This window comes from Burkholderia sp. PR2, assembly GCF_052372875.1.
Lineage (GTDB): Bacteria > Pseudomonadota > Gammaproteobacteria > Burkholderiales > Burkholderiaceae > Burkholderia > Burkholderia diffusa.
In genome coordinates this window covers 911866-967668 of the sequence record NZ_JBQRWH010000001.1, presented here as the reverse complement: position 1 = coordinate 967668, position 55803 = coordinate 911866, and the positions used below count along the sequence as shown (strand labels likewise).

53 protein-coding genes, 1 pseudogene and 1 riboswitch (2 of these 55 cut by a window edge) are annotated in these 55803 nt (G+C 67.3%); of the genes and pseudogenes, 27 read left to right on the top strand and 27 right to left on the bottom strand.

The features are described from left to right. On the top strand, positions 1–1519 hold the 3' portion of the coding sequence (locus tag ACT2FV_RS04355) for a Tn3 family transposase (protein ID WP_444503303.1). The gene continues 1463 nt to the left of window position 1, outside the view; the window shows 1519 of its 2982 coding nt (coding positions 1464–2982); its start codon lies beyond the left edge, outside the window; it ends in the stop codon at positions 1517–1519. 42 nt (positions 1520–1561) lie between these two features. On the opposite strand, the pseudogene ACT2FV_RS04350 reads toward ACT2FV_RS04355, so the two are convergent. Next, positions 1562–1828, bottom strand: a pseudogene (locus ACT2FV_RS04350) (ABC transporter substrate-binding protein); the annotation flags it as partial. Between the two features lie 185 nt (positions 1829–2013). On the opposite strand from ACT2FV_RS04350, the gene ACT2FV_RS04345 reads away from it, so the two are divergent. The 3 genes from ACT2FV_RS04345 to ACT2FV_RS04335 all read left to right on the top strand — a co-directional run bounded on the left by ACT2FV_RS04345 (position 2014) and on the right by ACT2FV_RS04335 (position 5280). Next, a complete protein-coding gene (locus ACT2FV_RS04345) occupies positions 2014–2931 on the top strand; it encodes an alpha/beta hydrolase family protein (RefSeq protein WP_444503302.1) in 918 nt (305 codons plus the stop codon). Further along, entirely contained in the window at positions 2928–3359 is a 432-nt protein-coding gene (locus ACT2FV_RS04340; RefSeq protein WP_444503301.1) for a MarR family winged helix-turn-helix transcriptional regulator, read from the top strand. Before ACT2FV_RS04345 ends, ACT2FV_RS04340 begins: the two co-directional genes overlap by 4 nt. Before the next feature lie 460 nt (positions 3360–3819). Next, on the top strand, positions 3820–5280 hold the full coding sequence (locus ACT2FV_RS04335) for a sialidase family protein (protein WP_124622733.1): 1461 nt from the start codon (positions 3820–3822) through the stop codon (positions 5278–5280). 64 nt (positions 5281–5344) lie between these two features. On the opposite strand, the gene adhP is transcribed toward ACT2FV_RS04335, so the two are convergent. Further along, a complete protein-coding gene (gene adhP / locus ACT2FV_RS04330) occupies positions 5345–6373 on the bottom strand; it encodes an alcohol dehydrogenase AdhP (RefSeq protein ID WP_059600475.1) in 1029 nt (342 codons plus the stop codon). 417 nt (positions 6374–6790) lie between these two features. Between adhP and ACT2FV_RS04325 the strand changes: the two genes are divergently transcribed. The 3 genes from ACT2FV_RS04325 to otsA all read left to right on the top strand — a co-directional run bounded on the left by ACT2FV_RS04325 (position 6791) and on the right by otsA (position 12853). Continuing rightward, the gene (locus ACT2FV_RS04325) at positions 6791–8869 is read left to right on the top strand and encodes a TonB-dependent receptor (protein WP_444503300.1); all 2079 of its coding nucleotides are present in this window, start codon (positions 6791–6793) and stop codon (positions 8867–8869) included. A 412-nt stretch (positions 8870–9281) separates the two neighbouring features. Further along, the gene (locus tag ACT2FV_RS04320; RefSeq protein WP_444503299.1) at positions 9282–10919 is read left to right on the top strand and encodes a methyl-accepting chemotaxis protein; all 1638 of its coding nucleotides are present in this window, start codon (positions 9282–9284) and stop codon (positions 10917–10919) included. Positions 10920–11446: 527 nt separating this feature from the next. Continuing rightward, positions 11447–12853 carry an alpha,alpha-trehalose-phosphate synthase (UDP-forming) gene (gene otsA / locus ACT2FV_RS04315; RefSeq protein ID WP_124622739.1) on the top strand — a complete coding sequence of 469 codons (1407 nt, stop codon included), beginning with the start codon at positions 11447–11449 and terminating at the stop codon, positions 12851–12853. 33 nt (positions 12854–12886) lie between these two features. On the opposite strand, the gene ftsH is transcribed toward otsA, so the two are convergent. After that, positions 12887–14854: an ATP-dependent zinc metalloprotease FtsH gene (ftsH, locus tag ACT2FV_RS04310; RefSeq protein WP_444503298.1), complete on the bottom strand. Its 1968-nt coding sequence runs from the start codon at positions 14852–14854 to the stop codon at positions 12887–12889. Positions 14855–15267: 413 nt separating this feature from the next. On the opposite strand from ftsH, the gene ACT2FV_RS04305 reads away from it, so the two are divergent. Beyond that, positions 15268–16932, top strand: coding sequence for an acid phosphatase (locus tag ACT2FV_RS04305; RefSeq protein WP_174911737.1), 1665 nt, complete (start codon positions 15268–15270; stop codon positions 16930–16932). A 95-nt stretch (positions 16933–17027) separates the two neighbouring features. Here ACT2FV_RS04305 and ACT2FV_RS04300 read toward each other — a convergent pair whose 3' ends face one another. Then, positions 17028–18524 carry an FAD-dependent oxidoreductase gene (locus ACT2FV_RS04300; protein ID WP_444503297.1) on the bottom strand — a complete coding sequence of 499 codons (1497 nt, stop codon included), beginning with the start codon at positions 18522–18524 and terminating at the stop codon, positions 17028–17030. A gap of 294 nt (positions 18525–18818) precedes the next feature. After that, the gene (locus ACT2FV_RS04295) at positions 18819–19028 is read right to left on the bottom strand and encodes a hypothetical protein (RefSeq protein ID WP_059600595.1); all 210 of its coding nucleotides are present in this window, start codon (positions 19026–19028) and stop codon (positions 18819–18821) included. A 451-nt stretch (positions 19029–19479) separates the two neighbouring features. Between ACT2FV_RS04295 and ACT2FV_RS04290 the strand changes: the two genes are divergently transcribed. The 5 genes from ACT2FV_RS04290 (at position 19480) to ACT2FV_RS04270 (ending at position 23415) form a co-directional block, all read left to right on the top strand. Beyond that, entirely contained in the window at positions 19480–19896 is a 417-nt protein-coding gene (locus ACT2FV_RS04290; protein ID WP_444503296.1) for a nuclear transport factor 2 family protein, read from the top strand. A gap of 3 nt (positions 19897–19899) precedes the next feature. Beyond that, a complete protein-coding gene (locus ACT2FV_RS04285; protein WP_444503295.1) occupies positions 19900–20757 on the top strand; it encodes an SDR family NAD(P)-dependent oxidoreductase in 858 nt (285 codons plus the stop codon). A 41-nt stretch (positions 20758–20798) separates the two neighbouring features. Beyond that, on the top strand, positions 20799–21557 hold the full coding sequence (locus ACT2FV_RS04280; RefSeq protein ID WP_124622749.1) for an SDR family oxidoreductase: 759 nt from the start codon (positions 20799–20801) through the stop codon (positions 21555–21557). A 40-nt stretch (positions 21558–21597) separates the two neighbouring features. Further along, on the top strand, positions 21598–22431 hold the full coding sequence (locus ACT2FV_RS04275) for an SDR family NAD(P)-dependent oxidoreductase (protein WP_221622452.1): 834 nt from the start codon (positions 21598–21600) through the stop codon (positions 22429–22431). A gap of 78 nt (positions 22432–22509) precedes the next feature. Further along, the gene (locus ACT2FV_RS04270; protein ID WP_444503294.1) at positions 22510–23415 is read left to right on the top strand and encodes an NAD-dependent epimerase/dehydratase family protein; all 906 of its coding nucleotides are present in this window, start codon (positions 22510–22512) and stop codon (positions 23413–23415) included. 131 nt (positions 23416–23546) lie between these two features. On the opposite strand, the gene ACT2FV_RS04265 is transcribed toward ACT2FV_RS04270, so the two are convergent. From ACT2FV_RS04265 to ACT2FV_RS04245, 5 genes are all read right to left on the bottom strand, one after another. After that, on the bottom strand, positions 23547–25412 hold the full coding sequence (locus ACT2FV_RS04265; protein ID WP_444503293.1) for a phosphoenolpyruvate carboxykinase (GTP): 1866 nt from the start codon (positions 25410–25412) through the stop codon (positions 23547–23549). A gap of 525 nt (positions 25413–25937) precedes the next feature. After that, the gene (locus ACT2FV_RS04260; protein WP_444503292.1) at positions 25938–26714 is read right to left on the bottom strand and encodes a glucose 1-dehydrogenase; all 777 of its coding nucleotides are present in this window, start codon (positions 26712–26714) and stop codon (positions 25938–25940) included. Between the two features lie 97 nt (positions 26715–26811). After that, on the bottom strand, positions 26812–27567 hold the full coding sequence (locus tag ACT2FV_RS04255) for an SDR family NAD(P)-dependent oxidoreductase (RefSeq protein WP_174911706.1): 756 nt from the start codon (positions 27565–27567) through the stop codon (positions 26812–26814). 9 nt (positions 27568–27576) lie between these two features. Beyond that, positions 27577–28443 (bottom strand): SDR family NAD(P)-dependent oxidoreductase, encoded by an 867-nt coding sequence (locus ACT2FV_RS04250; RefSeq protein ID WP_124900871.1) that lies wholly within the window; start codon positions 28441–28443, stop codon positions 27577–27579. Positions 28444–28494: 51 nt separating this feature from the next. Beyond that, complete coding sequence (locus tag ACT2FV_RS04245) at positions 28495–28995, bottom strand: nuclear transport factor 2 family protein (RefSeq protein ID WP_059600491.1); 501 nt, start codon at positions 28993–28995, stop codon at positions 28495–28497. 210 nt (positions 28996–29205) lie between these two features. Between ACT2FV_RS04245 and ACT2FV_RS04240 the strand changes: the two genes are divergently transcribed. After that, the gene (locus ACT2FV_RS04240; protein WP_151051029.1) at positions 29206–29727 is read left to right on the top strand and encodes a nuclear transport factor 2 family protein; all 522 of its coding nucleotides are present in this window, start codon (positions 29206–29208) and stop codon (positions 29725–29727) included. A 50-nt stretch (positions 29728–29777) separates the two neighbouring features. Further along, positions 29778–30494 carry an EthD domain-containing protein gene (locus ACT2FV_RS04235; protein ID WP_444503291.1) on the top strand — a complete coding sequence of 239 codons (717 nt, stop codon included), beginning with the start codon at positions 29778–29780 and terminating at the stop codon, positions 30492–30494. Between the two features lie 53 nt (positions 30495–30547). Here ACT2FV_RS04235 and ACT2FV_RS04230 read toward each other — a convergent pair whose 3' ends face one another. After that, the gene (locus ACT2FV_RS04230) at positions 30548–32134 is read right to left on the bottom strand and encodes an isocitrate lyase (RefSeq protein WP_444503290.1); all 1587 of its coding nucleotides are present in this window, start codon (positions 32132–32134) and stop codon (positions 30548–30550) included. Positions 32135–32546: 412 nt separating this feature from the next. Between ACT2FV_RS04230 and ACT2FV_RS04225 the strand changes: the two genes are divergently transcribed. The 4 genes from ACT2FV_RS04225 (at position 32547) to ACT2FV_RS04210 (ending at position 35115) form a co-directional block, all read left to right on the top strand. Next, positions 32547–33068, top strand: a complete 522-nt coding sequence (locus ACT2FV_RS04225; RefSeq protein WP_124900874.1) for a YbaK/prolyl-tRNA synthetase associated domain-containing protein — start codon at positions 32547–32549, stop codon at positions 33066–33068. Next, positions 33065–33703 (top strand): helix-turn-helix transcriptional regulator, encoded by a 639-nt coding sequence (locus tag ACT2FV_RS04220; RefSeq protein WP_444503289.1) that lies wholly within the window; start codon positions 33065–33067, stop codon positions 33701–33703. Before ACT2FV_RS04225 ends, ACT2FV_RS04220 begins: the two co-directional genes overlap by 4 nt. Positions 33704–33760: 57 nt before the next feature. Beyond that, entirely contained in the window at positions 33761–34735 is a 975-nt protein-coding gene (locus ACT2FV_RS04215; RefSeq protein ID WP_059450359.1) for a threo-3-hydroxy-L-aspartate ammonia-lyase, read from the top strand. A gap of 131 nt (positions 34736–34866) precedes the next feature. Next, on the top strand, positions 34867–35115 hold the full coding sequence (locus ACT2FV_RS04210; RefSeq protein WP_444503288.1) for a hypothetical protein: 249 nt from the start codon (positions 34867–34869) through the stop codon (positions 35113–35115). Between the two features lie 46 nt (positions 35116–35161). Here the strand turns inward: ACT2FV_RS04210 and ACT2FV_RS04205 are convergent, their stop codons facing one another. The 5 genes from ACT2FV_RS04205 to ACT2FV_RS04185 are packed head-to-tail and all read right to left on the bottom strand — an operon-like array spanning position 35162 to position 38920. After that, the gene (locus ACT2FV_RS04205) at positions 35162–35986 is read right to left on the bottom strand and encodes an SDR family NAD(P)-dependent oxidoreductase (RefSeq protein WP_444503287.1); all 825 of its coding nucleotides are present in this window, start codon (positions 35984–35986) and stop codon (positions 35162–35164) included. A 1-nt stretch (position 35987) separates the two neighbouring features. Further along, positions 35988–36863, bottom strand: a complete 876-nt coding sequence (locus ACT2FV_RS04200) for an SDR family NAD(P)-dependent oxidoreductase (RefSeq protein WP_444503286.1) — start codon at positions 36861–36863, stop codon at positions 35988–35990. A 43-nt stretch (positions 36864–36906) separates the two neighbouring features. Then, positions 36907–37899: an NADP-dependent oxidoreductase gene (locus ACT2FV_RS04195; RefSeq protein ID WP_444503285.1), complete on the bottom strand. Its 993-nt coding sequence runs from the start codon at positions 37897–37899 to the stop codon at positions 36907–36909. 54 nt (positions 37900–37953) lie between these two features. After that, positions 37954–38586 carry a Dabb family protein gene (locus ACT2FV_RS04190; protein ID WP_444503284.1) on the bottom strand — a complete coding sequence of 211 codons (633 nt, stop codon included), beginning with the start codon at positions 38584–38586 and terminating at the stop codon, positions 37954–37956. Next, positions 38576–38920, bottom strand: a complete 345-nt coding sequence (locus tag ACT2FV_RS04185; RefSeq protein ID WP_444503283.1) for a hypothetical protein — start codon at positions 38918–38920, stop codon at positions 38576–38578. Before ACT2FV_RS04185 ends, ACT2FV_RS04190 begins: the two co-directional genes overlap by 11 nt. Positions 38921–39089: 169 nt before the next feature. On the opposite strand from ACT2FV_RS04185, the gene ACT2FV_RS04180 reads away from it, so the two are divergent. Together ACT2FV_RS04180 and ACT2FV_RS04175 are read left to right on the top strand one after the other, a co-directional pair. Then, the gene (locus ACT2FV_RS04180) at positions 39090–40133 is read left to right on the top strand and encodes a helix-turn-helix domain-containing protein (RefSeq protein ID WP_444503282.1); all 1044 of its coding nucleotides are present in this window, start codon (positions 39090–39092) and stop codon (positions 40131–40133) included. A gap of 108 nt (positions 40134–40241) precedes the next feature. Continuing rightward, a riboswitch (cobalamin riboswitch) is annotated at positions 40242–40434 on the top strand. A gap of 319 nt (positions 40435–40753) precedes the next feature. Then, positions 40754–42682, top strand: a complete 1929-nt coding sequence (locus ACT2FV_RS04175; RefSeq protein WP_444503281.1) for a TonB-dependent receptor domain-containing protein — start codon at positions 40754–40756, stop codon at positions 42680–42682. A gap of 34 nt (positions 42683–42716) precedes the next feature. Here the strand turns inward: ACT2FV_RS04175 and ACT2FV_RS04170 are convergent, their stop codons facing one another. Then, on the bottom strand, positions 42717–43352 hold the full coding sequence (locus ACT2FV_RS04170) for a LysE family translocator (protein WP_124622783.1): 636 nt from the start codon (positions 43350–43352) through the stop codon (positions 42717–42719). Between the two features lie 114 nt (positions 43353–43466). Here ACT2FV_RS04170 and ACT2FV_RS04165 point away from each other — a divergent pair, with 114 nt between their 5' ends. Together ACT2FV_RS04165 and ACT2FV_RS04160 are read left to right on the top strand one after the other, a co-directional pair. Beyond that, the gene (locus ACT2FV_RS04165; protein ID WP_124900883.1) at positions 43467–43928 is read left to right on the top strand and encodes an Lrp/AsnC family transcriptional regulator; all 462 of its coding nucleotides are present in this window, start codon (positions 43467–43469) and stop codon (positions 43926–43928) included. Positions 43929–43991: 63 nt separating this feature from the next. Next, the gene (locus tag ACT2FV_RS04160; protein WP_444503280.1) at positions 43992–44402 is read left to right on the top strand and encodes a VOC family protein; all 411 of its coding nucleotides are present in this window, start codon (positions 43992–43994) and stop codon (positions 44400–44402) included. A gap of 53 nt (positions 44403–44455) precedes the next feature. On the opposite strand, the gene ACT2FV_RS04155 is transcribed toward ACT2FV_RS04160, so the two are convergent. Genes ACT2FV_RS04155 through ACT2FV_RS04145 form a run of 3 tightly spaced genes read right to left on the bottom strand, consistent with a single transcriptional unit; the run spans position 44456 to position 46274 of the window. Next, positions 44456–44803: a copper-binding protein gene (locus tag ACT2FV_RS04155; protein ID WP_444503279.1), complete on the bottom strand. Its 348-nt coding sequence runs from the start codon at positions 44801–44803 to the stop codon at positions 44456–44458. 38 nt (positions 44804–44841) lie between these two features. Beyond that, complete coding sequence (locus tag ACT2FV_RS04150) at positions 44842–45633, bottom strand: DUF2182 domain-containing protein (protein WP_444503278.1); 792 nt, start codon at positions 45631–45633, stop codon at positions 44842–44844. Next, the gene (locus tag ACT2FV_RS04145; RefSeq protein ID WP_444503277.1) at positions 45630–46274 is read right to left on the bottom strand and encodes a DUF1326 domain-containing protein; all 645 of its coding nucleotides are present in this window, start codon (positions 46272–46274) and stop codon (positions 45630–45632) included. The genes ACT2FV_RS04150 and ACT2FV_RS04145 overlap by 4 nt, the downstream gene beginning before the upstream one ends. Positions 46275–46617: 343 nt before the next feature. Here ACT2FV_RS04145 and ACT2FV_RS04140 point away from each other — a divergent pair, with 343 nt between their 5' ends. Continuing rightward, positions 46618–47781, top strand: a complete 1164-nt coding sequence (locus tag ACT2FV_RS04140; RefSeq protein WP_444503276.1) for an MFS transporter — start codon at positions 46618–46620, stop codon at positions 47779–47781. A gap of 23 nt (positions 47782–47804) precedes the next feature. Here ACT2FV_RS04140 and ACT2FV_RS04135 read toward each other — a convergent pair whose 3' ends face one another. The 7 genes from ACT2FV_RS04135 to ACT2FV_RS04105 all read right to left on the bottom strand — a co-directional run bounded on the left by ACT2FV_RS04135 (position 47805) and on the right by ACT2FV_RS04105 (position 52313). Next, positions 47805–48053, bottom strand: coding sequence for a hypothetical protein (locus ACT2FV_RS04135; protein ID WP_174911665.1), 249 nt, complete (start codon positions 48051–48053; stop codon positions 47805–47807). 37 nt (positions 48054–48090) lie between these two features. Beyond that, positions 48091–48312, bottom strand: a complete 222-nt coding sequence (locus tag ACT2FV_RS04130; RefSeq protein ID WP_444503275.1) for a hypothetical protein — start codon at positions 48310–48312, stop codon at positions 48091–48093. Between the two features lie 3 nt (positions 48313–48315). Continuing rightward, on the bottom strand, positions 48316–48846 hold the full coding sequence (locus ACT2FV_RS04125) for an acyltransferase (RefSeq protein WP_124900890.1): 531 nt from the start codon (positions 48844–48846) through the stop codon (positions 48316–48318). Between the two features lie 3 nt (positions 48847–48849). Beyond that, positions 48850–49812, bottom strand: coding sequence for an electron transfer flavoprotein subunit alpha/FixB family protein (locus tag ACT2FV_RS04120; protein WP_444503274.1), 963 nt, complete (start codon positions 49810–49812; stop codon positions 48850–48852). Between the two features lie 16 nt (positions 49813–49828). Further along, entirely contained in the window at positions 49829–50578 is a 750-nt protein-coding gene (locus ACT2FV_RS04115; protein WP_444503273.1) for an electron transfer flavoprotein subunit beta/FixA family protein, read from the bottom strand. Between the two features lie 38 nt (positions 50579–50616). Next, a complete protein-coding gene (locus ACT2FV_RS04110) occupies positions 50617–51405 on the bottom strand; it encodes an SDR family NAD(P)-dependent oxidoreductase (protein ID WP_151049453.1) in 789 nt (262 codons plus the stop codon). A gap of 62 nt (positions 51406–51467) precedes the next feature. Beyond that, the gene (locus ACT2FV_RS04105; protein ID WP_444503272.1) at positions 51468–52313 is read right to left on the bottom strand and encodes an alpha/beta fold hydrolase; all 846 of its coding nucleotides are present in this window, start codon (positions 52311–52313) and stop codon (positions 51468–51470) included. 138 nt (positions 52314–52451) lie between these two features. Here ACT2FV_RS04105 and ACT2FV_RS04100 point away from each other — a divergent pair, with 138 nt between their 5' ends. From ACT2FV_RS04100 to ACT2FV_RS04090, 3 genes are all read left to right on the top strand, one after another. After that, positions 52452–53231 carry an SDR family oxidoreductase gene (locus tag ACT2FV_RS04100; RefSeq protein ID WP_444503271.1) on the top strand — a complete coding sequence of 260 codons (780 nt, stop codon included), beginning with the start codon at positions 52452–52454 and terminating at the stop codon, positions 53229–53231. Positions 53232–53381: 150 nt separating this feature from the next. Then, positions 53382–54947: a DUF1302 domain-containing protein gene (locus ACT2FV_RS04095; RefSeq protein ID WP_444503270.1), complete on the top strand. Its 1566-nt coding sequence runs from the start codon at positions 53382–53384 to the stop codon at positions 54945–54947. 41 nt (positions 54948–54988) lie between these two features. Then, a protein-coding gene (locus ACT2FV_RS04090; RefSeq protein WP_444503269.1) for a DUF1329 domain-containing protein crosses the window boundary here: on the top strand, positions 54989–55803 show its 5' portion. Its footprint extends 568 nt past the window's final position; 815 of the gene's 1383 nt are visible here — the first part of the coding sequence; the start codon lies at positions 54989–54991; its stop codon lies off the right edge, out of view.

The following is a 55803-nucleotide window of genomic DNA, read 5'->3' as shown; positions in this document are numbered from 1 at the left end:
TGACGATCCGCGCGAACATCAGGTCTCGTGGGACGAATTCCGGCAAGAGCTACCGCGCTACGGCGAAGTCGTCGACTACCCGATTGACGGGCGTGCCTTCACCCAAAAACTGAAGGATGATCTCGGTAATCTGGCTGATACCGTTGATGCCGGCTTTCCCCGCTACGATCATGTCGAAATGGGTGAGCAGGGCTTGATTCTGCATCGCCACGACAAGAAGCCCGAGCCTCCGAATTTGACGCTGATCAGTCAGGCCGTTGCGGCGTCGATGCGACCGGTCAGCATCCTGGATATCCTCACCGAAACCGAGCAGTGGCTGGATCTGCATCGACTGTTCGGGCCGTTGTCGGGTTTCGAGTCCAAGATCGACGATCCGCGCAAGCGCTTCATCACCACACTGTTCTGCTACGGCTGCAATCTCGGACCGACCCAGACGGCCCGGTCGGTCAAAAATCTCAGCCGCAAACAGGTTGCGTGGCTGAACCTGAAGCACGTGACCGAGGAGCGGCTAGACAAGGCGATCGTGAAAGTCATCAACGCCTACAACCAGTTCACGTTGCCGAAATTCTGGGGTTCAGGCAAGCGCGTGTCGGCCGACGGAACGAAGTGGAATCTCTACGAACAGAATCTATTGTCCGAGTACCACATCCGGTACGGCGGCTACGGTGGTATCGGCTACTACCACGTGTCGGACATGTACATTGCGCTGTTCAGCCACTTCATTCCGTGCGGTGTGCACGAAGCCGTCTACATTCTCGACGGCCTGATCAAGAACACTTCCGATATCCAGCCAGATACCATTCACGGCGACACTCACGCGCAGAGTGCCCCCGTCTTCGCGCTCGCGCATCTGCTCGGCATCGATCTCATGCCGCGAATCCGCGACATCAAGGATCTGGTCTTCTACAAGCCCGATCGACGCCGACGCTACAAACACATCGAGTCACTGTTTCGCGCGAGCATCGACTGGTCCTTGATCGAGCGGCATTTCCCGGACATGCTGCGCGTCGCGATCTCAATCAAGGCCGGGCGGATGACGCCGTCGACGATCCTGCGGCGGCTTGGCTCCGGCAGCGTGAAGAACAAGCTGTACTTCGCGTTTCGCGAGCTCGGGCGTGTGATCCGGACGATGTTCCTGCTGCGCTACATCAACGACCCGGAGATGCGACAAACGATTCACGCTGCGACCAACAAGAGCGAGCAGTTCAACGACTTCTCGAAATGGCTGATGTTCGGCGGCGAAGTCATTGCGGAAAATCTCCGGCACGAGCAGCGCAAGGTCATCAAGTACAACCAGCTTGTCGCGAACATGGTGATTCTCTACAACGTGCAATGGATGTCGAGGGCACTGAGGGCGCTGCAGGAAAAGGGGCATCCCGTCGACGCCGACATACTGCAGGCGCTGTCGCCATATCGCCGCGACCACATCAATCGGCTCGGGTCATACCTGCTGGACCTTCATCGGAAGGCGCCGCCGCTCGACCCGTCAATAGATTTTTCTTTTAAATCAGCCGCTTAAGTACTTTTTGGCGAAAATTTCACGAATCCCGGCCGACCCTCTGTAAGGCAGGTCCTTCAGCACGCCGGACGCCTCCATCGACGCCTGGATGTTGAAGTAATTCTGTTCACCGACGCGCAGCGTGACGGTGTCTTTGGCGATGCCCGGCTGCGCGGCGAGCGCGAGCAGCAGCGCCGTGACGATTCGGCTCAACAACGTGATCTCCCCGATGGTTGGCGGACGGCCGCGCGACGGCGTCGCCCTTGGGTCCGCTTGCCGCGACGGCCGGCGCACGGATGGAACCGATGAAGATAAGGCGATCCGCTTCATGAGACAAACGCAATATTCTTCTATGCAAAGATGCAAATGTTTTATGGATGAGTCGCCACGAAGCGCCGCCGGCCGCCACGCGTCGCGCACCACCGTTCGAATAATTCCTCGATAGATATTTCGTGCGCGAAATAAATCACGCACTATATTTCGCATACGAAATAACTACCCGAATGAGGATGGCCATGACGTCAGACCCCGTGGAGTTTTGCGCCGCCGACGGCTATACGCTGCGCGGCACGCTGTGGTTGCCGGACACGCCACCGCGCGCGCTGGTGTTGATCCATCCGGCTACCGCCGTGCCGGAGCGGCTGTACGCGGGCTTCGCGCGCTTCCTGACCGAACGCGGCTTCGCGGCGCTGACCTACAACTATCGCGGCATCGGTGCGTCGCGGCCCGCGCGGCTGAGCGCGCTGCAGGCCCGCATGCGCGACTGGGTCGAGCTCGACGTGGGTGCCGCGATCGCGTGGGCGCGTAATGCGTACGCAGGGTTGCCGCTGCTGGCGGTCGGGCATAGCGTCGGCGGTCACGCGATCGGGCTGTCGGCCGGCACCGCGCACCTGCGCGCGGCCGTGCTCGTCGCCGCGCACGCGGGCAGCACGCGGCTGATTTCCCGCGCGGCCGAGCGGCTGAAGGTGCGGCTGATCCTGCGCGTGCTCGGCCCGCTCGCGTCCGCGCTGCTCGGCTACGTGCCGGGCAAGCGTCTCGGGCTCGGCGAGGACCTCCCCGCCGGCGTGTTCCGCGAGTGGAGCCGCTGGACCACGTTGCCGCGCTACTTCTTCGACGATCCGACGCTCGGGGCAGCCGAGCGCTTCTCGAAGCAGCAGTTGCCGATTCTCGCGCTCGGCTTCGACGACGATCCGTGGGCGAACCCGCCCGCGATCGACCTGCTGGTAAGCTACCTGACCCGGGCGGCCGTCGAACGCCGCCAGATCGATCCGAACGCCGCGGGCAGCGGACCGGTCGGACACATGGGTTTCTTCCGCAGCCGGCCAGGCACCGTGCTGTGGCCAGCGGTCGCAGACTGGCTCGCACAGGCGCTCGACGCGCCGCGCGCTGCGGGTCGCCCGTCCCTTTCCATTGCAGCCGGGAACCGAGCTTGAGCGAAGACCGACGACTGTTTTTCCTGTTGACCATCGGCCAGCGGCGCGTGCAGCGCTGGGTCGATCGCAAGGCCGAGACCGATGCGCGCGCCAGCGCCGCGCAGGCCGGCGTGCTGTTCTGCCTCGCGAGGCAGGACGGCGCGCTGATCGGCGAAGTCGGCGCGGCGCTGCAATTGGCGCCGTCCGCGATGACGGGGCTCGCCGACCGGATGGCGAAGGCCGGCCTGCTCGCGCGTCACGCCGATTCGGACGACGGGCGTGCAACGCGCCTGTTCCTGACCGACGAAGGACAAGCGGCGCTCAAGCGTGCGTGCGTGGCGCTGCGCGAGCTGAACGGCAAGCTGTGTGACGGGTTTTCCGACGCCGAACTCGACGTCGTCGCGCGCTGGCTGCACGCATTGCAGGACCGCTTTCCGACCGAACGCTGAACGGCGCCGGCGGTGCGCCGCATCGGCACGATGCCGCGTAATCGATAGCGATTCCGATTCGCGCTTTCGATTCGGTTTCCGAACTTTCCGGCGGCAAATTTTGCGTTCCGGAAGCACCGCTTCGGCAACGCTTTCCGGCTACGTCCTGTTACAAAAAATTGCCTCCCGCGCCGCATACCGATCGCCTACATTGCTATCCACTTCGACGCATTCGTCATATGCACGGACTGGCCTTCCCGTCGCGTCCGCATCCTTGGGCGCACTCGACAAGCAATGAAAACGAAGAGGTGTCTTGACCGACGTGCTGGCGGCATCCAGCACACGCGGATTGCGATGACTGAAGCGGCCTCCTGAACGACACCATCCGACGCGTGGCACGGCATCCATTGCCGCCGCGTACCGGTGCGCGACGTGCCGCTGCGCCCTGACATCGCCGCCGCACGTGAACGAGGAGCAGTCCATGCGACACACGATGGTATCCCACTCGCTTGTCACCCGCCTCACCCGCCTGTCCGCCACGATGGGAATGGCGATGGCCGCCGCCGCGGCCGCGCATGCCGACCCCGTGGTCGTGTCCGGCCCGAGCCCGTTCGCCGCCTGCACCATCGGCGGCCCCGGCACGAACTACGTGAACGCCGAGGTCGAACCATGGCTCTCGGTCAATCCGGCGAACCCGACCAACATGATCGGCGTGTGGCAGCAGGATCGCTGGTCGAACGGCGGCGCCCACGGGCTCGTCGCCGGCTACACGTTCGACGGCGGTGCGACCTGGGCGCGCACGCCGCAACCGTTCAGCGCCTGCGCGCCGGGCGGGCTCAAGTACGAGCGCGCGTCAGATCCGTGGGTGTCGTTCGGGCCCGACGGCACCGCGTATTCGGTATCGATCTCGTTCAACCAGTCGAACAACGGCAATGCGGTCGCGGCCTCGGTGTCGACCGACGGCGGACAGACGTGGAGCAGCCCGGCCGTACTGATCGCGAACGACGAACCGACGACGCAGTTCTTCAACGACAAGGAATCGGTCACGGCGAACCCGGTGAAGGCCGGCACGGCCTACGCGGTGTGGGACCGCCTCGAACTGCCGAACGGCAACCCGTATGCGAACCTGCACACGCAGGCATATCGCGGGCCGACATTCTTCTCGAAGACGGTCGATGGCGGCAAGACGTGGAGCAGAGCGAAAGTCATCGTCAACGTGCCGTCGCGTCAGCAGACGATCGGCAACCAGATCGTCGTCGACCCGAAGACCGGTACGCTCTACGACTTCTTCGACCTGATCCAGCCGCCGTTCAGCAAGGCGGCCGGCAAGGTCGCGTTCATCAAGTCGACCGACGACGGCGCGACCTGGACGAAGCCGCAGGTGATCGCCGGGCTGCAGACGGTCGGCGTGACCGATCCGAACACCGGCGAACCGGTACGCACCGGCGACATCATTCCGGAGCCCGCGATCGATCCGGCATCCGGGCAACTGTACGTCGTCTGGCAGGACAGCCGCTTCAACGGCGGCAACTACGACGAGATCGCGCTGTCGACGTCGAAGGACGGCGGCGCGAGCTGGAGCGCGCCGCTGCAAGTGAACACGCCGACCGGGCGTGCCGCGTTCAATCCGTCGGTGCGCGTCGACAATGCCGGCTCGGTGATGGTCACCTACTACGACTTCCGCGACCTGCAGGCCGGCAACACGACGACGCTGCCGACCGGGTTCTGGCGCAAGATCTCGCACGACGGCGGCACCACGTTCGCCGACGAGCGGCGCGTCGGCGGCCCGTTCGACATGAAGCTCGCGCCGAACGCGGAGGGCTTCTTCATCGGTGATTACCAGGGGCTCGACGTGCTGCCGTCGTCGTCGTTCCATCCGTTCTTCGTCCAGACCAACGCGGGCAACCTGACGAACCGCACCGACGTGTTCTTCGCGCCGTGATGCACGCGTGAGCGCAGGGCTGCCGCGACGCCCCTCGCGTCGCGGCAGCGTGCCCGAATGCGCGTCAATGCATGTCGGTCAGCACGATGCGGCCGTCGACCTTCCCTTCGCGCAGCCGCGCGAATATGTCGTTGATGTTGCCGAGTCGGTCACGATGGATATGCGCGCGCACCAGCCCGTCCGCCGCGAAATCGAGAGACTCCTGCAGATCGCGACGCGTGCCGACGATCGAGCCGCGCACCGTGATGCCGTTCAGCACGGTCGAGAAGATCGGCAACGGGAAATCGCCGGGCGGCAAGCCGTTGAGCGCCACCGTGCCGCCACGCCGCACCATCCCGAGCGCCTGCGCGAACGCACTGCGCGACACGGCCGTGACCAGCACGCCATGCGCCCCGCCGATCTCCTTCTGGATGACCTTCGCCGGATCATCGGTCGACGCATCGATCGTCAGTTGTGCGCCAAGCTGGCGAGCGAGTTCGAGCTTGGCCGGAGACACGTCGATCGCCGCGACGTGCAGGCCCATCGCGCGCGCGTATTGCACGGCCACGTGGCCGAGCCCGCCGATACCCGAAATCGCGATCCACTGGCCCGGACGCGTGTCGGTGACGCGAATCCCCTTGTAGACGGTTACGCCCGCGCACAGGATCGGCGCGATCTCGTCGAACGCGACCTGCGCGGGCAGATGGCCGACGTAGTCGGGATCGGCCAGCACGTATTCCGCGTAGCTGCCGTTCACCGAATAGCCGGTGTTCTGCTGCCCGTGGCAAAGGGTTTCCCAGCCGGTGTGGCAGTACTCGCAGTGGCCGCACGCCGTGTAGAGCCACGGCACGCCGACGCGGTCGCCCTCGCGCACGTGCGTGACGCCCGCGCCGACCGCCGCGACGACGCCCACGCCTTCATGTCCGGGAATGAACGGCAGCGTCGGCTTCACGGGCCAGTCGCCGTCGGCTGCGTGCAGGTCCGTATGGCAGACACCCGTCGCCTTGATGTTGACGAGGATCTGGCCAGGGCCCGGCGTCGGGATCGGCACTTCCTCGATGCGCAACGGTTCGCCGAACGCGTGCACCACCGCCGCTTTCATGGTTTGAGTCATGCGTCGCTCCTGTCTGGTCGATGACCGCGCCAGTATCCGGGCTCGAAACCGGAACGCATTGATGCGCATCAACGGGGCAGAAATCGTGCGCGCCGGCGGCGCATTCATCGCGAGACATGGTCGCTCGCGCCGCCGGTGCCGGTTTGAACGTCCCGCCGCTGCGTTCTCGGCCATTTCGACAGGTTGTCGGAGACCCTGTGGGCTACCGCCGTTTCGCTTGGAATTTGTAATGATATAACATATCATTACGCGAACTCGTCCATCTGAAACCGTTCCGCCCGGGTGGCCGGGTTACGCCGAGTCATATCCAAACGGGTCACTGCGCGTCGCAGACGCAACAATATATCGTATCAAGTGATGACCCGCATGTCTCGTTTCCCGATCCGATTCCAACCCATTCCAACCGATTCACCGACCATGCGCGACCTCCCTCGTCTACCGCTTCGCCCGCTACCGCCCGTTTCGCTGATGCTGTTCGCCGCCGTCGCGCACGCACAGGCCGATACGCCCGCCTCGTCGACGCCGACGCACACCACGCCGCTCGCGCCGATTTTCGTGACCGCGAACCCGCTTGGCGACACCGAGCTGATCTCGCCGACCGTGCAACTGTCCGGCGACGCGCTGACGCGCCGCCAGGCCGATTCGCTCGGCGAAACGCTCGACGGCCTGCCCGGCGTATCGACCACCACCTACGGGCCGATGGTCGGCCGCCCGATCATCCGCGGGATGGACGGCGACCGGATCCGCCTGCTGCAGAACGGCGTCGCCGCCTACGACGCGTCGTCGCTGTCGTACGACCACGCGGTGCCGCAGGATCCGCTGTCGATCGAGCGCGTCGAGATCGTGCGCGGGCCGGCCGCGCTGCTGTACGGCGGCAACGCGGTCGGCGGGGTCGTCAACACGATCGACAACCGGATTCCGCGAGAGGCGATCGAAGGCGTGACGGGCGCGCTCGACGCGCGCTACGGTGGCGCCAATTCGGTGCGCGCGGGCGCCGCGCAGGTCGAAGGCGGCAACGGCCGCTTTGCGTTCCATGTCGACGCATTCGACCGGGAAACGAGCAAGCTGCGGATTCCCGGCTACGCGCGCAGCAGCCAGCAACGGGCGATCGACGGCCCCGACACGCCGCAACCGTACGGCAACGTGCCGAACAGCGACGGCCGCGTGCATGGCGGCGCGCTCGGCGCGTCGTACACGTGGGCCGATGGCTTCGCGGGCCTGTCGTACAGCGGCTACGAGTCGAACTACGGCTCCGTCGCCGAGGACGACGTGCGCTTGCGGATGCGCCAGGAGCGCCTCGCGCTCGCGTCCGAGGTGCGCAACCTGAGCGGTCCGTTCACGACGCTGAAGTTCGACTTCGCGTACACCGACTATCGCCACAAGGAAGTCGACAACGGCGAGACGGCCACCACCTTCCGCAACCGCGGCTACGAGGCGCGCATCGAGGCGCGGCATCGCCGGATCGGCCCGTTCGAAGGCGCGATCGGGGTTCAGTTCGGCCAGAACACGTTCTCGGCGCTCGGCGACGAAATGCTCGTGCCGTCCACGCGAACGAACAGCGTCGCGCTGTTCGGTCTCGAGGAATGGCAGGTCGCCCCCGCGCTGAAGTTGAGCCTCGGCGGGCGCTTCGAGCATGTGAAGATCGATCCCGATCCGGCCGGTATCGAGAAATTCGCGGTCGCGCAGCCGCGCGACTTCAATGCCGGCAGCGTATCGGCCGGCGCGCTGTTCTCGCTGACGCCCGTGTGGTCGGTCGCGGCGAACGTCGCGTACACCGAACGCGCGCCGACTTTCTACGAGTTGTACTCGAACGGCCCGCACGACGCGACCGGCCAGTTCCTGATCGGCAACCCGAACGCGTCGAAGGAAAAGGCCGTGTCGACCGACCTGTCGCTACGCTATGCGAGCGGCCCGAACCGCGGCAGCGTCGGCGTGTTCTACAACCGCTTCTCCAACTACCTGACCGAGTACAACACGGGCCGCCTCGTGAACGACGAAGGCGAACCGGTCGCGCCCGGCGCCGGCGATACGCTCGACGAAGCAATCTATCGCGGCGTGCGCGCCGAGTTCTACGGCGTCGAACTCGACGGCAAGTGGCGCGCGTTCTCGCGGCGCGGTCACACGGTCGACCTGGAACTGACCGCCGACTACACGCATGCACGCAACGTCGACACCGGCCAGCCGCTGCCGCGCATCGCGCCGCTGCGCGCGACGCTCGCGGCCGACTATGGCTACGGCCCGTTCGGTGCGCGCGCACAGGTCACGCACGCGTGGTCGCAGCACCGCGTGCCCGACAACGACGTTCCGACCGACGGCTACACGTCGCTCGGCGTGATGCTCACGTACAAGTTCCGTGTCGGCGCGACGCACTGGCTCGCGTACCTGCGCGGCGACAACCTGACGAACCAGGAGATCCGCTATGCGACCTCGGTCGTGCGCGGCTTCGCGCCGCAAGGCGGCCGCAGCATGATGGCCGGCCTGCGCACGACGTTCTGATCGCCGGACGGCCCGCGGCGCCGGCCGCGGGCCGGGTCGAACGGGCGCGCATTCTTAGCCTCTTTTACAGGGCCAAATCGGGCGTTCCCGAGCGTCCGAACGTAAATGCGCGATTCACCCGCAAATCAAGGAACATACCAATCTGGCGATTTGAGAAACCGACCAGAACGTATTAACTTTCGGTAAAAAGTCGATTTTCATGTCCGCGTATGAACGCGACGATCATTGGTGATTCCCGAGCCTTTCTCCGGATCGAGAAAGCCCAACCGGCGGGGTTTCCAGCGAAAAAAGAATAAATATCAGGGTTTTCGATGGGTAAAGAAATATCCGGCATTCCCGTTAATGACGGCACGGGCCTGCACGCGGTCGAACAACAAATTCCCATCGCCAACCACTCGCACAGAGGCACATCGTGAAAATCGCCAGAATAACGATCAAGGCAAAACTGCTTGGCGGCTTCGGTTTGCTCGCCGTGGTCGTCGTGGCCGTGTCGGGCATGGCGCTGAAAGCGCTGTCCGATACGAACGACGAGTTTTCCCGGTACATGAACGGCGTCAATGCGCGCGCAAACCTGTCCGCGCAAATCCGTACGGCGGTCGACCGGCGCGCGATCGCCGCGCGCAACCTGGTGCTCGTGACCACGCCGTCCGACATCCAGCTCGAACTGGCCGAAGTGCAGCAGGCGCACAAGGACGTGCAGGACCGTCTCGCGAAGCTGAAGGACCTGATGGCGAATGCGACCGACACGACCGACCGCGCGCGTGAACTGGTCGCCGAGATCGTGCGCGTCGAAGCGAGCTACGGGCCCGTCGCGCTGAATATCGTCGGGCTCGCGCAGTCCGGCAAGAAGGACGAGGCGACCGCCGATATCGACAATCGCTGCCGTCCGTTGCTTGCGCAACTGGTTCGCGCGACCGATGCGTACGCAACCTATACGCACGAGCGTGAAGTCGCGATCGCGCAGGCATTCTCGGATCGCTACGCGCTCGAGCGCAACTTGCTGCTGGCCATCTGCGCAATCGCGATCGCGGTGGCGGTTGGCGGCGGCCTGTGGCTGACGCGCAGGATCACCGCACCGATCGTCGCGGCAGTCGACGTCGCGCGCACGGTGGCCAATGGCGATCTCGGCAGCCGTATCAGCGTGAGCGGCAACGACGAGACGCGCGACCTGCTCGACGCGCTGCGCACGATGAATGCGCGGCTGATCGACATCGTTGGTCGCGTGCGCGATTCGTCGAACAGCATCGCGCATGCGGTAGGCGAGATCGCATCGGGCAATCTCGACCTGAGCCAGCGCACCGAGGAACAGGCCGCATCGCTGCAGGAGACCGCCGCGACGATGGAGCAATTCACGTCGACGGTGCGCCTGAACGCGGAGAACGCGCAGCAGGCGAGCACGCTCGCCGCGAACGCGTCGGACGTCGCGCTGCGCGGCAGCGCGGTAGTCGGCCGCGTGGTCGATACGATGACGGAGATCGGCAACAGCTCGTCGAAAATTGCGGACATCACCGGGATCATCGAAGGCATCGCATTCCAGACCAACATCCTCGCGCTGAACGCGGCCGTCGAGGCGGCACGCGCGGGCGAACAGGGCCGCGGCTTCGCGGTCGTCGCGAGCGAGGTGCGCAGCCTCGCGCAACGTTCGTCCACCGCTGCGAAGGAAATCAAGGAGCTGATCTCGGCATCGGTACAGACGATCCAGGACGGCTCGGCGCTCGCGGGCGAAGCCGGCAAGACGATGTCGGACGTGACGCGAGCCGTCGCGCGCGTCACCGACATCATGGGTGAAATCGCGGCCGCATCGGCCGAACAGAGCCGCGGCATCGACCAGGTGAACCTGACGATCACGCAGATGGACGAGACGACGCAGCAGAACGCGGCACTCGTCGAACAGGCTGCGGCCGCGTCGAAATCGCTCGAGGCGCAGGGCCGCGATCTGTCGGAGACGGTGTCCGCGTTCCGGATGCCGGCCGGCGAACATGCAGCGTCGGCACACGCGCGCGCGCAAGCAGACGACAGCGCGTCGCACTGGCAGGCAGCTGCCGCATAACGTGGTGTCACGCGTAACGCGTCGCACGGAACACGGCCCGTCTGCGCATCGCCACCGCCTGCGTGCGACGGTCGTCACGCTCGTGCGAACCTGAAACGCCGGGCGTCGCGCGGCACGCTCCATGTGTCCGCGGCACGCATCCTCGCCGCGTCGACCACGCACATCGCGATCGATCGAAGCAATTTCGATCGACACGGAATACGATCGGGCCCGTACGTCCACGATCCCCTTTCTCCAGGATCGCCGCCTCCCGTTGCACACGCTGCCGCGCAATTTCCGGTCCCGCCCGCCCTGCACGCGAAACGGCAAGTGTTGAACCGCCTGCGAATTCGCCGAGCGCGGTCATGCACTTTTAAATCATGCGAATGACGAGTATCCTAAAAAAAGCACTCCACGTTCGAACGGCGAATCGCGTTCCCTGATTCCCGTCCGCTCGTATCGCGGCCCCATCGCGCCACGCGTCGATGGCGGCGTCCGCCTCGCGCCCTGGCCGCACGAACCTTCCCCAACCATTCGCAGGAGAGCTGGTGAGCCGACTCGTCGTCGTATCCAATCGCATTGCAGATCCCCGTAAAGCCGCGGCAGGCGGGCTTGCCGTGGCCGTGAAAGACAGCCTGCAGGAATCGGGCGGCGTCTGGTTCGGGTGGAGCGGCAGGCTGCGCGGCGACGGCGAACGCCCCGCGCACGGCGACGACGTGCAGATCCAGAACGTCGGCGGCATCCAGCTCGCGACGATCGATCTCGATCCGCAGGATTACGACGCGTATTACCTCGGATACTCGAACAACGTGCTGTGGCCGGTGTTCCACTACCGCCTCGATCTCGCGCAGTTCGACCGCCGCTTCGCGGACGGCTACCGGCGTGTGAACCAGTTGTTCGCGCGCAAGCTGAGCACGCTGCTGCGCCCCGACGACGTCGTCTGGGTCCACGATTACCAGCTGATTCCGCTCGCCGCCGAACTGCGTGCGATGGGCTGCAGGAATCCGATCGGCTTCTTCCTGCACATTCCGATGCCGCCGCCGCCGATCATGGCCGCGATCCCGGAGCACGAGTGGCTGATGCGCTCGCTGTTCGCCTACGATCTCGTCGGCTTCCAGACCGAATCGGATCTCCTTCACTTCGAGCACTACGTCGAGGCGGAAGCCGGCGCCGCGCGGCTACCGGACGGCCGCCTGCACGCGTTCGGCCGCACGCTGTCGGCCGGTGCGTTCCCGATCGGCATCAACGTCGACGAATTCGCAGCGCTCGCGGAGAACCGCGACGGCATCGACATGTTCGAGCGGATGCGCGACGAGTATTCGCGTCGCCAGTTGCTCGTCGGCGTCGACCGGCTCGACTACACGAAGGGGCTGCCGCAGCGCGTGCACGCGTTCCGCCAGTTGCTCGAACAATATCCGGAGAACCGCGACCGCGCGACGCTGATCCAGATCGCCGCACCAAGCCGCGAGGATCTCGGCGCGTACGACGACCTGCGGCGCGAGATGGACAGCCTGTGCGGCGCGATCAACGGCGATTACGGCGAACTCGAGTGGATGCCGATGCGCTACATCCACCGCACGGTCGCGCGCAAGCGCTTGCCGGGCCTCTACCGCGCGAGCCGCGTCGCGCTCGTCACGCCGCTGCGCGATGGCATGAACCTGGTCGCGAAGGAGTTTCTCGCCGCGCAGGACGAGGCCGATCCGGGCGTGCTCGTGCTGTCGCGTTTCGCGGGCGCGGCCGAGCAGTTGAAGCCCGCGCTGCTCGTCAATCCGTACGACACGCAAGGCACCGCGCAGGCGATCCAGCGCGCGCTCACGATGCCGCTCGACGAACGCCGCCAGCGCCACGACGCGCTGATGGCGATCGTGCGCAAGACCGACGTGCACTGGTGGCGCACGCGCTTTCTCGACGCGCTCGCCGAAGCGGCGGAAGTCGCCGCCGCGACCGAGTCCTGACGCACCACGTCCTGCCGGCGACAGGCTCGCGCTTCAGCGTTCGGGTTCGCGCGGCGGCCCGTATGCGACGAAATCGCGCTCGATCGCCGACGCCTGCTCCGGCGTATTCGCGCCCGCGCAAGGCCCGGGATCGGTCGTGGACGGCACGACGCCAGGCGCCTCGCGCCCGTCGATCAGCGCCTGCAACGCATCGCGTTCGAGCACCTCGCACGCAAGAAGCCGTCGTGCGATCCGCTCGAGCGCATCTCGACGTTCTCCGAGCGTCGACGCGACGCGCGCATGCGCATCGGTCAGCAGCGTATGCACCTCGTCGTCGATCATCCGTGCGGTGTGCTCGCTGCAGCGCCCCTCGCCCGAATGCCATGCGCCCGGCATGCCGGTGCGCGCATCGCCGTCGTCGAAGCTCACCAGCCCGATCCGCTCGCTCATCCCGTACTGCATGACCATGTGGCGCGCCATCGCGGTCGCGCGCTCGAGATCGTTCTGCGCGCCCGTCGACACGTCACCGAATACGAGTTCTTCCGCGACACGCCCGCCGAGCAGCGCGTCGATCCGATCGAGCAGCTCGCTGCGGCGCAGGACGTAGCGATCCTCGGTCGGCACCTGCTGCGTATAGCCGAGCGCGGCCACGCCGCGCGGAATGATCGACACCTTCTTTACCGGATCGCAATGCGCGCGGCTTTCCGCGACGAGCGCATGGCCGGCCTCGTGATAGGCGATCGTCAGCTTCTCCTGCGCGTTCATCACGCGGCTCTTGCGCTCGAGGCCCGTCAGCGCGCGATCGATCGCCTCGTCGAAGTCGTCCATCCCGATCGCCGGCTTGCCGAGTTCCGCCGCGTGCAGCGCGGCTTCGTTGACGACGTTCGCGAGATCGGCGCCGACGAAGCCCGGCGTGCGCGACGCGAGTTCGCCGAGGTCGACGTCGGCCGCGAGCTTCACGTGCTTCACGTGCACGCCGAGGATCTGGCGGCGGCCGTTCACGTCGGGCCGGTCGATCGCGATGTGACGGTCGAAGCGGCCCGGGCGTAGCAGTGCGGGATCGAGAATCTCCGGCCGATTGGTCGCGGCCATGATGATCACGCCGGAGCCGGCCTGGAAGCCGTCCATCTCGACGAGCAACTGGTTCAGCGTCTGCTCGCGCTCGTCGTTGCCCGACATCGGGCCGACCCCGCGCACCTTGCCGAGCGCATCGAGCTCGTCGACGAACACGATGCACGGCGCCTTCTGCTGCGCCTGCTCGAACAGGTCGCGCACGCGCGCCGCGCCGACGCCGACGAACATCTCGACGAACGCCGAGCCGCTGATCGAGAAGAACGGCACCGCCGCCTCGCCCGCCACCGCGCGCGCGAGCAACGTCTTGCCGGTGCCGGGCGCGCCGACGACCAGCACGCCCTTCGGAATCTTGCCACCGAGCCGCTGGTAGCGATCCGGATCGCGCAGGAATGCGACGAGCTGCTGCAGCTCGGCCTTCGCTTCGTCGATGCCCGCGATGTCGTCGAACGTGATGCCGGTTTCCTGCTGCACGTAGACGCGTGCGCGGCTCTTGCCCATCCCGGTGAAATCCTGCAGCCCGCCGCGCTTGCGCAGCATCAGGTTCCAGATGAACACGAACGCGACGAGCGGCACCAGCCACGACGCGAGCGACGCGATCCAGCCGGTGTCGGACGCGCCGTGGAAGCGGATGCCGGCGGCGGTCAGCGTGTCGATCAACTGCGGGTCGGTCACGCGGTTGGTGGCGAAGCGCGGCGGCGTGCCCTCCGACTTCAGGGCCGCGACTTCGGACGCCGGCAGCATCGCGCCGGCCTGCGGCATCGTCAGCGTGCCCGTGATCGTCGTCGATCCGATCTCGAGATCGTCGACGAGCCGCGCGGCGACGAGCCGATGGAAATCGCTGTACGCGATCAGCGTCGACGTCGGACGCAGCATCAGCAACTGCGCGGCGAACAGCACGAAGAAGCCCGCCGCGATCAGCAATCCTGCGTAGTCGAATTTCCTGTCCATGGCATCGGGCCGGCCGGTCGCGCCGCCGCGCGCTTATGCGTGCCCGCGCGCCGGGCCGGCACGCGGCATCGGCAGCCACGCGCATACGGAACGCATCCGCGTCATCTTCGCCTCGTTTCGTCGCATGAATGACACCGCGAAGGCGCGCCACGCGCCGTTCGCGCGGACGACGCACGGCAACGCGCCGCCCGTGATTCAAGTCTAGTTCGCGCGCAAGCGTCGCGCATTGTCCGACAAACAGCTTTCATCGAGGCGGGCGGCCACGTTATAGTCGCGTTCATGACATTTCCGTGACAGCCGGCATCGCCCCGCCCGGGCGCGACGCCGGCCGTTGCGTCCCGTCCCGCGTCGCGGCAGGCCGCGCGCCGCCGCCGCGCATCGAACGACAACCGCCCATCCGAGGAACTCACGACGTGAACGACACCCCCGATCGCCCCGACGACCTTCCCGTTGATCCCGACCGCCGCCGCATGCTCGGCGGCCTCGCCGCGCTCGGCGCCGGCGTCGCGCTCGGCGGCTGCGAGACCACGCCGGGCGGCGCGCCGCGCACCGCCGCCGACCTGCGGCTCGACGAAGCGCTGCGCCGGCAGGTGCGCCACATCGTCGTGATCTATGCGGAAAACCGCAGCTTTGCGAACCTGTATGGCGACTTCCCCGGTGTGCGCTACCCGTTGAGCGAGGTGCGGCCCGAGCATGCGCAGCAGCTCGATCGCGACGGCAAGACGCCGTTGCCGGTGCTGCCGAAAATCTGGGGCGGACTCGTGCCGCAGGCGCAGGAAGTGGACGGCAAGCGCTACGCGATCGCCGAGCGTGACATCGACAAGCTGCCGAACGCGCCGTTCCGGATCGCCGACGCGCAAGGCAAGCCGCTGCCCAATGGCGTAATCACGCGCGACCTGTGGCACCGCTTCTACCAGAACCAGATGCAGATCGCGGGCGGCCGCAACAACCAGTTTGCCGCGTGGGCCGATTCGGGCGGCCTCGTGATGGGCCATTACCGCAATTCGGCGGACACGCTGCGGCTGTGGAACCTCGCGCGGCAATACACGCTGTGCGACAACTTCTTCATGGCGGCCTTCGGCGGTTCGTGGCTGAACCACATGTTCCTGATTTCCGCGCAGCCGCCGATCTATCCGGATGCACACCGGCATCCGCACGCGGCGAAGCTGCTGTCGAAGGTCGACGGCGACGATCCGGCCGGCACGCGGCTCACGCTCGCCGCCGATTCGCCGGCATCCGCGCTCGAGGGCCCGCCGAAGTTCGCGGTCGACGGCCCGCTGACGCCCGACGGCTACGGCGTGAACACGATGGCGCCGCCGTACCAGCCGAGCTACGTGCCGCCGGCCGATCCGGGCAACGCTGCATACGCGGATCCGGCCGACCATCGCGTGATCCCGCCGCAAGCCCATGCGACGATCGGCGACCGCCTGTCGGAGAAGAACGTCGACTGGGCGTGGTACAGCGGCGCGTGGCAATACGCGCTCGAGCACCGCGACACGGGCACGGTGCCGGATTTCCAGTACCACCATCAGCCGTTCAACTACTTCGCGAACTATGCGCCCGGCACCGACGCGCGCCGCAAGCACCTGCGCGACGCGGGCCTCGGCGACGAGCCGTCGACCAACCGCTTCATCGCCGACATCGACGCGGGCCGCCTGCCGGCCGTCGCGTTCTACAAGCCGCAAGGCAACCTGAACATGCACGCGGGCTATGCGGACGTCGAATCCGGCGATCGCCACATCGCCAACGTGATCGAACGCATCCGGCGCGGCCCGCAGTGGGCGAACACCGTGATCGTGATGACGCACGACGAGAACGGCGGCTGGTGGGATCACGTCGCGCCGCCGGTCGGCGATCGCTGGGGCCCCGGCTCACGGATTCCCGCGCTCGTGATCTCGCCGTTCGCGAAGAAGGGTTACGTCGACCACACGATGTACGACACGAACTCGATCCTGCGCTTCATCAGCCGCGTGCACGGGCTCGCGCCGCTCGACGGCGTCGCCGCGCGCGACAAGGCATTCGCGTCGCGCGGCGCGACGCCGCCGGGCGACCTGACGAACGCGCTCGATCTCGGCTGACGGCCTGTCGACGCGCCACCGACGTCCGCCTGAAACGACGACGCCCCGGTGCAACACGGTTGCCCGGGGCGTCGTGCCTTCCTGTTCAGGCGACGCTACGCAACGCTGCGCAGCGCCTCGCTCGCCGAACGCGCGGCATGACGGCCGGCCTGCCGGCCGAAGAACGTCGCATCGGCCAGCGACAGCCCCGAACTGTACCCGGCGCCCCAGCGCGGAAGCCCGCAGCTCGTGCGGCCGGCCGCATAGAGGCCCGCCACCGGCACGCGCATGGCGTCGAGCACCTGCCCGGTCGGCAGCGTGTCGAGCCCACCCAGCGTGAAATGCGGATAGAACGCGTAGTCGATCCGGCAATCGAGCGCGACGAACGGCGGCTCGATCAGCGGCGTCAGCCACTTCTCCGCCTTGTGGAACAACGGATCGACGCCTTCGGCCGCGTGGCGGTTGTAGACGTCGACGGTCGCCGTCAGGGTGCCGGCCGGCATCTGCAGGTCGCGTTCGACTTCCTCCCATGTCTCACCCGCCGCCGCGATGCCGATCCGCGCGATCGCGGGCGGCTCCTGATAGGTCGCCTGGTCGACCAGCAGATAGATCCGGTCGTCGGCCTGGTGGAACGCGTGATGGCCGGTGCGGCCGTGATAGCCGTCCTCGTTGATGAAGCGCTGGCCGCGCGCGTTCACGAAGATCCCGCGGATCAGCGATTCGGGCGCGTAGAACGGCAGGCTGACGAAACCCTGGTCCATGTGGATCGCGGCCCCGCCCGCGCTCTGGCCGAGCAGGATGCCCGAGCCGTCGTCGCCCGGGCTGCCGATCGGTTCGTCCGAGCGCAGCAACTGCGGCGCGTGCCGGCGCACCATGTCGCGGTTCATCGCGAAGCCGCCCGCGCACAGGATCACCGCGCGGCGCGCCCGCACGCATGCCGTCTCGCCGTACGCGCGCAGCACGACGCCGCGCACCGCGCTGGCATCGTCGACGATCAGCGCCAGGGCGCGCGTGTCGTAGCGTGTCGACACGCCGAGCGCCAGCACGCGCCCGGCCAGCACGCGCATCAGCATCTGCCCGCCGCCCCAGCCCGGCCATTGCGGTGTGTGCCCGCGCGGGCACGGCTTCGCGGCCTCACTGAACGGCCAGGCCTCCTCGCTGCCGGACCAGATCAGGCAATCGTCCGTTTCCGGTTCGACGATCCGCTCGGCAATGAACGTGTTCTTGTACGTGAGGCCCTGCGCGACGAGCCAGTCGTGATGCGCGAGGCTCTCGTTCGCGTAGAGACGCACCTTCGCCTCGTCCGCGTCTCGGCCGCCCGCGAGCATCAGGTAGCGGTACAGGTCCTCGGTATCGTCGCTGAAGCCGGCCTGCCGCTGCGCAGGCGTGCCGCCACTGCCGCCGAGGTAGATCTCGCCGCCGGACAGCGCGCTCGTGCCGCCGTAGCTCGACGCGCGCTCGACGATCAGCGTGTCGGCGCCGGCGCTCGCGGCTTCGATCGCCGCGCACGCGCCGGCCGCGCCGAAGCCGACGATCACGACGTCGTGTTCGGCGTCCCAGCGACGCACGTCGCGGACGTTCAGGGGGCGGGTCAGGGAATAGTCGGATGGCATCGCGTAATGGTTCTGCGTGAAGGGAATGGGTGAAAGGCGGTGGTCGTGGCGAAGCACCGCCGGGCAGGCAGCCCGACACGGACGTCGGCGCGGTGTCGATGCGAGCGCTCGAGAGCGCGCATGCGAGCCGCGCCGGGTGTCGTGGGCGGAAACTCGAACGACGACGGGAAACCGGATGGGCGACCCGCGGCGCATGTATCGCGGTGCTCCACCCGGCCTGTCCGCGAGGACGCTGCCGCATCGCGACGGCTTCCGGGCGACATCGAATCGGCGCGGCGCACGGCCGCGCCGGCGTCACATGCCGCGCAGCGCGGCGAAGCCGAAGTGCGACGGATCGATCGGTACGCAACCCGTCGGCAAGCCGTTCGAGTCGACCGAGCGGCATTGCAGGATGCCGGCCGCATACGGCGGCGACGGGACCTGCTCGGCACCATATCGCGCCACCACCATGGCCGCGAACGTGCCTATCGCCAATACGCACAGCTTGCGAGTCGTCAGTCTCATGATCGTCGTCCCCTCCGGTTGGCCGCTATCGCGGTTCTATCCGGCGACTGACCACGTGCAACGGCGCCGGATGACTGCACGGTAGCCAGCGCCGGCCCGCCAGCCATCGTCCATTTCGACTAGGGGCAAACACGAATCGCGCTTCATGCGGCGCACCGCACTGCAGCATTACTGCGTGATCGGTTCGACTGAAAGACCCGCGAACCGTCTGACCCGGCTTGTTGCGATCGGCCGCATCACCGTCGGCCGCATGCCGTGCATCCGCCGCTGCATCGCAGCATCGGACGTTGCACCGCCGTCGGTCCCGGTGTTTTCCCCGATCCTTACCCTGCTCCGTATGGATGATGAGCATCGATCGGTCCGATGCGAACCTGCGCGTCAACGTCGCAACGCCGCCGCGTCCGCGCTCGCGGCGCGGCAAACGCTTTCCGTTCACTCACGGGAGTACCGCATGACCGATTCGAATCCCCGCCACGCCCTGTACGAACTTGCGTGCCGTTACGCGCAAGCCGTCGATCGGCGCGACTGGCCGCGCCTCGCCACCCTCTTCACCGCCGATGCGCAGCTCGACGGCCCCGGTTTCCGCTTCGACGACCGCGACGCGATCGTCGCCAGCATGAGCGTGATCGAGCGCTACGAGACGACCCAGCATCACGTGCACAACCAGCTCGTCACGCTCGACGGCGGCGAAGCCGATGTCGAGACCTACGGCGTCGCGTGCCACGTCTATGTGCGCGACGGCGTGAAGCGCAAGCTCGACTGGGGGCTGCGCTATCGCGACCGCTGCGTGTTCGACGGCGGCACGTGGCGCTTCGCCGCGCGCACGCTGCACGTCGACTGGTCGCAAGACCTGCCGCTGGAGGGCTGAACGATGCGCTCGCCCCTCCCCCTCGCCGGCCGCACCGCGCTCGTCACGGGCGGCGCCGGCGGCATCGGCGCGGCCTGCGCGCACGCGCTCGCCGCCGATGGCGCGGCCGTCGTGCTAATGGGCCGCCGCCGCGACGCGCTCGAGCGCACGCAGCGGCATCTGGCCGAGGCAGTGCCCGGCAGCCGCGTCGCGATCCACGCCGGCGACGCCTGCGACGACGCCGACCTGCAGGCCGCGCTGGATACCGCATGGGCGCTCGACGGCCGTCTCGACATCGTCGTGCCGACCGTCGGCGGCGCCGGGTTCCGCCCGCTGCTGATGCACGACGCCGACAGCTTCCGCGCGGAAATCGACCTGAACCTGTCCAGCGCGTTCGCCGCGATCCGTCACGCCGCGCCGCGGCTCGCCGACAGCGGCGGCGGCTCCATCGTTTGCATCTCGTCGACCGCCGCGCAGATCAATTTCCGCTGGCTGACCGCGTACTGCACCGCGAAGGCCGCGCTCGAGGCGCTGGTGCGCGGTGCGGCCGAGGAGCTGGCCGGCGCGAAGATCCGTGTGAACGCAGTGCGGCCGGGCCTCACGCGCTCCGAAGCCACCGCCCCGATGTTCGACAACCGTGCGCTGGTCGACAGCTTCCTCGAACAGATTCCGCTCGGCACGCTCGGTGAACCGGAAGCGATCGCGCACGCGGTGCGCTATCTCGCGGGCCCCGAGTCGGGCTGGGTCACCGGCCAGAGCTTCGCGGTCGACGGCGGCCACGAGCTGCGCACCAACCCGCGCGTCGACGCAACGATCGCGCAGATCTACGGCGCGGCCGCGCTCGACGCGGTCAAGGCCGGCCGCGCGCCGGGCGCCGCATGAGCGCCCGCCTTCTTTCAACGTCGCAGGAAATCGAACCCAACATGAATCGAGTCGCAAACAAGGTCGCGCTGATCACCGGCGCGGCGAGTGGCGTCGGCCGCGCCGATGCGCTGCTGCTGGCCGCCGAGGGCGCGCGCGTCGTGCTCACCGACATCGACGAGGATGCGGGCCGCGCGCTCGCGCGCGAAATCGGCGACACCGCGCTGTTCGTGCGCCAGGACATCGCAGACGAGGACGGCTGGCGGCACGCGATCGCGTCGACGCTCGACCGCTTCGGCCGCCTCGACGTACTCGTCAACAACGCGGCGATCTGCCCGGTCGGCTCGATCGAGGACACGAGCCTCGACACCTGGCGGCGCGTGCTGCGCGTCAACGCGGACGGCTATTTCCTCGGCTGCAAGTACGCGATCGGCGCGATGAAAGGCAACGACACGCCGGGCTCGATCGTGATGATGTCGTCGGTCGCCGCGCTCGGCGGGCTGCCGATGATGTGCGCGTACACCGGGTCGAAAGGCGCGGTGACGGCGCTCGCGCGCAGCGTCGCCGTGCACTGCAAGCGCAGCGGCTACCGGATCCGCTGCAACTCGATCCATCCGGACGGGATCTGGACGCCGATGACGCAGGCGCTGATGCCCGATCTCGATCCAACCGCACTCGGCATCGGCAGCGATCCGATGGCACGCATGTGCGATCCGCGGGACGTCGCGAATCTCGTGCTGTTCCTTGCCTCCGACGAATCGCGTTTCGTGAACGGCGCGGAGCTGCGGATCGACAACGCGCAACTCGTTTCGTCCCTGTGATGCGGCTCGTGGCTTTTTCGTTCGAAGGAGTGTTGTGGTGATTTCATTTACCGGCAAGACAGTACTGATCACCGGCGGCGGCGCGGGCATCGGCCGCGCGTGCGCGGAAGGATTCGGCGCGGCGGGTGCGCGCGTCGCGGTGGCCGAGCTCGACCCCGCTCGCGCGCAGGACGTGCGCCAGGCGCTCGAAGCCGCGGGCGTCGACGCGCTCGTCGGCGTCGTGGACGTCACACGCCGCGACGAGGTCGACGCATTCGCGCAGACGATCGACGCACGCTTCGGCGGCCTCGACGTGCTCGTCAACAACGTCGGCGATTTCCTGCAGATCGCGAAACCGTTCGACGATCATACCGACGACGACATCGCGCGGCTGTTCGACGTGAACCTGCGCCAGGTGTTCGTCGTCACGCAGGCGATGCTGCCGTTGCTGCGCAAGCGCGGCGCGGGCAGCAGCATCGTCGGCGTGTCGTCGATCGAGGGCTTCCGCGCGATTCCGAACTGCACCGTGTATGCGTCGTTCAAGACCGCACTGACCGGTTTCACGAAAAGCCTCGCGCTCGAACTCGGGCCGGCCGGCATTCGCGTGAACCAGATCGCGCCGGAGACCACCGAGACGCCGCAGGTGCCCGTGAGCGCGATGGTCGCGGCGGAGCATCGCGCGCACATCCCGCGCTGGATTCCGCTCGGGCGCTTCGGTGCCGCCGGCGACATCGCGGGCGCCGCGCTGTTCCTCGCGAGCCCGCTCGCCGCGTGGGTCACCGGCACGACGCTGCACGTGGACGGCGGCGCGCTCGCGGCGGCCGGCTGGTATCGCGACCCGAACGGTTTCTGGACCAACCTGCCGGTCGTCACGGGCAACGGCTTCAACTTCTGAGCGCACTTCCGTGCGGCTTCATCCGTTCAATCGTCGGTTCAATTCATGCGGCGCGCCTGCGCCGCCCTCGGAGACACCATGAACATCCTGATCATCGGCGGCACCGGCCTCATCGGCGGCCACGCCGCGCTGCATCTGCACGCGCAAGGCAACGACGTGACGCTCGCCGCCCGCAAGCCGCCCGCACCTGGCAGCGCGCTCGCGCAATTCGACGTGCTGTTGCGCGACTACGTGGCCGGCAACTTCACGCGTGACGATCTCGCACCGTTCGACGCGGTCGTGTTCGCGGCAGGCAACGACATTCGCCACCTGCCGCCCGGCACCGACGAAGCCGCGCACTGGGAACGCGCGAACGTCGACGCGGTACCGCGCTTCTTCGCGCTCGCGCGCGACGCGGGCGTGAAGCGCGCGGTGCTGGTCGGCAGCTTCTATCCGCAGGTCGCGCCGGCACTCGTCGACACGGTGCCGTACGTGCGCTCGCGCCATCTCGCGGACGAACGCGTGCGCGCGCTCGCGTCGCCGTCGTTCGCGGTGTGCAGCGTCAATGCGCCGTTCGTCGTCGGGTCGGTGCCGGGGCTGCGCAACGAGATGTTCGCCGCGTACACGGGCTATGCGCAGGGCAAGCTCGCCGGCCTGCCGGTGTACGGGCCGGCCGGCGGCAGCAACTTCATCTCGACGCAGTCGCTGTCGGAAGCGATCTGGGGCGCGCTGCAACGCGGCGCATCCGGCAAGGCCTATCTCGTCGGCGACGAGAACCTGAGCTTCGCCGACTATTTCGCGGCCTTCTTCCGCGCGGCGGGCAATCCGCAGCCGGTGCCGTCGCTCGACCAGGAGCATCCGCTGCTGCCCGATATGGCGATCTATACGGGGCGCGGCAACGTCGTGTCGTACGAACCCGATCCGGCCGATATCGCGCTGCTGCGCTACCGGCGCGGCGACGTGCAGCGCGCGGTGAACGAAGTGGTCGCGCAATGCGGCGCATGAGCGCACTGCCGGCGCAACACGCGCCACGCTGAAACGAAGCAGAAACAAAAACGTCCCCCCGCCGGCGATGCATGCCGGCGGCGGGACGTTCATGCCACCACGTCGTTACTTCGTTACTTCGATTCGGATCGTCAGCCGCCGATGCGCTGTTCGATCTTCTTCATCGTGTCGGTCAGCTCGGTGGGCAAACGCAGCTTCAGCGTGTCGAACAGCGCCGCATGCAGCTTCAGCTCCTCGCGCCATTCGTCGGCGTTCATCGACGTCACCGCCTCGAACTGCTCGCGCGTGAAGTCGAGCCCGTTCCAGTGCAGGTCGTCATAGGCCGGCGACACGCCGAACGCATGTTCCCCGCCGCCGCCGTTACCCTCGAGGCGATCGAGCATCCACTTCAGCACGCGCATGTTCTCGCCGAAGCCCGGCCACACGAACTTGCCGTTCGCATCCTTGCGGAACCAGTTCACGCAGTAGATCTTCGGCAGCGGCGCGCCGGCACCTTCGATCTGCTTGCCGATCTTCAGCCAGTGCGCGAAATAATCGCTCATGTTGTAGCCGCAGAACGGCAGCATCGCGAACGGGTCGCGGCGCACGACGCCCTGCTGGCCGGCTGCCGCGGCGGTCGTCTCCGAGCCCATCGTCGCGGCCATGTACACGCCTTCGATCCAGTCGCGCGCCTCGGTCACGAGCGGCACGGTCGTCGAGCGCCGGCCGCCGAAGATGAACGCGTCGATCGGCACGCCGGCCGGGTCTTCCCAGTCCGCGTCGATCGACGGGCATTGCGATGCCGGCGCCGTGAAGCGCGAGTTCGGGTGTGCGGCCTTGCGGCCGGTTTCCTTTCCGATCTCCGGCGTCCACGGGTTGCCCTGCCAGTCGGTCAGCTTCGCGGGCGGCGTGTCGGTCAGGCCTTCCCACCACACGTCGCCGTCTTCCGTCAGCGCGACGTTCGTGAAGATCACGTTTTCCTTCAGCGTCGAGATCGCGTTCGGGTTGGTTTTCACGCCCGTGCCCGGCGCGACGCCGAAGAAGCCGGCTTCCGGGTTGATCGCATACAGGCGCCCGTCGCGGCCCGGCTTCAGCCATGCGATGTCGTCGCCGATCGTCGTGACCTTCCAGCCGTCGAAACCCCGCGGCGGGATGAGCATCGCGAAGTTGGTCTTGCCGCACGCGGACGGGAACGCCGCCGCGACGTGATACTTCTTGCCGGCCGGCGACGTCACGCCGAGGATCAGCATGTGTTCGGCGAGCCAGCCCTGGTCGCGGCCCATCGTCGACGCGATGCGCAGCGCGAAACACTTCTTGCCGAGCAGCGCGTTGCCGCCGTAGCCCGAGCCGAAGCTCCAGATCTCGCGTGTGTCGGGGAAATGCACGATGTACTTGACCGGGTTGCACGGCCACGGCACGTCCTTCTGGCCTGCTTCGAGCGGATGGCCGACGCTGTGCACGCACGGCACGAATTCGCCGTCCTCGCCGAGCACGTCATAGACGTCGCGGCCCATGCGCGTCATGATCCGCATGTTCGCGGCCACGTACGGGCTGTCGGACAACTCGACGCCGACGTGCGCGATCGGCGAGCCGAGCGGGCCCATCGAGAACGGCACGACGTACAGCGTGCGGCCGCGCATCGACCCGCGGAACAGACCGTTCAGCGTCTCGCGCATTTCTTCCGGCGCGATCCAGTTGTTGGTCGGGCCGACGTCGTCGGGCGATTCGGTGCAGATGAAGGTGCGGTCCTCGACGCGCGCGACGTCGGACGGATCGGACTGCGCGAGATACGAATTCGGGCGCTTCGCCGGGTTCAGGCGCTTGAGCGTGCCCTGGTCGACCATCGCCTGGCACAGCGCGTCGTTCTCTTCCTGCGAGCCGTCGCACCAGACGACGCGATCGGGCTCCGTGAGCGCCGCGATACGCGACACCCAGTCGATCAGTTTGCGATGCTTGACGAATGCCGGGGGAGCGATCAGCGGGCCGTGCGTCGCTTCGGCCAGGTTGTTTTGCGACATGGGAATGTCTCCAGACTATTGGGCGGGGATGGGGGATGCGGGACGAGCCCGCGAGATGGGGAATGCGGTCGGAGCGCAGGATGCAGCGACGCGCAAGGCGGCACACGCGAGCGGAGCGCGTGTCGATGCCGCGATGCGGGCGAGAGAATGTGATGTCTCGTATGAGCGTGCGAACGCGAGTTTCGCCATGCAAGCAACCTGCCGTACAACTCCATGCCGGCCAGCATACCATCGCCGTTATTGGGCGGGCGTTGCGTTGCAACAAGAAACAACTGTGACGACGCGCCGGCATGCCGCTTGCCGGCATGTCCTTTTTACTGCGCCGACGCGTGAGCTTTGGGGACGAAACGGCTGGAACATCCGTCCTGCAAGGGTTTCGCGAAAACGGAAAAATCGCGCGATATGCGCGCATGCGATGCACGCGAACATGTCGCGGCGCAGATTCGCGTTTTCGCTACTCAGGCAAACCCTGAATTAGGTTGCGTACACAAACATCCATCGCGCATGCGTTGTGTGCGTTACCGCTCAAAACGGCGCGCCCGGCAATCCGGGGTAATACGCGCCTGCCGCCATCCCGCCGTCGACGGACAGTTCGGCGCCGTTGCAGTACGACGCTTCGTCGCTCGCGAGAAACAGCGTCGCACGCGCGATTTCGTCAGGCAAGCCGACGCGCTGCAGCGGCACGTGCGTGTAGTGCTTGTTGATCTCGTCGAGCGGCGCGCCGGCCGGGTTCGACATTGCGGTGTTGACGCCACCGGGATGAATCGAATTCACGCGCACGCCCTGGTGGCCGAGTTCGAGCGCCGCCACCTTCGTCAACCCGCGCACGCCCCATTTGCTCGATACGTAGGCGGCCAGCGCGTTCACGCCGCGCAGGCCGTCCACGGACGAGATGTTGACGATCGACCCGCTCTTCTGCGCGATCATGCGCGGCGCGATCGTGCGGATGCCGACGAACGTGCCGACGAGATTGACCGATACCGCGCGCTCGAAATCACGTTTCGACAATTCGGTGATCGCACCGAACATCAGCACGGCCGCGTTGTTCACGAGCACGTCGATGCGGCCGAACTGCTCCACGGTCGCATCGGCGACGCGCGCCCAGTTCTGTTCGTCGCTCACGTCGAGCCGCATGAAGCGTGCCGCGTCGCCGAGTTCGCGCGCCAGCGCCTCGCCTTCCGCGTCGAGCACGTCACCGATCACGATGCGCGCGCCCTCCGCGACGAACAGCCTGCATGTCGCGGCGCCCATCCCGCGCGCGCCGCCCGTGACGATCGCCACCTTCCCTTCCAGTCGACCCATGTCGTTTTCTCCTCGATGCTTTCCGATTCCCGTTTGCCGACCGCGACGCGCTGCGACGCGCATCGGCGCCGGCCCTTGATGTGCGTCGCGTTCGCCGTCAGCCCCAATACGCCTGCCCGCCGTCGAGCGGCAGGGTGGCGCCCGTCAGGTACGCGGCATCGCGGCTCGCGAGAAACACGATCGCGCGCCCGATGTCCTGTTCGCAGTCGCCCACGCGGCCGAGCGGGATCGTGCGGAAGAACGCCGCCGCTTCGTCCGGGTTCGCGTCGATCCAGCCCTTCAGCCCCGGCGACAGTGCATGCGGCGCGACCGCGTTCACGCGAATGCCGTCGGCGCCCCATTCGCATGCGGCAGCACGCGTGAGCGCGCGAATCGCTTCCTTGGTCGCCGCGTAGGCCCCATAGCCCGACGCGTCCCAGCGCACCGCGGCCGACGACGCGAAATTGACGATCACGCCATCCCCCTTCAGATGCGGATGGCACGCGCGCATCATTCGCAGCGTCGCGATCGGCCCCGACTCGAGGCCCGCGAGAAAATCCGTGTCGGTCACGTCGAGCAGGCGGCCGAGCGGCACGACCTGCGCGTTGTTGATCAGGATCTGCACGCCGCGAAACCGCTCGACGACGGCATCTACGCACCGCGCGATCTGCGCGGCGTCCATCACGTCGCACATGAACGGCTCCGCGATACCGCCGCGCGCGCGGATCGCATCGCAAGTCGCGACCAGCTTGTCGCGCGTGCGGCCGACCACGGCCACCTGCGCGCCTTCGCCCGCGAGCGCGTGCGCAATGCCTTGCCCGACGCCCTGCCCCGCGCCCGTCACGAGCGCGACCTTGCCTTCGAGGATGCCCATGTGCGCTCCTTAAGCGACGATCGCCGGATGAGCCTGCACGGGCCCGCCAAGCAGTTCGCGATACGACGGCGGCTGCTTGCCGTCGAGATCCGCGATGCCATACTGCAGCGCGGCTTCCGCGCCGACCAGCACCTGCCCCGACAACGCCATGCGCTGCGGATCGGCGTGGATCGCATGGATCACGCGGCCGGTGAATTCCGGGCTTTCGGCGACGAGCGAGAACTCCTTGTAGAGGTCCGGATGCTCGTCCCACACGCGCGTCGTGCGTTCGGTTCGCAGCGGCCCCATCCAGATCGACACGGCCGCGACGTCGAACGGTTTCAGGTCGACGGCCATGTCCTTCGCGAACTTGTCGACGCCGGACTTCTGCGCGCCGTACGCGGCGCCGTGCATGTAGCAGCTCGCGCCGAACGACGACGTGAACGCGATCAGCCCGCTGCGGCGCTTCGCCATCAGCGGCGCGGCGTGCCAGCTCGCGACGTACGCCGAGCGCAGCCCGACGTCGAGGATGTTCACGAGGTCGAGCGACTTCTCCCAGAACGGACCTGGCAGGATCAGCTGGTCGTGCAGATAGGTCGCATTGTTGACGAGGATGTCGAGTCGCCCGCTGTCGCGTTCGACGCGCTCGAACAGCGCCTTCACTTGTGCGTCGTCCGAGTGGTCGCACGCGACGGCGATCCCGCGGCCGCCGAGCGCGTCGATTTCGCGCGCGGTTTCGTGGATCGTGCCGGGCAGCGGCGCGTCGCCTTCGTTCTGCGAGCGCCCCGTCACATAGACCGTCATACCGGCCGCGCCGAGCGCGCGCGCGATGCCCTTGCCGGCACCGCGCGACGCGCCCGTCACGACGGCGACGGGCGCCTCGTTGTTCTGTGCCATGTTCGATGTCTCCTGGGGAATGTTTTCAACCTGAGTGGGTCGTGCGCGTCGTCACGCGGCAGGCGGCTGCGCGCCGGCGAACAGCACGCCCGGCGCATCGCCGTCATAGCGGGCGGACAACGTCGACGTGACGACGCAGCGGGTGGCCGCGATCTTCCATTCGCCGTCGACCTTCCGGTATTCGTCGTCGTAGGTCGCGCCGAGCTGCGTGAGCGTGCGCGCGTTGGTGTCGAGCATCTGGTAATGCAGGCCCCACGTGCCGCGCGCATGCGTGTCGTCGAGCACGGTGATGTCGGGATTCACGCCGTGGTGCATCTCGACGATGTGCGGATGGCAGCCGAGCCGCTCGAACACGTCGACGAGCGCATCGCGGTGGTCGAACGTACCGATTCGGCCGTAGTCGATGTGCACCGCGCCGGGCGCGAAGCAGTCGCGCATCCCCTGCGGATCCTTCCGGTCGCAGCACGTGAAGTAGCGCGCCTTCAGGCGGCGGATCGCGTCGGCGTCCTCCAGCCTGCGCACGCGCGCTTCCATTCGTTCGATCGGGGTCATGCCGTCTCCTTGGTCTCGTGTGCGCGGATCGAAGCCGCGTCGACGCCACGTTACAGGCGCACGGGAGGCCGGCCATCACCTGTTTGGATGAACCCCGATGTCGCGTATCGGCGAACTTGAACGCAGCTCCCGCGGCGTTCGTCCGAACAGACGATGTGACGCAGGCGGCTTCATTCCTACCATCGGATGACACCACCACGAGACACGGCGATGGACGAGACGACCCGCACGCTCCACGAGTACGAGCAGATCCGCCAGCTGAAGTACCGGTATTTCCGCGCGGTCGATACACACGACTGGTCGCTGCTCGCGCAATGCCTGACCGAGGACTGCGAGGCGCGCCTGTACGGCGGCCACTATGCGTACGACGGCCGCGACGCATTCGTGTCCAGCCTGCGCGAACTGCTCGGCAAGCCGACCTTCCTGACGATGCATCACGGCCACCACCCCGAGCTCACGCTGGTGTCCGCCGATCATGCGTGCGGCGTGTGGTTTCTCGAGGATCATGCGATCAATCTAGAGGACAACTACCTGCTGCACGGCACCGCGTTCTACGACGACCAGTACGTGAAGCGCGACGGCGTGTGGCGTATTCACGCGACGCGTCACGAGCGCCTGTTCGAAACCGTCACGTCGCCGATTCCGCCGTCGTTCACGCTGACCGCCAACCGCTTCGCACCGGGCGCGCAGGACGCGGCCGGTTCGACCGATCCGGCCGTCAACGCTTCCTGAAACCCGGCGGCAGCGCCGCCGACCTCGTCATCCCCTTTGGAGCCGGAGCAATGGAGAAAGTCATTTATGTATTGTGGCGCGATGCGCAGGCCGCGCCCGAACAATGGAGCCGCAGCGCGCGCGCGCAGCTCGCCGACAAGCTGCTGTCGCTAGGCGCGCACGGCGTGCAGGTCAACGTTGCCGACGCCGATGTCGCGCCGGCCGCCGGCCTGAAGCAGACCAACACGCACCCGGGCATCGACGGCATCGTCGCGGTGTGGATCGACAGCGCGAACCCGATGTTCCGCCAGCCGTTCGACGACGCGGTGCGCGCGATCGTCCCGCACATGGCCGCGTATCTCGTCACGGAATCGCAGCCGATTCCGAACACGCGCTTTCCGGCGCGGCCCGGCGAGCGCACGAGCGGCTTCTCGCAGCTCGCGTTCCTGAAGCGCCCGCCGCGCCTCACGCATGAAGCATGGCTCGACGTATGGCACGGCCATCACACGCGCGTCGCGATCGACACGCAGGACAACTTCCTGTACGTGCAGAACGTGGTCGTGCGCGCGCTCACGCATGCGGCGCCCCGCTACGACGCGATCGTCGAGGAATGCTTCCCGGCCGCCGCGATGACCGATCCGTACGCGTTCTTCGATGCAGTCGGCGACGAGGAGAAATTCCAGCGCAACGTCGCGGAGATGATGGACAGCTGCGGACGCTTCATCGATTTCGACAAGATCGACGTGGTGCCGACGAGCCAATACGTCGTGAAGGCCGTGCGCGGATAAAAAAAACGCCAACCCGTCATGAACGGGTTGGCGTCGTGCCGCGGGTATGACGATTACGAGAACTGGTTCATCGTGTTGTCCTTGCCCGCTGCCTTCAGCGCTGCGTCGCCGCTGAAGTATTCCTTGTGGTCGTCGCCGATATCCGAGCCGGACATGTTCTGGTGCTTGACACACGCGATGCCCTGACGGATTTCCTTGCGCTGCACGCCCGCCACGTAACCGAGCATGCCCTGTTCGCCGAAGTATTCCTTCGCGAGGTTGTCGGTCGACAGCGCGGCCGTGTGGTACGTCGGCAGCGTGATCAGGTGGTGGAAGATGCCTGCTTCACGCGATGCATCGGCCTGGAACGTACGGATCTTCTCGTCGGCGAGCTTGGCCAGTTCGGTCTCGTCGTACTCGACGCTCATCAACTGCGCACGGTCGTATGCCGACACGTCCTTGCCCTCTGCCTTCATCGCGTCGTACACCTGCTGACGGAAGTTCAGCGTCCAGTTGAACGACGGGCTGTTGTTGTACACCAGCTTCGCGTTCGGGATGACCTTGCGGATTTCGCTGACCATGCCGCCGATCTGCGCGATGTGCGGTTTTTCGGTTTCGATCCACAGCAGGTCGGCGCCGTTCTGCAGCGACGTGATGCAGTCGAGCACGCAACGCGCTTCGCCCGTGCCGGCGCGGAACTGGAACAGGTTGCTCGGCAGACGCTTCGGACGCAGCAGCTTGCCGTCGCGCTTGATGACGACGTCACCGTTGCCCAGCTGGTCGGCCGACAGCTCTTCGCAGTCGAGGAACGCGTTGTACTGGTCGCCCAGGTCGCCCGGCTCGTTCGTCACGGCGATCTGCTTGGTCAGGCCGGCGCCGAGCGAGTCGGTACGGGCGACGATGATGCCGTCGTCCACGCCCAGTTCCAGGAACGCGTAGCGGATCGCGCGGATCTTCGCGAGGAAGTCCTCGTGCGGCACGGTGACCTTGCCGTCCTGGTGGCCGCACTGCTTCTCGTCGGACACCTGGTTTTCGATCTGGATGCAGCACGCGCCCGCTTCGATGAACTGCTTGGCCAGCAGGTACGTTGCTTCGGCGTTGCCGAAGCCGGCGTCGATGTCGGCGATGATCGGCACGACGTGCGTCACGTGGTTGTCGATCTTTTCCTGGATGGCGGCCTTGGCAGCGGCGTCCTTGGCAGCATCCAGCTCGCGGAACAGGCCGCCGAGTTCACGTGCGTCGGCCTGGCGCAGGAACGTGTACAGCTCGCGGATCAGCGCGCTGACCGACGTCTTTTCGTGCATCGACTGGTCCGGCAGCGGGCCGAACTCCGAGCGCAGCGCGGCGACCATCCAGCCCGACAGGTACAGGTAGCGGCGTTCGGTGCTGTTGAAGTGCTTCTTGATCGAGATCATCTTCTGCTGGCCGATGAAGCCGTGCCAGCAACCCAGCGACTGCGTGTACTTGGACGGATCGGCATCGTACGCGGCCATGTCGGCGCGCATGATCTTCGCGGTGTACTTCGCGATGTCGAGGCCCGTCTTGAACTTGTTCTGGGCACGCATGCGGGCGGCATACTCGGGATTGATGGCATTCCACGCGCTGCCGTGGTTTTCCTTCAAGCCAGCCACTGCCTTGATGTCGTCTTGATATTGGGACATGTCAATCTCCTGGGAACGAAGCGCATTTGAGTAAAGGGTTCAGCTTGCCCGCTCCGTATGACGAAGCGAACTGCATGGACTCAATAGTAACGCCGCCCGATGCGCTTTCGGCGAAGTCTTATATAAGACATAAGATATAAATTTTGCTTGTTTTTCAATGAGATAAGCAGTGCATTTTGCGATGCAAAACCGGTTTTCAAGCGGCGGGACGGCGGCGCGGCGGGAATTCCGCGCGCATTCCGCGATATGAAACGGCCTTTCGGCAGTTGGTGGGAGGACAAACATGGCGATCCCTGTTTCGGGGCTTTGCCATGCACATGACAAAACGTCTATACTTGGACAATTCATCGACGGCAAGCCGAGGCACGCCGTCCCCCGCGTACCGTGATGCCCCCCTCCTGCCCGGATCGACATGAGCGACTATCCCGTTTTTGACGCGCTGTGCGAGCTGCTGAACACCTCCGGCGCGCGGTTCCGCGTGCTGGATCACCCGGCCGAAGGCAAATCCGACGTGATCGCCGCGATTCGCGGCACGCGTCCCGAACAGGGCGCGAAGGCGATGCTCTGCTCGTTCAAGGACGGCGGCGACGTCACCGCGCTCGCGGTCATCCCCGGCCATCTGAAGATCGATTTTCGCAAGGTCGCCGACGCGGTCGGCCGCCGCAAGGCGACGCTCGCGCCGCCCGAACTTGCCGCCACGGTCACGCGCTGCGTGATGGGCGCCGTGCCGCCGTTCGTGTTCGACGCGAACGTGACGCTCGTCGTCGACCCCGCACTGATCGAACTCAACGACGAAATCGCGTTCAACGCGGGCCGCCTCGACCGCTCGGTCGTGCTCGACGCGTCCGACTACGTGCGGATCGCCCGCCCGCTGCTGGCCGACATCACGCGGCCGGAAACGACCGACGCGCCCGCGCTCGAGGCCAAACCATGACCACGCCCCGCTCCCAGCCGCAGTCGGAACAGGCGTCGCTGATCGAGCAGGTGCTGCGCATCGCCGAAGGGCTCGGCGCGATGTTCGCGCCGTTCACCGAAGTCGTCGTGCACGACCTGCGCACGCCGAGGCACGCGATCCTCGCGATCCATAACAACCTGTCGGGCCGCGCGATCGGCGATCCGGCGACCGAACTCGGGCTCGCCCGCATCGACGACGACGACTTCCCGCAGGTGCTCGCCAACTACGCGAACCGCTTCGCCGACGGCCGCACGGCGAAAAGCACGTCGATCGGCATCAAGGATTCGAACGGCCGCTATGTGGCCGCGCTGTGCCTGAACGCGGACGTCACACTGTTCCGCGGTTTCCAGGGGATGCTGAACCAGTTCTGCAGCACCGAAGGCGCGCCGGTCGCCGAGACGCTCGACCCGGCCGGCGCGGACGCGATCCGGCAGCGCATCGACGCGTTCGCGACGCGCCTCGCGACCACGCCGCGCGAACTGAAGACCGACCAGCGCCGCGAGCTGATGCAGACGCTGAAGGCCGACGGCTTCCTCGAGGTGCGCCGCGCGATGGAAATCGTGTCGCAGCATCTCGGCGTGTCGCGCGCCACCGTATACAACGATGCGAAATGATGCGTGAGGCGGATGCGCCCCGCTGACCTGTTGACCGACTCTTCCGACGAGCGACTCATGAACACTCCGACCCTCCCCACCTACGACGACGTCGCGGCCGCCGCGGCACGGCTCGACGGCCACGCGCACCGCACGCCCGTGATGACGTCGCGAACGATCGACGAAGCGCTCGGCGCGCAGGTGTTCTTCAAGTGCGAAAACCTGCAGCGCATGGGCGCGTTCAAGTTCCGCGGCGCGTTCAACGCGCTGTCGCGCTTCGACGCGACGCAGCGACGCAACGGCGTCGTCGCGTTCTCGTCCGGCAACCATGCACAGGCGATCGCGCTGTCGGCGCGCATCCTCGGCATCCCGGCGACGATCGTGATGCCGCAGGACGCGCCGGCCGCGAAGATGGCCGCGACGCGCGGCTACGGCGGCAACGTCGTGACCTACGACCGCTATACCGAGGACCGCGAGCAGATCGGCCGCGCGCTCGCGGAGCAGCACGGGCTCACGCTGGTGCCGCCGTACGACCACGCGGACGTGATCGCGGGCCAGGGGACGGCGGCGAAGGAACTGTTCGACGAGGTCGGGCCGCTCGACGCGGTGTTCACGCCGCTCGGTGGCGGCGGCCTGCTGTCGGGCACGGCGCTCGCGACGCGCGCGCTGTCGCCGCACGCGAAGCTGTACGGCGTCGAGCCGGAAGCCGGCAACGACGGACAGCAATCGTTCCGGTCCGGGTCGATCGTCCATATCGACACGCCGCGCACGATCGCCGACGGCGCGCAGACGCAGCACCTCGGCAACCTGACGTTCCCGATCCTGCGGCGCGACGTCGACGACATCCTGACCGCGACCGACGCGGAACTGGTCGACTGCATGCGCTTCTTCGCGACCCGTATGAAGATTGTCGTCGAGCCGACCGGCTGCCTGTCGCTCGCGGCCGCGCGCCGGATGAAGGACGAACTGAAAGGCAAGCGCGTCGGCATCGTGATCAGCGGCGGCAACGTCGATCTCGAGAACTTCTGCGCGCTGGTCGCCGCATCCGCGTGATGCGTCGCGGCGCGCGGATGACCGCATGAACATCCCGTCATCCGCACGCCGCCGCTCCTTCACGTCGCGTTAAGTTTCGCGCCCTACACTGAATGCGTTGTCCCGCAGTCAGTCGTGAAGAAGGAGTCGCCATGAACACGCACGCGATCGTCGCCGCCGCCCTCGCGGCAGCATCCCTCACGGCGTTCGCGCAACCGAGCGCGACGTCATCCGGTTTTTCCGCCACTTCGCCGCACGACCCGGTCGCGCAGCCCGCCCACCGTTCGCCCGCCGCGCTGCCGCACGCCGGCTTCGTGCTCGCGAAGATCGATCAGAACAATACGCCACCCGACCGCGGCGGCGAACCCAGCGGCCGCACGCACGCCGGCACGCATATGTAACCCGGCGTGAGCCGGCCGCGTCGGTCGGCCGGCCCGCGCCATGACTTCACAACGACGGCAGCGACGGATCGCGCGCGGCGAGGATGTCCGCGGTGCGCCGCTGCAGCGCGCCGTCGATCGTCTCCGGCTGCGGAATCAGCCAGTAACGCCCGTCGCGAATGCCGTCGAACGCCCGCGCCGCGAATGCGTCGGGCGTGAGCCCGTGCGCGTTCAGCATCGCGCGCATCGTGTCGACGAAGCCCCGCACCTCGGGCCGGTCGTGCGCGGCGCCGAACGGGTCGTTGAAAATGCCCGTCTGCACCGGGCCCGGCGCGAGCAGCGACACGCCGACCGGCGCGCCGAGCATCTTCAGTTCTCCATACAGCGATTCGGTCAGCGCGACCACCGCGAATTTCGTCGCCGAGTAAGGCGACATCAACGGGCTCGGCAGGAAGCCGCCGACCGACGCCGTATTGACGATGCGCGCGGGCACGTTGCGCTCGAGCATGCGCGGCACGAAGCTGCGGATCCCGTTCATCACGCCGTGCACGTTGATCGCGAAACTGCGCTCGAACCGTTCCGGCGTGATTTCCCAGCTGAAGCCGGTCGCCATCACGCCCGCGTTGTTGAACAGCAGGTCGACGCCGCCGAAGCGCTGCCATGCGGCGTCGGCCAGCGCATCGACGGCTTCAGGGCGACTGACGTCCGTCGGCACGCACAGCACGTCGGTGTCGAGCGTCGCGGCGAACGCGTCGAGCTTCCCCCGGTCGAGATCGGCCAGCACCACGCGCATGCCGAGCCCGGCGGCGTGGCGCGCGAGCCCGCTGCCGATACCGCTGGCCGCGCCGGTGATCACGGCGGTACCGCCGTCGAAGCGAATCGAAGTCGTCATGTCAATGTCCTGTCGGGTCGATGCGCGGATGCGCGTATGCGGGAATCACGGGTGGCGGCAACGGCGTGCGGCCGTCGAGCGAGCGCACCGCGAGCCCCTGCGACAGCGGGAAATGCAGGCTGTGCGTGACGAGGCCCGTGCGCTCGCTTGCCGGCAGGCTGCACAGCGCGAGCGCGGTTTCCGCGAGATACGCGACGTCCTCGGTCGGGTAGCCTTCGGGGATGTAGCGGGCCGCGCCCGGCGTGCGGATCGCGGTGCTCGGCGCGACCAGGTTCACCGCGATGCCGTCGGCTTCGAGTTCGGCCGCGAGCCCTTGCGTGAAGCGCGACAGCGCGGCCTTGACCGCCGCATAGACGGTCGCGCCGCCCGCGCGCGAGAAATCGTCGAACGGCCGCAGCGGCTCGAGCGCCGTGACCGAGCCGACGTTCACGATCCAGCCGGCGCCGCGTGCGCGCATCAGCGGAATCGCTGCCTGGCTCAGCGCGAACGGGATGCGCAGATAGTGCTCGATCGTCGTGTCGAACATCGCCATCGGCATCGCGTCGACGCGCGCGTAGTCGGCCACGCCCGCGTTGTTTACGAGGATGTCGAGGCCGCCGGCCGCCTTCGCCGCTCGCCCGACGAGCGCGTCGCGCTCGGCCGGGTTCGACAGGTCGGCCGCCAGTGCGATCGCGCGGCCGCCCGCCTGCTCGATCAGCGCGACCGTTTCGGCGAGCGTGCCGGCGGTCGTCGCGGATTGCGTGAGGCTGCGCGCCGTCACGACGACGGTCGCGCCTTCCGACGCGAGGCGCTGCGCGATCGCGCGGCCGATGCCGCGGCTCGCGCCGGTCACGAGCGCGCATTTGCCCGCGAGCGTCGCGGTTCGGGTGTCGGTCATGATGTCTCCGGTAAAAGGGGTGTCATGTGCGGGCCGTTCTTCGTCAGCCCGCGATATCCGCAACGTGCAACACGAACTTGGTTTTCGCGTCGCCCGTTTGAACGAGATCGAGTGCGCGCGCCGCCTGTTCGAGCGGAAAGCGCTCGAAGCGCGGCACGCGCAGCGCGCCGCGGCCGAGCCGTTCCGCGATCGCTGCCAGCGTGGCGCCGCTCGGCATCCGGCTGTACGTCATCGCGGTGCGCAGGCCGCGCTTCGCGGCTTCGGCGCCCGTCGCCGCCAGTCGCTCCGCGTCGCCGGCCGCGAGCGTCATGATGTTGACGAGCGTGCCGCCCGATGCCAGCAGGTCGAGTGCATCGGCCAGTGTGGCGCCGCCGACCGCGTCGAGCACGAGATCGACGCCGCCGGGCGCCCACGCCCGCACGGCCGCGGCGATGTCCTGTGCGCGATAGTCGATGCTCGCCGCCGCGCCGAGCGCCTCGACGCTCGCGCGGTTGCGGGCCGAGCACGTCGCCGCGACGCGCGCGCCCGCCTGCGCGGCAAGCTGGATCGCGAACGTGCCGACCGCGCCCGCGCCGCCGTGCACCAGCACGGTCTGCCCGTCACGCAGCCCGCCGTCGTCGAACAGGCCGGCCCACGCCGCCAGCGCGGGGGTCGGCGTGGCCGCCGCTTCCGCGAAGCCGACCGTGTCGGGCAGGCGCACCACCGAGTCGTGCCGCACCGCGACGTATTCCGCATACGCGCCCCAGCGCCCCGCGCCGACGTCGGTCTGCGCGAACACGCGCATCCCGGGCGCGAATTCTTCCACGCCATCGCCGACCGCCTCGACCACACCGGCCGCGTCGAAGCCGATCACGAACGGAAACGTGATCCGCATGAACGCGCCGAGATAGCCTTCGCGACATTTCCAGTCGGCGGGATTGACACCCGCGTACGCGACGCGGATCAGCACGTCGCCGGGGCCCGGCCTCGGTGCCGGAACGTCGGCCATTCGCAGCGCGTCGGAATGACCGATGCGGTCGATCAGCAAGGCTCGCATGGTGGTGTCTCCAGGGTTGTCGTTTGCATGGCGGCGGGCCGACACGGCCGCGCGTCACGCCGCCGTGTCGGCCAGCAGGCTCGACGCGAGCGGACAGAACGCGTGCGCGATCGCATCGACCGTCCAGTCGGGGCTTTCGGCGTCGAAGCGGCGGTCGACCCAGCCCCAGTGATACGGATGCAGCAGGTACTCGCCGAGCAGATCGCCGAGGTGCGCGAATTCCTGTTGCCAGACGTGGGTCCACGCACCCGGCGTCACGATCCTGCTCAGCCGCCAGTTGCGGATGCCGGGCATGAACGCGGGCATGCGCAGCAACTCGCGCTCGAGGTCGCGCACCTGGGCTTCGTCGGCCTCCGGCCGCACGCGCAACATCAGCGTGCGCCATACGCCGTCGCGCAGCGCCGGCTCGCGCAGGCCGCCGCCGATCGCCCGGCATGCGGCGCCGTCGATCCGCACGACGCCCGGTATGCGGGCCAGCGCGGTGAAGCCCGGCGCGTGGTCGGTCGCCCGTTCGTCGCGCAGCACGTCGAGCGTGTAGTCGCCCGCGTTCCAGCAGCCTTCCAGATTGCGTGCCAGCGCAACGCGGGTCGCGCCGGGCAGCGCATGCGCGGCGTCGCGTAATGCACGCTCGACCGCGCCGGCATCGTCGGTCGCCGAAATGAATATCTGCGCCGTGTCATGCCGCATGGTCGACCTCCGTCAGTGCAGGCAGCAGTGCATCGGCGTCCGTCATCACATGGCGGCGGCGGGCGTCGCACAGCGCATCGATGGCCGTCCAGAACGCAAGGACGTCACCGTCGGTCAGCGCGCGCATCCGGTAGTACGCCGGCGCATCGGCAACCTGCCACGTCAGCCACAGCGTGCTCGGCTGCCCCGGCACCGCGACGGGCGGCGACACCCAGCGGCCGGCCGCCGTCAGTCCGCGCGCCGCGTGACCCGGCAAATAGCGGTCGCGCAGCAGCGCCAGCACGTCGGGAATGCGTTCGGGTGCGAGGGTGATTTCGTCTACGATCTGGATCATTCGCGGGTCGTCTCGGTTCGTTCGTGGCGCAATGCGATGCCGGCCGCCTACGCCGTTCCGGCGAGGCCGGAAGCGGCCGGCGTGGATAACATTCTTGCGTGGCGACGGCCGGCGAACCCCTACCGGCCCGCTCACCCGCCCCTGTCGCAACGCTCAGATCGGCAGAGATATGAAACAACGCGCATTGCCGGCACGCGATCGCATGCTGCCGGGCCTCGGCGACCGCCTGCGGGACGAGTTGACGCGCAGCGGCGCACCGCCAGTGGAACGACCGGCGACGTCGGCCGCTGACGTCGCGTCGACGACGCCAGGCGGCTTCGTCGCGCTGTACCGCGACGCCATCGAGCGACTCGAGGCGCAAGTCGCGCGCGGCAACGGCCACCCGCCGATGCGCAAGCAGGAAGTCGACCTGATGTGCCGCTGCCTGCTCAGTTGCACGACGCTCTGCGACGCGATCCGCTGCGCGGCCGAGTTCTGCGAGATGCTGACGCCGCGCGCCGGTGCGCTGTCGCTCGCGGTGCGTGACGCTCGCGCGACGTTCCGGATGGATTCGCTGCGCCGCACGCGGAGCCCGGCCGCGTGCCTCGTCGACCTGACGGGCCTGTTCTGCTATCTGCAACTGTTCGGCTGGCTCATCGGGCAGCCGCTGCGGCCGGACGAAGTCTGGCTCGGCCATCAGCGCCGCGACGACGCGATGCCGCTGCTCGGGCTGTTCAATGCGCCAGTCGACGTCGGCCGCAAAACCTATGGCTTCGCATTCGACGCCGCGCGGCTCGATGCCCGCGTGATCCGCCAGCCGGGCGAACTGGCCACGTTCCTCGTCGATTTTCCGTTTCGTCTGATCGATGCGGCGCCGGCCGTCGTGTCATGGGCGCAGCAGGTACGCGGCTTTCTCGACGCGGCGCTCGCGCGCGAGCAGGCGCTGCCCACGCTCGCCGAACTGGCGAGATGGCTCGGCGTCAGCGAGGCGACGTTGCGACGGCGGCTGACTGCCGAAGGCAGCGGCTATCACGCGTTGCACGAGCAGTGTCTCGCCGACGTCGCACGGCGCTGCCTGCGCGAGTCGGACTGGCCGGTCGCGCGAATCGCCGCGCATCTCGGGTTCGGCGGCGAGGAAGCATTCCGGCGGGCGTTCGTGCGATGGACGGGTGTCGCGCCGAGCCGGTTCCGGCGCGATTGCCGCGCGGCCAGCGCCCCATTTCATCAGATGTAAAGCGGCCCGCATGTCTCGCAGGAAAGGATTTGGGAAGAATCCAGCGATCACTGACGTTTTTTCGCATCCCTGCGCGCTTCGCCAATTGACGCGCCGGAGCGCTCGCCATTACGCTTGCGCGCTGATGGTTCCCGGAGACGGGATGAAAAGGGAACGCAGAAGAGGCAGCGCCTCGAATCTGCGGCTGCCCCCGCAACTGTGAGCGGCGAATCCGCACTACTCCACGCCACTGGGAAACCGGGAAGGCCGGTGCGAATAGCGACCCGCGAGCCAGGAGACCTGCCATCGACCCGAGGTCCAAGCAGCCGCGCCGGGCGGGGTGTCCCGGAGCGCCAGGCGCCACCTTTGGCGGTCGCCCCGTTGCATGGACGACCCGACCTCAGGACCCTTCAGATGTCCAGTCTTTCCGCCTCCGCTTCCTCGCCGGAAGCGTCGTGCCGTCGCGCCCGCCAGCCATGGGCGCGGCGTGTGCGCACGCGTGCGCCGTGCCGTGTCGTCCGATCCTCGCGACGACCGCCCACGCTCCCCGGTCTCGCGATAGACCAACACGAACCCGGGCGGTACGCACCGCCACCCGCTTACGCTCGCCGTACCTGCAACACGATCACGTTCATTGCCTCATGAATCTTCGCCACCTTCTCGCCACGTCCGCCGCCACGGCGCTGTTCGCCCCGATCGCCCATGCCGCAGGCGACGCGGCGCTCCCGCAGCCGCCCCGACCCGCCGAAGCCGCCGACCTGCCGACGATCAGCGTGACCGACACACGGCACCTGCCCGAATCGTTCGACCAGCGCTATGCGACGACGCAGGTGCTCACGCGCGCCGATCTCGATCGGCTGTCGCCGAGCGACCCGAGCATCACGCAGGCGCTCGCGACGCTGCCGGGCGTGACCGTCTCGCAAAACGGCGGCCCCGGCTCGTCCGCGTCCGTGAGCATCCGCGGCTCGTCCGCCAACCAGGTCGCGGTGTTCATCGACGGCATCCGGATCGGCTCGCCGACGACCGGCATCGCACCGTGGGCCGACCTGCCGACCGACGCGTTCGAACGCGTCGAGGTGATCTCGGGGCCGGCCGCCGCATCGTTCGGCGCAAATGCGATGGGCGGCGTCGTGCAACTGTTCACGCGCCGCGCCGCCGGCCAGCCGAACCAGACGACCGTGTCGTTCGGTGGCGGCTCGAACAAGACCTTCGACACGCAGTTGCGCACGTCGGGCACCGTGCCGCCGACGGGGCCGCTCGCCGCGCTCGGCGGCCTCACCTACACGCTCGGCCTGCACGACTACAACACGGCCGGCATCGACGCGACGCGACCGTTCGCGTACGGCCACGAGGCCGGCCGCAATCCGTATCATGCGCAGGACCTCGATGCGCGACTCGGCTACGCGCGCGACAACTGGTCGATCTCGACGTTCGCGCTGTATCACCGCTCCGACCTGTCCTATGACAACGCCGGCTTTGCGAATCGCGAGCTCGATCATCAGCTGACGACCGGCATTGCGTTCCATCTCGACATCACACCCGACACCCAGTTCGACCAGTCGTTCGGTTATGCGAACGACCGCCAGTTCCTGTATGCGAGCGACCCGACGATCCCGACCGACCAGATCAACTCGCAGCGCATCAGTTCGTCGACGTCGCTGACCCACCAGGAGCATGGCTCCCGACTGTTCGGCCTGCCGCTGTCGGGCGAGACGAAGGTCGCGTACGACTTCACGCGCGAACAGGCATTCCTGCCGGTCGACGTGCCCGACGGCGTGCCCACGCGCAACGACTCCGCGTTCTCGCTGCATCAGTCGGCGACGCTCGGCAGCGTGACGATGTTCGTCGCGGGGCGACACGAGATCATCGCCGGGAAGGCCGTCAACACCGGCAATGCCGCGCTGTCGTGGGCCATCACGCCGGTCTATACGGCCCGCGTGTCCTACGGCAACGCGTTCCGCCTTCCCTCGTTCAACGACCTGTACTACCCGGGCTACGGCAATCCGGACCTGAACCCGGAACGCAGCGATTCGGTCGAGGCCGCGCTCGACGCGAACACGGCGTACGGCACGTTCAGCGCCGCGATCTACGACACGCGCATCAACGACCTGATCGCGTACAACCCCGCGACGCGCTCGCCGATGAATATCGGTCGCTCGCATATCCGCGGCATCGACCTGTCGTACAAGGGCACGATCGGCCGCCATACGCCAGTGAGCATCGCGATCGGTTTCCTGAATCCCCAGGACGAAACCAACGACAGCTGGCTCAACCGCCGGCCGCGCCAGACGGTCAGCGTCAACGTCGACCACACGTGGGACGAATTCCACCTGCATGCACTGAGCACGGGCGCGTCGCTGAACTACGGCGGCACGACGTTCGACGACCCGGCCAACACGACGTATCTGCCGTCGTACCTGACCGTGAACCTGCGCGCGTCGTACAGGATCAATTCGCACCTGACGGTGTCGGCGACGCTGTCGAACCTGTTCGACCGTCAGTACATGACCGCGTACGGCTACAACACGCTCGGCCGCACCGCGTTCGGCAAGGTCAGCTACACGTTCTGACCGCGCGCGCGGTGTGTCGATGCCGCGATTCGCGTCATGACCAGACGACGCCGTGCATGCCCGCGATCAACTGGATCGCGCCGAACACCGCGATCACGGCTGCGGATACGCGCGACAGCCCGCGCATGAACGTCAGCGGCATCTTCGTGCGCAACGCGGCGGTCGCGCTGCTCAGGCACAGCCACCACGTCGCGGATCCGAGGAACACGCCCGCGACCATCAAGGTCACGGGCGGCCCCATCGCGCCTTCATGCGTGCCCGCCAGCGGGCCGAGCGCCGCGAAGATCCCGACGAACGACAGGATCGTCATCGGGTTCGACAGCGTGAGGCCGAAGGTCGTCAGGAAATCGCGAAGCACGGTCGCGCGCGGCACGTCGTGCACCGCAGACGCGGCCGGCGCCTGCCGCGCGATGGACCAGGCCAGCCACACGAGGAACGCGCCGCCGACGATTTTCAGCGTGACGGTCAGCATCGGAAACGCAGTGACGATGCCTGCGACGCCCAGTGCCCCGAGCAGCCCGTAGATGGCGTCGGCGCACGCGGCGCCGATGCCCGTCGCGAAACCCGCGTGAAAGCCGCGGCTCAGACTGCGCTGAATGCAGAGCATGCCGATCGGGCCGACCGGCACCGCGATCGACAACCCCATCACGACGGACTTGATGAACAGCATGGCCGGCTCCTCGCGACATGCAATGACATGAACCGCATCGTAGGGAAAGTCCGGTCGCCGCTGAAGGCGGTTTTTAAGGAAAAATGAGCCTTTCACCTTAAAAACTCCGCCGCGATGGATGAACTCGACTGGAAGATACTCGCGCTGCTGCAGGCCAACGGCCGCATCAGCTACACGGAACTGGCGCGCCAGGTTCACCTGTCGGTGCCGGCGGTCACGGAACGCGTGAAGCGCCTCGAATCGGCGGGCGTGATCGACGGCTACACGGCGCGGGTCAATCCGGCCGCGGCCGGCTACCCGGTGAGCGCGCTGATCGGCATCACGGTGCAGCAGCCGGCGAAGGCGAAATTCCTGAAGCTGCTGGAGACGATTCCCGAAGTGGTCGAGTGCCATCACGTGACCGGCGCGGATTCCTACGTGATGCGGTTCGTCGCCGTCAGCATGGCGCACCTCGAGCAACTGATCGAGCGCATCAACCTCTACGGCGAAACGCGCACGTCGATCGTGATGTCGACGCCACTGCCGGCGCGCGGGCTCGCGCGCCCGGCAGCGGCGGTCAAAGGCATTCGGGGGTGACACGACACCCCGCGTTGCGCGATGCTGTGCGGTGCGCACCTTGCTCGAACCGGACAACCTGCCATGTCAGTCATCGGACTCAATCATTACAACCTGCGCGCGGATCGTGCCACGCTCGATACGCTGCGCGATTTCTATGTGAACGTCGTGGGCCTCCAGCCAGGCTACCGACCGCCGTTCCAGAGCAACGGCTACTGGCTCTACGCGGGGGCGCAGGCGATCCTCCATCTGTCGGAAGCGCGGCCCGGCGAGGTCCGGCCGCCGCACGTCGTCAACACGTTCGACCATATGGCGTTTTCGTGCGAGAACGCCGCCGACATGGAACGGCGCCTGGCCGACGCGCAGGTCCGGTACGCACGCACGTACGTGCCGCTCACGCGCCAGTTGCAGCTGTTTTTCACCGACCCGGCCGGCAATGGCGTCGAGTTGAATTTTGCCGAAGCCGGCGGCGATTCCGGTGACGGACCGGGTTAGCGCCGGCGACCGGCCCGTGACGGTCGCCAGGCAAGCGGTCGCTTGCGCGACCGTTACTGCCGTTGCACGAGCTTCACGATCGTCAGCGTGCCCCCCACGCGCTCGACCCGGACCTTGATCTTGTCGCCCACGTGCAGCGACTCGATCATCGCCGGGTCGCCGGCCTTGAACGCCATCGTCATCGGCGCCATCCCGACGTTCTCGAGGGCGCCGTGCTTCAGTGTCACCATGCCGTGCGCGGCATCGATCCGTTTCACTTCGGCATCGGTCAAAGCCGAATCCGGCGCCGACATCTTCATGTCGCCCATGTTCATGTCGGGCACGCTCCCGCCCGCACGCACCGGCGTCGCAACGACGGCCATCGCGCCGAGAACGGAGACGGCGAGGTATCGGATTTTCATCGGGACACTCCGTTGTTCCGCCATGACGAACGCGCCCGCTACACCAGCAACGTCGCAACCGCCCACGCGATCAGCACGACGCCCAGTGCGCGGCCAACGCGCTCGCCACCCGGCAGCACCTTTTCGACGAGCACGAACAGCGACAACGCGACGATCCACACGACGTTCATCACGCCGCCGACGAACAGCAGCGCCATCAACAGCCAGCAGCAGCCCACGCAATACGCGCCGTGCCGCACGCCGAGCAGGAAGCTGCCCGTGAGTCCCGGGCGCCCGTACGTCGTGAGAAACCGGACCGGCGACCGACATTGCCGCAGGCACGCCTGTTTCAGCGGCGAGAATTGATAGGCGCCGGCCAGCGCGAGGACGATCGCGGACAATACGGCGCTCTTCGACCACAGCATCATTCCGGAGATCAGGCCGGCGGGCTGCAGCAGCGTCTGCAGCACGGCCGCGGCGACCGAAAACGCGAGCCACGCGGCCAGATAGCCCGCCAGCAGGAACGCCGACGTCAAAGCCGCCCCGGCTCCTTGCGCACCGTGATGCCGCAGCACCCGCCGGTACAACAGTACGAGCGGCGCCGCGCTGGGCGTCATCATCGCGATCATCATCACCCACCACATCAGGACCACGGTCGCAAGCGACGGATCCATGGTCCCCATGTCGTCGGCCAGCCGATGCGGGAACAACGCCACCGCTGTCATGTCCAGCGCCGACATGCCGGTACCCGCGCCCGTCCACAGGTAGACCCAGCACGCGCCGACGAGCGCGGTCATGCCGAGCAGCGTGACGACGCGCTCGCGCCCGAGAAAATCGCCGACGGGGATCATGCCGCGACGCGATGCCGGATCAGCCCGTGGTTGTTCAGGTGCAGCCGCGCGAACTGCGCGTAGCTCCGCTCGAGATTCAGCTCGATGTGGCCATGCGACCGGCCGGTGCCCGAACCGATCTCGGCCAGCTCGTATTCGAAGCCGTGCGGCAGGTCGATCCGCGCGCGATGCTCCGCGCCCGTCACCGGATTGCGGATCGGTTCGCCGACGATGTCGAACACGCCCTCGACACCGATCCGGCCGCGCCGCGCATCGACATCGACGTCGAAATCGATCTTCGCGAAGATCGGATCGTATGCGTGCTCGAGCGTCGACGCGAACACGGAGAACATCGTCGCGAACGGATCGGTATCCTGACCGGTCATGATCTTCAGCACGGCCTCGCGCTGCGCGGGACTCGCGCGCTCGTCGACGATCGGCTGGCACCGTCCGCGGCCTTCGTGAATCGGCCCCGGCCACTGGAACACGACCGCGATCCGGACGCCATCGAGCACGACGTCGCCGTAGTGGCCGCTGTCGATCGAAATCGCACCCATCGCTTCGCAGTTGCCGTGCGTCGGCAACGAATTGAACTGGCAGGGGCAACCGTATGAACAATTGCAGTTCATCAGTTCGGTCCCCTGAATTTCCCATGGCGTCATGGCTTCACCTCGTGCGTTCGGTGGCAAGTAATGCTTCGAATCTAGTGCAGCGCACAGGGGAAAGCAAAGGACGCGCGAGACGCGCGAACGAGCGAAGAAAACGCCGTGAGCGGCGGCGTGCAACGACGCTGATCCGACGAATTCAGCGTCGCCGTGCGGCGCCTGCGACGCGGGCCGCACCGCACGAAACGGCGCGTCCGGCGCACCATGATCAAGCCATGTCCGGCATAAACCGACGGCACGATCCCGTCATCGCAAATGCGGGCATCCCGCATCGGTCCTGGTCCATACTGTCTCGCAATCGACGATTTCCTGACCGTCTCTGCCGCCCCGGATGGCTGTCATGCGCGTTCAAACTGCGTTGCTCTTTCTCGTCGGCACCCTGCTCACCGCGGGCGGTTACGGCGCAACCTTCCTGCTATCGATGCGCTTTCGCGCGATTGGCGGCAGCGATCTCGATACCGGAGCCGCACTGGCCGCCGCGACCGTCGGCACCTTCGCCGGTCTGGCGGTGGTCGGCTGGTTCTCGCGGCAGATCGGCGCCGCGCGAATCGCCGCGCTGTCGTCGCTGTGCATCGGCGCCGGCATCGTCGGCTTCGCACTCGTCGGGCGCGCGCCGGCGGCCGATTTGCCGTCCGGCTTCCTGGTCGGCTTCGGCTGGGGCGCGTTTCATCTGGCCGCGCCGATGTCGCTTGCCGAGCGCACGAGCGGCGCCACCCGAAACGTGTGGTTCTTCCGTTCGGCGACCTTCCAGATGACGGGGATCGGCATGTCCCCCGCGTTCTCGGCGTATGCGATGCGCCTGCTCCACTGGTCGATCGACGACACGCTTTATGCGGTCGGCGCGCTGTGCGCGATCGCGTCGCTGATGTTCGAGGCGTTCGGTCGCCTGTGTCCGCACCCGCCCGCCGCTGCGTCCGGTGGCCGCTGGGTGCGCGAACTCCGGGCCATCTCGCGCACGCGCGCGGCCGCGCCGATCGCGATGATCGCACTCGGCACCTGCGTGTTTTCCGGCCTGATGACGTTCCAGATGTCGCTCATGCAAGGCACGCAGGCGCGTGCCGGCACATTCTTCAGCCTTTACACGATGACGGTGCTGAGTGCGCGCTGGCTGCTCGGGAAATGGGTTAGGATGGCGCGCCCCGAAACCGCGACCAAGGGGTTGCTCATGATGATGATGCTCGGTGCGCTCGCCATGTTCGGCGCCGCCGAGCATGCATCGCTACAGTCCGTCGTGGCCGTGCTGCTCGGCGCCGGCTACGGGCTCATGTATCCGGTCATCCAGGCGCAGGCGCTCCACGATTGCGCGGATACGCAACGGCACGGCGTGCTGACGTGGTTCGTCGCGTCGTATTTCATCGGCACGTTCGGCTTTCCGTCGGTCGGCGGCTGGGTGATGGTGCACGCCGGCAAGGGCGCGTTGCTGATGCTCATCGCGAGCTGCGGTCTCGCGGCGCTGTCGCTCGCGTTCCTTCACGACCGGCCCGCGCCGGTGCGCACTCGATAGGCGGCTGCGGGACGCCCGCTCGGCTAACCGGGCTTCCTCGGCGCACGTGCGATGGCGAACCACCCCATCATCGCGCCCGCGACCCACGCGCAGGTCAGCAGCAGGTCGAGGTCCATCATTCCTTCGAAATTGGCACTGTTCTCGAAGCTGCAATGCCGGCTGCCGAGGAACGCGATGCAACCGCTGGCGACCCACTGGACGTGCATGAATACGTGATAGACGGCGAAAGCCGAAGCGATGATGGCGACGCGCAGGCGTATGGTCGTTTTCATTCGGCGCCTGAGGCGGTGGGATGGTCTGACGCCGATCTTAAGACAACGACGCCGCATCAGGCAATCGATCCCGCGCGAACGTCACGACCGGCATGCACGACGGCCAATCGCCATCCGCACAAACCCCGAGAAAATCGATGGCACCGCGCTGTCGGCACGGCTGCGTTCGGTGCTCGACGCACGCGGGTTTGCAGCATTCACGCCGCCCGACGACGGCTTTCTCGTCGGCAATCATCGCCGCCGGATCGATGACGCACATCGCTTACGCGCCGTCGATCTGCCTGAGCGTCGTCAGGCAATCCACCGCGAGCCGCTGATAGACCCGCGTGCCATTCGCCTTCGCGTCGATCTCCGCGGCGCTCAGCCGCCGCACCACGCGCCCCGGGACGCCAGCGAGCAGCACGCCACGCGGCACGTCGTAGCCGGCCTTCACGAACGCGCAGGCGGCAACGATCGTCGTCGCGCCGATCGTCGCGCCGTCCATCACGACCGCGTTCATCCCGACCATCGTGTCCGGTTCGAGCGTCGCGCCGTGCACGATCGCGCCATGCCCGATGTGGCTGTTCACGCCGAGCCGGCACGTCTCGCCGATGCCGACGTGCAGCACGCAGCCGTCCTGCACGTTGCTGCCTGCCTCGACGACGATCGCGCCGAAGTCGCCGCGCAGGCTCGCATGCGGGCCGATATAGCAGCCCGCGCCGATCGTCACGTCGCCGATCACGACCGCGCTCGGATGAACGTACGCAGTCGGATCGACGCGGGGCCGCATGCCGTTGAATTCGAACAGCGGCATCGCTCAGAGCACCGCGGCCGCTTCGGGAACGAGCGTGAACAGGTCGCCGACGAGGCCGTAATCGGCCACGCTGAAGATCGGCGCCTCCGGATCCTTGTTGATCGCGACGATCACCTTCGAATCCTTCATGCCGGCCAGGTGCTGGATCGCACCCGAGATGCCGACCGCGATGTACAGCTGCGGCGCGACGATCTTGCCGGTCTGGCCGACCTGATAGTCGTTCGGCACGTAGCCGGCGTCCACTGCCGCGCGCGATGCGCCGAGTGCGGCATTGAGCTTGTCGGCCAGCGGCTCCAGCACCGTGGTGTAGTTTTCGCCGCTGCCCAGACCACGGCCGCCCGACACGATGATGCTCGCCGACGTCAGCTCCGGACGATCCAGCTTCGTCACTTCACGGCTCACGAACTGCGATTTGCCTGCATCGGCCGCCGCTTCGATCTTCTCGATCGCTGCGCTGCCGCCAACGGCTGCAACCGGATCGAAACCCGTCGCACGCACCGTGATCACCTTGACCGAATCACTCGACTGCACCGTCGCGATCGCGTTGCCCGCGTAGATCGGACGCTCGAACGTGTCGGCCGAAACGACCGCCGTGATGTCCGAGATCTGCGCGACGTCCAGTTTCGCGGCGATGCGCGGCGCGATGTTCTTGCCGTAGGCGGTTGCCGGCGCGAGGATGTGCGAGTAGTGCTCCGCGATGGTCAGCACCGTCGCTTCGATGTTCTCTGCGAGCCCGTCCGCAAGCTGCGGCGCGTCGGCCAGCAACACCTTCGACACGCCTGCGATCTTCGCCGCTGCGTCTGCCGCTGCTTGCGCGGCGTGTCCCGCGACCAGCACGTGAACGTCGCCGCCGACGAATTTGCCAACCTCGGCAGCCGCCGCCACCGCATTCAACGTCGCCGCCTTGATCGGCGAAGCCCCGCCTGCCGATCCCGCGTCGTGCTCGGCAATTACCAGAATCGTCATGTTCGTCCGCTCCCTCTTACAGCACCTTGGCTTCGGTCTTCAGCTTCTCGACCAGCGTCTTCACGTCCGGCACCTTCAAGCCGGCCGCGCGCTTCGGCGGCTCGACCACCTTCAGCGTCTTCAGACGCGGCGTGACGTCCACGCCCAAGTCTTCCGGCTTCACCGTTTCCAGCGGCTTCTTCTTCGCCTTCATGATGTTCGGCAGCGTCACGTAGCGCGGCTCGTTCAGGCGCAGGTCGGTCGTGACGACGGCCGGCAGTTGAAGCGACAGCGTTTCCGCACCGCCGTCGACTTCACGCGCAACCGTGGCGCGGCCATCGGCGATCGTCACCTTCGACGCGAACGTCGCTTGCGGCAGGCCCGCCAGCGCGGCCAGCATCTGACCCGTCTGGTTCGAATCGTCGTCGATCGCCTGTTTGCCGAGGATCACGAGTTGCGGCTGTTCCTTGTCGACCAGCGCCTTCAGGATCTTCGCCACCGCCAGCGGCTCGACGCCGTCGTTCGATTCGACGAGGATCGCGCGATCCGCGCCGATCGCCAGCGCCGTGCGCAGCGTTTCCTGTGCCTGGGCGACACCGACCGACACCGCCACCACCTCCGTCACGACGCCGGCCTCCTTCAATCGCACGGCCTCTTCCACCGCGATTTCGTCGAACGGGTTCATCGACATCTTCACGTTCGCGATGTCGACACCGGTGCGGTCGGACTTCACGCCGACCTTCACGTTCGCGTCGACCACGCGCTTCACTGCCACGAGCGCTTTCAACTGCCTGTCTCCTGTTTCGTTTCGACCGCCGCGACGCGTCAGCGCGCGGTGTATCCGCCGTCGATCACCAGCTCCGCACCCGTCACGTAGCGGCCCGCCGGCGACACGAGATACAGGATGCCGGCCGCGATGTCGCGCGGGCTGCCGATCTTCGCCATCGGCACGTGCGTCTGCAGATAACTAAACACGTCGTCGGGGTTCTGCCCCATCTGGCGGAACGCCTCCTCGAGCATCGGCGTGCGGATATAGCCGGGGTGCACCGAGTTCGCGCGGATGTTCTTCGCCGCATACAGCATCGCGTCGACCTTCGCCATCATCCGCACCGCCGCCTTCGACGCGTGATATGCCGGCACGTCGGGACCGCCGACGATCCCGTACATCGACGACAGGTTCACGATCGAGCCGCCGCCGGCCGCCTCGATGTGCGGAATCGCGGCACGCGTGCACAGGAACACGCCGTTGACGTTCACGTCCAGCACGCGCTGCCATTGTGCGAGCGTGAGCTCGTGCGTCGGCACGTTGTGCCCTTCGATGCCCGCGTTGTTCACGAGCACGTCGAGGCGCCCGAAGCGCGCGACGATCTCGCCGAACACGCGCGCCACGTCGGCCTCGTGCGTCACGTCGAGCGACCAGAACGCGGCCTGGCCACCCTGCGCGCGGATTTCCTCGACCAGCGCTTCCGCCGGTTGCGACAGCACGTCGAGGATCGCGACGCTCGCGCCGGCCGCGGCCAGCGTGCGTGCCGTTTCCGCGCCGATGCCGCGCGCGCCGCCGGTGATCGCGGCCACCTTGCCGCGCAGGTCGAACAGGTCTTCGATGAGGTTCATTGTGTCTCCGTGTAGTCAGGCGAACCGGCCTCGAACGAGCCGGTCATCAAGGGCATCCGGCATTATCGCGCCGCGGCCGCGCCAGGCGCCGCCAGGAAATCAAGGCATTCGCGGTTGAAATACGCCGCGTGCTCGACCATGACCCAGTGGCCGCAGCGGTTCAGCAGCACGAAGCGCGCGTCGCGGCAGCGTTCGAGGAACGTCAGCGCGCCACCGACCGGATTGAAGCGATCGTCCGTGCCCCAGAAGCCGAGCACCGGGCAGCGCAGGTCGCCGAGCGCACCCGTCAGGTTCGGCACGCTCATCGTCGACAGCACTTCGGTAGGCTGCTCGACGCACACCTTCATCCGCTCGGCGACGAGCCCGTCGGTGACGATCGCCGCGTCGTGCACCAGCAGCGTCAGCAGCTCGCGCATGGTGTCGTCATTCATCTGGCGATTGGTGAACAGCTTCACCATCCGCTGGATTCCTTCCATCCGGAAATAGGTGTCGCGATCCTCAACGCCCCCCGGTGCCATCATGATCAGCCCGTCGACTTCGTCGGGATAATCGAGCGCGTATTTCAGCGCGATCGCACCGCCCAGCGAGTTACCGAGCAGCACGGCCGGCCCGATGCCGAGCGCGGACAGCTGCGCATGCAGCGCACCGACGAAGAAATCGAGCGTGTAGGCGACGTCGGACGGCTTCGACGACTGCCCGTAGCCCGGCAGGTCGACGACGATCGCGCGATGGCCGGCATCCGCGAACGCGGGGTAGTTGTGCTTGAAGTTGCTGAAACCGCTGGCGCCCGGGCCGCTGCCGTGGATGAACACCACCGGGCGGCCTTCGCCCGCCTCGAAATGATGCAGGCGCAGGCCGCCCGGTACGTCGGTGAAGATGCCGGTCGGCGGCGTCGTGGGGGTCGTCATCGCGGATTGTCTCCTTCGTCGATCGATGGATGCCTGCCACGATGATTGCGCCGCCGGCGCCGGCCGGCATCATCCTTTCAGACTACGAAACCGCGCGCGCTTGTTCCTATCATCGGGCCACCGAAACGGAGGCAGACGATGAACGGATTCGACTACAGCGGCAAGACGGTGCTCGTGACGGGCGGCACCAAAGGCATCGGGCGGCGCATCGCCGAGCGGTTTCTCGCGGCGGGCGCGCGCGTGTTCGTATGCGGGCGCAGCGCACCCGACACGCCGCCTTCGGCCGGCGGCCGAACGGCCACCTTCGTCGCGGCGGACCTGCGCGACATCGAGCAGGTTGACGCGCTGCTCGCGACGATCCGCGACGCCACCGGCTGCCTCGACGTGCTGGTCAACAACGCGGGCGGCTCGCCGTTCGTGCTCGCGGCCGATGCATCGCCGCGCTTCACCGAATCGATCGTGCGGCTGAACCTGATCGCGCCGCTGCAGCTCGCGCAACGCGCGAACGCGATCATGCAGCCGCAGCCGCACGGCGGCGTGATGCTGTTCATCGCGAGCGTCAGCGCATCGCGGCCCTCGCCCGGCACCGCCGCGTACGGTGCCGCGAAGGCGGGCCTCGTCAACGCCGTCACGTCGCTCGCGGTCGAATGGGCGCCGCGCGTGCGCGTGTGCGCGATCAGCCCGAGCCTCGTGCAGACGGAATCCGCGACCGAAGGCCATTACGGCGACGATGCCGCGCTCGACGCGATCCGCGCGACGATTCCCGCCGGACGGCTCGCGACGCCCGACGACGTCGCGTCGGCATGCCTGTTCCTCGCGTCGCCCGATGCGTCGTACACGTCCGGCGCGAACCTGCGGCTCGACGGCGGCGGCGAACGGCCCGCGTTCCTGGCGGCCTCGCAAACGGAACCACGCTGACGCGCGCGACGCGACCGACGCGCCCCGATCGTTTCCAGTCCTAGGGAAGTCATCTAGTTCATTTTGACGATTCCCTGCTACCGCGATCTCCCTACTCTGCCTCTCACGACAACCACAGTCGACCGTCGTCGATACCCCAGAGGAGACACCATGCATCAACGGATTTCGCGCCGTACCGACAAGCGGGCCACCGCCACGCTGTCGACGCTGGCCGCCGCGCTGCTCACGTGCGCCGTTCCCAACGCGCACGCAGGCAGCACGATCGACCTTGGCGCCGACACGACGCTGGACTACACGTTCACGTTGAGTTACGGCCTCGGCATGCGCACGCGCGCACCGAGCGGCAATTTGCTGACGCCCGCGAACATCAATGGCGACGACGGCGATCGCAACTTCGCGAAGAACAAGCTGATCGAGAATCAGGTCAGCCTGCTCGGCGAAGTGAACCTGAAGCACGACGACTGGGGTGTGCTCGTCCGCGCGAGTACGTTCTACGATCAGGCCTATCACCGCCCGAACTACAACGACGCTCCGGGTACCGTGAACCAGTCGGGCCAGTACAACAACTTCACGAGCGATGCCCGCTACTGGTCGGGCGGCCACACGACACTGCTCGCCGCCTACGCGTACAACACCTTCAAGATCGGCACGACGAGCCTGAACGTCAAGGTCGGCGACCAGGTGGTCGCCTGGGGCGAAAGCCTGTTCTTCCCGAACATCGCAGGCGCGCAAGGCCCGGCCGACGCCACCAAGTCCTATGTCGCCGGCGCTCAGGTGAAGGACATCCTGCTGCCCGTGCCGCAGATCTCGACGCAGTGGCAGATCACGCCGAACTTCAGCCTGCTCGGCTACTACCAGTTCTCGTTCCAGCAGAACCGCCTGACCGCGCCCGGCACCTACTGGAGCTATTCGGACGTGGTCGGCCCGGGCGCGCAGTTCATCATCGGCCCGGGCGGGATGATCATTCCGCGCGGGGCCGACGAAAAACCGAGCGCCCGCAACCAGTGGGGTATCGGCGCACGCTTGCGCGTGTTCGGCGATACCGAGCTCGGCGTGTATCACCTGCATTACAACGACATGAACCCGAGCGTCGTCACGTCGTTCTATCCCGTGCTTCAGTACCGGCAGACCTATTTCAACAACATCAAGCTGACCGGCGCGAGCTTCTCGACGCAGGTCGGCCCGGTCAACGTCGCGGGCGAAGCGTCATACCGCCAGGGCGCGGCCGTGCTCGTCAACACGCCGACCGGCGCGCAGGCGACGCGCGCGAACGTCACGCAGCTCAACCTGTCCGGCATCTACTCGATCGGGCCGAGCTTCCTCGCGAATTCGCAATCGCTGGTCGGTGAAATCACGTACGTGCACGCCGGCGGCATCTCGGCCGTCGACGGCTCGACGACCCTCGCGAACTCGCGCAACGCGCTCGCCCTCGAGCTGGCCTGGACGCTCAGCTACAAGAACGTGTTCAACGGCTGGGATCTCGACGTGCCGCTCACGTACACGCATGACCTGGCGGGTACCTCGCCGCTGGCCGGCGCGCTCGGCTCGCTGACGGGCCAGGGCGACCACCGCGTGACCGCCGGCGTCACGTTCACGCGCCTGAGCAACCTGTCGCTGGCGCTCGTCTACGCGAAGTTCCTCGGTTCGCCGAACCCCGTCACGCGTCCGCTTGCCGATCGGGACTACGTGCTGGCCACGGCGACCTACCACTTCTGAGCGGCCCGGCCGCTCGTCACTCAGCAAGAAGAGGATTTGTCATGAAACGAACTCGTCTCCCCCTCCTGCGCGCGTCGGTGATGGCCGCGTGCGCGCTCGTCGCGACGGCGTCGTTCCCGAAGGTCACGCCGGACGACCTGAAGGCGCTCGACGGCCCACTCACGCCGATGGGCGCGGTGCGCGCCGCGAGCAAGGACAGCAGCGTGCCGGAGTGGTCGGGCAAGTGGCTCGGCACGCCGCCCGACGTGCAGTACAAGCGCGGCAGCCGCTACCCCGATCCGTTCGCGAGCGAGAAGCCGGTCGCGACGATCACCGCGGAGAACATGGCGCAGTACGCGGAGCACCTGACCGACGGCCAGAAGGCGATGTTCAAGCGCTACCCGGCCACGTTCAAGATCAACGTGTACCCGAGCCATCGCGACTTCCGCTACGCGGATTCCGTCTACAAGGACATCCGCACGTACGCGCCGGATTCGACGATGACATCCGACGCAAACGGCCTCACGAACGCGCCACCGACGGTGCCCTACCCGATCCCGAAGACGGCCGCCGAGCTGCTGTGGAACCAGCGCTTCTCGTCGGCGATCGGCGCCGAGCAAGCGACCTACGACCAGGCGGTCGTGTACTCGGACGGCAACATCGCGTGGGGCAAGGTGCGCTACGACATCTACTCGCCGCGCAACTCCGGCAAGTTCGACGTGAAGAGCGACCTGAACAACCGCACGTACTACCGCAATGCGACGGAGCTGCCGTTGTCCGACCGCGGCTCGCTGATCGTCGGCTTCACGAACTGGGACAAGGCCGGCGCCGACAACTCGTCGCGCACGTGGATGTACAACCCCGGCACGCGCCGCGT

What these genes read in the sequence shown, in the direction of transcription:
- ACT2FV_RS04290 (WP_444503296.1), top strand. Translation starts at nt 19,480, where the DNA reads ATGACCGATTCGAATCCCCGCCACGCCCTGTACGAACTTGCGTGCCGT.
- ACT2FV_RS04215 (WP_059450359.1), top strand. Translation starts at nt 33,761, where the DNA reads ATGAACACTCCGACCCTCCCCACCTACGACGACGTCGCGGCCGCCGCG.
- ACT2FV_RS04235 (WP_444503291.1), top strand. Translation starts at nt 29,778, where the DNA reads ATGGAGAAAGTCATTTATGTATTGTGGCGCGATGCGCAGGCCGCGCCC.
- ACT2FV_RS04285 (WP_444503295.1), top strand. Translation starts at nt 19,900, where the DNA reads ATGCGCTCGCCCCTCCCCCTCGCCGGCCGCACCGCGCTCGTCACGGGC.
- ACT2FV_RS04140 (WP_444503276.1), top strand. Translation starts at nt 46,618, where the DNA reads ATGCGCGTTCAAACTGCGTTGCTCTTTCTCGTCGGCACCCTGCTCACC.
- ACT2FV_RS04325 (WP_444503300.1), top strand. Translation starts at nt 6,791, where the DNA reads ATGCGCGACCTCCCTCGTCTACCGCTTCGCCCGCTACCGCCCGTTTCG.
- ACT2FV_RS04260 (WP_444503292.1), bottom strand. Translation starts at nt 26,714, where the DNA reads ATGGGTCGACTGGAAGGGAAGGTGGCGATCGTCACGGGCGGCGCGCGC.
- ACT2FV_RS04095 (WP_444503270.1), top strand. Translation starts at nt 53,382, where the DNA reads ATGCATCAACGGATTTCGCGCCGTACCGACAAGCGGGCCACCGCCACG.
- ACT2FV_RS04220 (WP_444503289.1), top strand. Translation starts at nt 33,065, where the DNA reads ATGACCACGCCCCGCTCCCAGCCGCAGTCGGAACAGGCGTCGCTGATC.
- ACT2FV_RS04160 (WP_444503280.1), top strand. Translation starts at nt 43,992, where the DNA reads ATGTCAGTCATCGGACTCAATCATTACAACCTGCGCGCGGATCGTGCC.
- ACT2FV_RS04300 (WP_444503297.1), bottom strand. Translation starts at nt 18,524, where the DNA reads ATGCCATCCGACTATTCCCTGACCCGCCCCCTGAACGTCCGCGACGTG.
- ACT2FV_RS04185 (WP_444503283.1), bottom strand. Translation starts at nt 38,920, where the DNA reads ATGATCCAGATCGTAGACGAAATCACCCTCGCACCCGAACGCATTCCC.
- ACT2FV_RS04155 (WP_444503279.1), bottom strand. Translation starts at nt 44,803, where the DNA reads ATGAAAATCCGATACCTCGCCGTCTCCGTTCTCGGCGCGATGGCCGTC.
- ACT2FV_RS04270 (WP_444503294.1), top strand. Translation starts at nt 22,510, where the DNA reads ATGAACATCCTGATCATCGGCGGCACCGGCCTCATCGGCGGCCACGCC.
- ACT2FV_RS04210 (WP_444503288.1), top strand. Translation starts at nt 34,867, where the DNA reads ATGAACACGCACGCGATCGTCGCCGCCGCCCTCGCGGCAGCATCCCTC.
- ACT2FV_RS04135 (WP_174911665.1), bottom strand. Translation starts at nt 48,053, where the DNA reads ATGAAAACGACCATACGCCTGCGCGTCGCCATCATCGCTTCGGCTTTC.
- adhP (WP_059600475.1), bottom strand. Translation starts at nt 6,373, where the DNA reads ATGACTCAAACCATGAAAGCGGCGGTGGTGCACGCGTTCGGCGAACCG.
- ACT2FV_RS04170 (WP_124622783.1), bottom strand. Translation starts at nt 43,352, where the DNA reads ATGCTGTTCATCAAGTCCGTCGTGATGGGGTTGTCGATCGCGGTGCCG.
- ACT2FV_RS04105 (WP_444503272.1), bottom strand. Translation starts at nt 52,313, where the DNA reads ATGACGACCCCCACGACGCCGCCGACCGGCATCTTCACCGACGTACCG.
- ACT2FV_RS04250 (WP_124900871.1), bottom strand. Translation starts at nt 28,443, where the DNA reads ATGGCACAGAACAACGAGGCGCCCGTCGCCGTCGTGACGGGCGCGTCG.
- ACT2FV_RS04175 (WP_444503281.1), top strand. Translation starts at nt 40,754, where the DNA reads ATGAATCTTCGCCACCTTCTCGCCACGTCCGCCGCCACGGCGCTGTTC.
- ACT2FV_RS04190 (WP_444503284.1), bottom strand. Translation starts at nt 38,586, where the DNA reads ATGCGGCATGACACGGCGCAGATATTCATTTCGGCGACCGACGATGCC.
- ACT2FV_RS04345 (WP_444503302.1), top strand. Translation starts at nt 2,014, where the DNA reads ATGACGTCAGACCCCGTGGAGTTTTGCGCCGCCGACGGCTATACGCTG.
- ACT2FV_RS04205 (WP_444503287.1), bottom strand. Translation starts at nt 35,986, where the DNA reads ATGACGACTTCGATTCGCTTCGACGGCGGTACCGCCGTGATCACCGGC.
- ACT2FV_RS04120 (WP_444503274.1), bottom strand. Translation starts at nt 49,812, where the DNA reads ATGACGATTCTGGTAATTGCCGAGCACGACGCGGGATCGGCAGGCGGG.
- ACT2FV_RS04150 (WP_444503278.1), bottom strand. Translation starts at nt 45,633, where the DNA reads ATGATCCCCGTCGGCGATTTTCTCGGGCGCGAGCGCGTCGTCACGCTG.
- ACT2FV_RS04225 (WP_124900874.1), top strand. Translation starts at nt 32,547, where the DNA reads ATGAGCGACTATCCCGTTTTTGACGCGCTGTGCGAGCTGCTGAACACC.
- ACT2FV_RS04195 (WP_444503285.1), bottom strand. Translation starts at nt 37,899, where the DNA reads ATGCGAGCCTTGCTGATCGACCGCATCGGTCATTCCGACGCGCTGCGA.
- ACT2FV_RS04145 (WP_444503277.1), bottom strand. Translation starts at nt 46,274, where the DNA reads ATGACGCCATGGGAAATTCAGGGGACCGAACTGATGAACTGCAATTGT.
- ACT2FV_RS04165 (WP_124900883.1), top strand. Translation starts at nt 43,467, where the DNA reads ATGGATGAACTCGACTGGAAGATACTCGCGCTGCTGCAGGCCAACGGC.
- ACT2FV_RS04125 (WP_124900890.1), bottom strand. Translation starts at nt 48,846, where the DNA reads ATGCCGCTGTTCGAATTCAACGGCATGCGGCCCCGCGTCGATCCGACT.
- ftsH (WP_444503298.1), bottom strand. Translation starts at nt 14,854, where the DNA reads ATGGACAGGAAATTCGACTACGCAGGATTGCTGATCGCGGCGGGCTTC.
- ACT2FV_RS04110 (WP_151049453.1), bottom strand. Translation starts at nt 51,405, where the DNA reads ATGAACCTCATCGAAGACCTGTTCGACCTGCGCGGCAAGGTGGCCGCG.
- ACT2FV_RS04265 (WP_444503293.1), bottom strand. Translation starts at nt 25,412, where the DNA reads ATGTCGCAAAACAACCTGGCCGAAGCGACGCACGGCCCGCTGATCGCT.
- ACT2FV_RS04295 (WP_059600595.1), bottom strand. Translation starts at nt 19,028, where the DNA reads ATGAGACTGACGACTCGCAAGCTGTGCGTATTGGCGATAGGCACGTTC.
- ACT2FV_RS04280 (WP_124622749.1), top strand. Translation starts at nt 20,799, where the DNA reads ATGAATCGAGTCGCAAACAAGGTCGCGCTGATCACCGGCGCGGCGAGT.
- ACT2FV_RS04200 (WP_444503286.1), bottom strand. Translation starts at nt 36,863, where the DNA reads ATGACCGACACCCGAACCGCGACGCTCGCGGGCAAATGCGCGCTCGTG.
- ACT2FV_RS04100 (WP_444503271.1), top strand. Translation starts at nt 52,452, where the DNA reads ATGAACGGATTCGACTACAGCGGCAAGACGGTGCTCGTGACGGGCGGC.
- ACT2FV_RS04240 (WP_151051029.1), top strand. Translation starts at nt 29,206, where the DNA reads ATGGACGAGACGACCCGCACGCTCCACGAGTACGAGCAGATCCGCCAG.
- ACT2FV_RS04180 (WP_444503282.1), top strand. Translation starts at nt 39,090, where the DNA reads ATGAAACAACGCGCATTGCCGGCACGCGATCGCATGCTGCCGGGCCTC.
- ACT2FV_RS04335 (WP_124622733.1), top strand. Translation starts at nt 3,820, where the DNA reads ATGCGACACACGATGGTATCCCACTCGCTTGTCACCCGCCTCACCCGC.
- ACT2FV_RS04245 (WP_059600491.1), bottom strand. Translation starts at nt 28,995, where the DNA reads ATGACCCCGATCGAACGAATGGAAGCGCGCGTGCGCAGGCTGGAGGAC.
- ACT2FV_RS04230 (WP_444503290.1), bottom strand. Translation starts at nt 32,134, where the DNA reads ATGTCCCAATATCAAGACGACATCAAGGCAGTGGCTGGCTTGAAGGAA.
- ACT2FV_RS04255 (WP_174911706.1), bottom strand. Translation starts at nt 27,567, where the DNA reads ATGGGCATCCTCGAAGGCAAGGTCGCGCTCGTGACGGGCGCGGGGCAG.
- ACT2FV_RS04130 (WP_444503275.1), bottom strand. Translation starts at nt 48,312, where the DNA reads ATGTGCGTCATCGATCCGGCGGCGATGATTGCCGACGAGAAAGCCGTC.